At 67.3% G+C, this 57671-nt stretch carries 56 protein-coding genes and 1 pseudogene (1 of these 57 running past the window's edge); 33 read left to right on the top strand and 24 right to left on the bottom strand.

The features are described from left to right. Positions 1-92 carry the start of a hypothetical protein gene (locus ED92_RS10660; RefSeq protein WP_235213240.1) on the bottom strand. 229 nt of this gene lie to the left of the window's left edge, so 92 of the gene's 321 nt are visible here — the first part of the coding sequence; it begins with the start codon at positions 90-92; its stop codon lies beyond the left edge, outside the window. Positions 93-166: 74 nt separating this feature from the next. Continuing rightward, complete coding sequence (locus ED92_RS41320; RefSeq protein ID WP_052120444.1) at positions 167-517, bottom strand: SseB family protein; 351 nt, start codon at positions 515-517, stop codon at positions 167-169. 316 nt (positions 518-833) lie between these two features. On the opposite strand from ED92_RS41320, the gene ED92_RS41315 reads away from it, so the two are divergent. Continuing rightward, positions 834-1544: a GIY-YIG nuclease family protein gene (locus tag ED92_RS41315; protein WP_052120442.1), complete on the top strand. Its 711-nt coding sequence runs from the start codon at positions 834-836 to the stop codon at positions 1542-1544. Between the two features lie 201 nt (positions 1545-1745). On the opposite strand, the gene ED92_RS10645 is transcribed toward ED92_RS41315, so the two are convergent. The 4 genes from ED92_RS10645 to ED92_RS10630 all read right to left on the bottom strand — a co-directional run bounded on the left by ED92_RS10645 (position 1746) and on the right by ED92_RS10630 (position 8208). After that, a complete protein-coding gene (locus ED92_RS10645; RefSeq protein WP_037336506.1) occupies positions 1746-3611 on the bottom strand; it encodes an AlpA family transcriptional regulator in 1866 nt (621 codons plus the stop codon). A gap of 264 nt (positions 3612-3875) precedes the next feature. Further along, on the bottom strand, positions 3876-5384 hold the full coding sequence (locus ED92_RS41310; RefSeq protein WP_152610904.1) for a pentapeptide repeat-containing protein: 1509 nt from the start codon (positions 5382-5384) through the stop codon (positions 3876-3878). Between the two features lie 687 nt (positions 5385-6071). After that, positions 6072-6953, bottom strand: coding sequence for a phosphotransferase (locus tag ED92_RS10635; RefSeq protein ID WP_037336503.1), 882 nt, complete (start codon positions 6951-6953; stop codon positions 6072-6074). Then, a complete protein-coding gene (locus ED92_RS10630; protein ID WP_052120416.1) occupies positions 6946-8208 on the bottom strand; it encodes a hypothetical protein in 1263 nt (420 codons plus the stop codon). Before ED92_RS10630 ends, ED92_RS10635 begins: the two co-directional genes overlap by 8 nt. 277 nt (positions 8209-8485) lie before the next feature. On the opposite strand from ED92_RS10630, the gene ED92_RS10625 reads away from it, so the two are divergent. The 4 genes from ED92_RS10625 (at position 8486) to ED92_RS10610 (ending at position 10702) form a co-directional block, all read left to right on the top strand. Further along, on the top strand, positions 8486-8950 hold the full coding sequence (locus ED92_RS10625) for a hypothetical protein (protein ID WP_037336501.1): 465 nt from the start codon (positions 8486-8488) through the stop codon (positions 8948-8950). Between the two features lie 210 nt (positions 8951-9160). Further along, positions 9161-9361 carry a hypothetical protein gene (locus tag ED92_RS42720; protein WP_037336499.1) on the top strand — a complete coding sequence of 67 codons (201 nt, stop codon included), beginning with the start codon at positions 9161-9163 and terminating at the stop codon, positions 9359-9361. A gap of 124 nt (positions 9362-9485) precedes the next feature. Further along, positions 9486-9989, top strand: coding sequence for a hypothetical protein (locus tag ED92_RS10615; RefSeq protein ID WP_037336497.1), 504 nt, complete (start codon positions 9486-9488; stop codon positions 9987-9989). Positions 9990-10387: 398 nt separating this feature from the next. Then, positions 10388-10702: a hypothetical protein gene (locus tag ED92_RS10610; RefSeq protein WP_037336495.1), complete on the top strand. Its 315-nt coding sequence runs from the start codon at positions 10388-10390 to the stop codon at positions 10700-10702. A 119-nt stretch (positions 10703-10821) separates the two neighbouring features. Here ED92_RS10610 and ED92_RS10605 read toward each other — a convergent pair whose 3' ends face one another. Together ED92_RS10605 and ED92_RS10600 are read right to left on the bottom strand one after the other, a co-directional pair. Continuing rightward, the gene (locus ED92_RS10605) at positions 10822-11499 is read right to left on the bottom strand and encodes a Scr1 family TA system antitoxin-like transcriptional regulator (protein ID WP_152610903.1); all 678 of its coding nucleotides are present in this window, start codon (positions 11497-11499) and stop codon (positions 10822-10824) included. Further along, the gene (locus ED92_RS10600; protein ID WP_235213317.1) at positions 11496-14621 is read right to left on the bottom strand and encodes a DEAD/DEAH box helicase; all 3126 of its coding nucleotides are present in this window, start codon (positions 14619-14621) and stop codon (positions 11496-11498) included. Before ED92_RS10600 ends, ED92_RS10605 begins: the two co-directional genes overlap by 4 nt. On the opposite strand from ED92_RS10600, the gene ED92_RS43290 reads away from it, so the two are divergent. Next, entirely contained in the window at positions 14565-14801 is a 237-nt protein-coding gene (locus ED92_RS43290) for a hypothetical protein (protein ID WP_037336488.1), read from the top strand. The two genes, ED92_RS10600 and ED92_RS43290, sit on opposite strands and share 57 nt — an antisense overlap. Before the next feature lie 85 nt (positions 14802-14886). Here the strand turns inward: ED92_RS43290 and ED92_RS10590 are convergent, their stop codons facing one another. Genes ED92_RS10590 through ED92_RS10565 form a run of 6 tightly spaced genes read right to left on the bottom strand, consistent with a single transcriptional unit; the run spans position 14887 to position 20981 of the window. After that, positions 14887-17082, bottom strand: coding sequence for a DEAD/DEAH box helicase (locus ED92_RS10590; RefSeq protein WP_152610902.1), 2196 nt, complete (start codon positions 17080-17082; stop codon positions 14887-14889). After that, the gene (locus ED92_RS10585; protein ID WP_037336484.1) at positions 17079-18011 is read right to left on the bottom strand and encodes a hypothetical protein; all 933 of its coding nucleotides are present in this window, start codon (positions 18009-18011) and stop codon (positions 17079-17081) included. Before ED92_RS10585 ends, ED92_RS10590 begins: the two co-directional genes overlap by 4 nt. Further along, on the bottom strand, positions 18008-18634 hold the full coding sequence (locus ED92_RS10580) for a DUF3558 family protein (protein WP_052120414.1): 627 nt from the start codon (positions 18632-18634) through the stop codon (positions 18008-18010). The genes ED92_RS10585 and ED92_RS10580 overlap by 4 nt, the downstream gene beginning before the upstream one ends. Beyond that, complete coding sequence (locus tag ED92_RS10575; RefSeq protein WP_037336482.1) at positions 18631-19542, bottom strand: hypothetical protein; 912 nt, start codon at positions 19540-19542, stop codon at positions 18631-18633. Before ED92_RS10575 ends, ED92_RS10580 begins: the two co-directional genes overlap by 4 nt. Continuing rightward, a complete protein-coding gene (locus ED92_RS10570) occupies positions 19539-19919 on the bottom strand; it encodes a hypothetical protein (protein WP_037336480.1) in 381 nt (126 codons plus the stop codon). The genes ED92_RS10575 and ED92_RS10570 overlap by 4 nt, the downstream gene beginning before the upstream one ends. Before the next feature lie 39 nt (positions 19920-19958). Beyond that, complete coding sequence (locus ED92_RS10565; protein ID WP_152610901.1) at positions 19959-20981, bottom strand: hypothetical protein; 1023 nt, start codon at positions 20979-20981, stop codon at positions 19959-19961. 1174 nt (positions 20982-22155) lie between these two features. Between ED92_RS10565 and ED92_RS10555 the strand changes: the two genes are divergently transcribed. Next, positions 22156-23541, top strand: coding sequence for a hypothetical protein (locus ED92_RS10555; RefSeq protein WP_152610900.1), 1386 nt, complete (start codon positions 22156-22158; stop codon positions 23539-23541). On the opposite strand, the gene ED92_RS10550 is transcribed toward ED92_RS10555, so the two are convergent. Beyond that, positions 23538-24203: an HAD family hydrolase gene (locus ED92_RS10550; protein ID WP_037336473.1), complete on the bottom strand. Its 666-nt coding sequence runs from the start codon at positions 24201-24203 to the stop codon at positions 23538-23540. The two genes, ED92_RS10555 and ED92_RS10550, sit on opposite strands and share 4 nt — an antisense overlap. A 354-nt stretch (positions 24204-24557) precedes the next feature. On the opposite strand from ED92_RS10550, the gene ED92_RS10545 reads away from it, so the two are divergent. The 15 genes from ED92_RS10545 to ED92_RS10480 all read left to right on the top strand — a co-directional run bounded on the left by ED92_RS10545 (position 24558) and on the right by ED92_RS10480 (position 38509). Continuing rightward, positions 24558-25502 (top strand): SAM-dependent methyltransferase, encoded by a 945-nt coding sequence (locus ED92_RS10545; protein ID WP_152610899.1) that lies wholly within the window; start codon positions 24558-24560, stop codon positions 25500-25502. Between the two features lie 105 nt (positions 25503-25607). Continuing rightward, the gene (locus ED92_RS10540; protein WP_037336469.1) at positions 25608-26198 is read left to right on the top strand and encodes a hypothetical protein; all 591 of its coding nucleotides are present in this window, start codon (positions 25608-25610) and stop codon (positions 26196-26198) included. 96 nt (positions 26199-26294) lie between these two features. Then, positions 26295-27302: an ABC transporter substrate-binding protein gene (locus ED92_RS10535; protein WP_081975755.1), complete on the top strand. Its 1008-nt coding sequence runs from the start codon at positions 26295-26297 to the stop codon at positions 27300-27302. A gap of 83 nt (positions 27303-27385) precedes the next feature. Further along, positions 27386-28291 carry an SAM-dependent methyltransferase gene (locus tag ED92_RS10530; RefSeq protein ID WP_152610898.1) on the top strand — a complete coding sequence of 302 codons (906 nt, stop codon included), beginning with the start codon at positions 27386-27388 and terminating at the stop codon, positions 28289-28291. Further along, a complete protein-coding gene (locus ED92_RS10525) occupies positions 28275-29168 on the top strand; it encodes an SAM-dependent methyltransferase (RefSeq protein WP_037336462.1) in 894 nt (297 codons plus the stop codon). The genes ED92_RS10530 and ED92_RS10525 overlap by 17 nt, the downstream gene beginning before the upstream one ends. Beyond that, positions 29165-29551, top strand: a complete 387-nt coding sequence (locus ED92_RS10520; RefSeq protein ID WP_152610897.1) for a hypothetical protein — start codon at positions 29165-29167, stop codon at positions 29549-29551. Before ED92_RS10525 ends, ED92_RS10520 begins: the two co-directional genes overlap by 4 nt. 210 nt (positions 29552-29761) lie before the next feature. Then, a complete protein-coding gene (locus tag ED92_RS10515; RefSeq protein ID WP_152610896.1) occupies positions 29762-30847 on the top strand; it encodes a trypsin-like serine protease in 1086 nt (361 codons plus the stop codon). Between the two features lie 266 nt (positions 30848-31113). Continuing rightward, positions 31114-32127 carry an SAM-dependent methyltransferase gene (locus ED92_RS10510; protein WP_037336456.1) on the top strand — a complete coding sequence of 338 codons (1014 nt, stop codon included), beginning with the start codon at positions 31114-31116 and terminating at the stop codon, positions 32125-32127. Continuing rightward, a complete protein-coding gene (locus ED92_RS10505; RefSeq protein ID WP_037336454.1) occupies positions 32124-33713 on the top strand; it encodes an SAM-dependent methyltransferase in 1590 nt (529 codons plus the stop codon). Before ED92_RS10510 ends, ED92_RS10505 begins: the two co-directional genes overlap by 4 nt. 159 nt (positions 33714-33872) lie before the next feature. Continuing rightward, entirely contained in the window at positions 33873-34598 is a 726-nt protein-coding gene (locus ED92_RS10500; RefSeq protein ID WP_152610895.1) for a hypothetical protein, read from the top strand. A 225-nt stretch (positions 34599-34823) separates the two neighbouring features. Then, positions 34824-34973 carry a hypothetical protein gene (locus tag ED92_RS42715; RefSeq protein ID WP_161791090.1) on the top strand — a complete coding sequence of 50 codons (150 nt, stop codon included), beginning with the start codon at positions 34824-34826 and terminating at the stop codon, positions 34971-34973. Between the two features lie 56 nt (positions 34974-35029). Continuing rightward, positions 35030-36208, top strand: coding sequence for a hypothetical protein (locus ED92_RS10495; protein WP_037336450.1), 1179 nt, complete (start codon positions 35030-35032; stop codon positions 36206-36208). 14 nt (positions 36209-36222) lie between these two features. Further along, entirely contained in the window at positions 36223-36534 is a 312-nt protein-coding gene (locus tag ED92_RS10490) for a hypothetical protein (RefSeq protein ID WP_037336448.1), read from the top strand. A 2-nt stretch (positions 36535-36536) separates the two neighbouring features. Then, positions 36537-37979 carry a (d)CMP kinase gene (gene cmk, locus ED92_RS41305; protein WP_052120412.1) on the top strand — a complete coding sequence of 481 codons (1443 nt, stop codon included), beginning with the start codon at positions 36537-36539 and terminating at the stop codon, positions 37977-37979. Further along, positions 37976-38509 (top strand): HIT family protein, encoded by a 534-nt coding sequence (locus ED92_RS10480; protein WP_081975754.1) that lies wholly within the window; start codon positions 37976-37978, stop codon positions 38507-38509. The genes cmk and ED92_RS10480 overlap by 4 nt, the downstream gene beginning before the upstream one ends. 409 nt (positions 38510-38918) lie before the next feature. Here ED92_RS10480 and ED92_RS42445 read toward each other — a convergent pair whose 3' ends face one another. From ED92_RS42445 to ED92_RS10470, 3 genes are all read right to left on the bottom strand, one after another. Continuing rightward, positions 38919-39389 carry a hypothetical protein gene (locus ED92_RS42445; RefSeq protein WP_152610894.1) on the bottom strand — a complete coding sequence of 157 codons (471 nt, stop codon included), beginning with the start codon at positions 39387-39389 and terminating at the stop codon, positions 38919-38921. Positions 39390-39876: 487 nt separating this feature from the next. Further along, positions 39877-40104 carry a hypothetical protein gene (locus ED92_RS42440; protein ID WP_152610893.1) on the bottom strand — a complete coding sequence of 76 codons (228 nt, stop codon included), beginning with the start codon at positions 40102-40104 and terminating at the stop codon, positions 39877-39879. A gap of 595 nt (positions 40105-40699) precedes the next feature. Further along, positions 40700-41530, bottom strand: coding sequence for a hypothetical protein (locus ED92_RS10470; RefSeq protein WP_037336443.1), 831 nt, complete (start codon positions 41528-41530; stop codon positions 40700-40702). 241 nt (positions 41531-41771) lie between these two features. On the opposite strand from ED92_RS10470, the gene ED92_RS10465 reads away from it, so the two are divergent. Beyond that, positions 41772-42038: an ATP-binding protein gene (locus ED92_RS10465; RefSeq protein WP_200882686.1), complete on the top strand. Its 267-nt coding sequence runs from the start codon at positions 41772-41774 to the stop codon at positions 42036-42038. A 215-nt stretch (positions 42039-42253) separates the two neighbouring features. On the opposite strand, the gene ED92_RS42435 is transcribed toward ED92_RS10465, so the two are convergent. Then, positions 42254-43090 (bottom strand): hypothetical protein, encoded by an 837-nt coding sequence (locus tag ED92_RS42435; protein WP_152610892.1) that lies wholly within the window; start codon positions 43088-43090, stop codon positions 42254-42256. A 142-nt stretch (positions 43091-43232) separates the two neighbouring features. Beyond that, a pseudogene (locus ED92_RS10455) lies at positions 43233-43673 on the bottom strand (DNA polymerase IV); the annotation flags it as partial. A gap of 114 nt (positions 43674-43787) precedes the next feature. Here ED92_RS10455 and ED92_RS42430 point away from each other — a divergent pair. Then, entirely contained in the window at positions 43788-44366 is a 579-nt protein-coding gene (locus ED92_RS42430) for a hypothetical protein (protein ID WP_037336439.1), read from the top strand. A gap of 519 nt (positions 44367-44885) precedes the next feature. Here ED92_RS42430 and ED92_RS10445 read toward each other — a convergent pair. Next, on the bottom strand, positions 44886-45125 hold the full coding sequence (locus tag ED92_RS10445; protein WP_037336437.1) for a hypothetical protein: 240 nt from the start codon (positions 45123-45125) through the stop codon (positions 44886-44888). Positions 45126-45204: 79 nt separating this feature from the next. Between ED92_RS10445 and ED92_RS10440 the strand changes: the two genes are divergently transcribed. The 5 genes from ED92_RS10440 to ED92_RS10425 all read left to right on the top strand — a co-directional run bounded on the left by ED92_RS10440 (position 45205) and on the right by ED92_RS10425 (position 49742). Continuing rightward, positions 45205-45513 (top strand): hypothetical protein, encoded by a 309-nt coding sequence (locus ED92_RS10440; RefSeq protein ID WP_152610891.1) that lies wholly within the window; start codon positions 45205-45207, stop codon positions 45511-45513. A 672-nt stretch (positions 45514-46185) separates the two neighbouring features. After that, on the top strand, positions 46186-46416 hold the full coding sequence (locus tag ED92_RS42425) for a hypothetical protein (protein ID WP_152610890.1): 231 nt from the start codon (positions 46186-46188) through the stop codon (positions 46414-46416). A gap of 31 nt (positions 46417-46447) precedes the next feature. Next, positions 46448-47581: a hypothetical protein gene (locus tag ED92_RS10435; RefSeq protein WP_037339709.1), complete on the top strand. Its 1134-nt coding sequence runs from the start codon at positions 46448-46450 to the stop codon at positions 47579-47581. A gap of 404 nt (positions 47582-47985) precedes the next feature. Beyond that, entirely contained in the window at positions 47986-48261 is a 276-nt protein-coding gene (locus tag ED92_RS10430; protein ID WP_152610889.1) for a hypothetical protein, read from the top strand. A gap of 143 nt (positions 48262-48404) precedes the next feature. Beyond that, the gene (locus ED92_RS10425) at positions 48405-49742 is read left to right on the top strand and encodes a helix-turn-helix domain-containing protein (RefSeq protein WP_152610888.1); all 1338 of its coding nucleotides are present in this window, start codon (positions 48405-48407) and stop codon (positions 49740-49742) included. A gap of 407 nt (positions 49743-50149) precedes the next feature. Here the strand turns inward: ED92_RS10425 and ED92_RS10420 are convergent, their stop codons facing one another. Further along, complete coding sequence (locus ED92_RS10420; protein WP_052120408.1) at positions 50150-51031, bottom strand: RNA polymerase sigma factor; 882 nt, start codon at positions 51029-51031, stop codon at positions 50150-50152. Between the two features lie 158 nt (positions 51032-51189). On the opposite strand from ED92_RS10420, the gene ED92_RS10415 reads away from it, so the two are divergent. Together ED92_RS10415 and ED92_RS10410 are read left to right on the top strand one after the other, a co-directional pair. After that, the gene (locus ED92_RS10415; RefSeq protein WP_052120407.1) at positions 51190-51960 is read left to right on the top strand and encodes a GntR family transcriptional regulator; all 771 of its coding nucleotides are present in this window, start codon (positions 51190-51192) and stop codon (positions 51958-51960) included. Between the two features lie 119 nt (positions 51961-52079). After that, positions 52080-52319, top strand: a complete 240-nt coding sequence (locus ED92_RS10410) for a hypothetical protein (RefSeq protein ID WP_037336428.1) — start codon at positions 52080-52082, stop codon at positions 52317-52319. 208 nt (positions 52320-52527) lie between these two features. On the opposite strand, the gene ED92_RS10405 is transcribed toward ED92_RS10410, so the two are convergent. Next, on the bottom strand, positions 52528-53121 hold the full coding sequence (locus ED92_RS10405; protein WP_037336426.1) for a hypothetical protein: 594 nt from the start codon (positions 53119-53121) through the stop codon (positions 52528-52530). 334 nt (positions 53122-53455) lie between these two features. Here ED92_RS10405 and ED92_RS10400 point away from each other — a divergent pair, with 334 nt between their 5' ends. Together ED92_RS10400 and ED92_RS41295 are read left to right on the top strand one after the other, a co-directional pair. Further along, positions 53456-53827 (top strand): hypothetical protein, encoded by a 372-nt coding sequence (locus tag ED92_RS10400; protein ID WP_037336425.1) that lies wholly within the window; start codon positions 53456-53458, stop codon positions 53825-53827. Positions 53828-54615: 788 nt separating this feature from the next. After that, positions 54616-56400, top strand: coding sequence for a caspase family protein (locus ED92_RS41295; RefSeq protein ID WP_161791088.1), 1785 nt, complete (start codon positions 54616-54618; stop codon positions 56398-56400). A gap of 448 nt (positions 56401-56848) precedes the next feature. On the opposite strand, the gene ED92_RS10390 is transcribed toward ED92_RS41295, so the two are convergent. Further along, on the bottom strand, positions 56849-57217 hold the full coding sequence (locus ED92_RS10390; protein ID WP_037336423.1) for a hypothetical protein: 369 nt from the start codon (positions 57215-57217) through the stop codon (positions 56849-56851). Positions 57218-57671 lie beyond the last annotated feature (454 nt).

Below are 57671 nucleotides of genomic sequence, written 5' to 3'. Positions count from 1 at the left end.
TCACCACACAGGCCGCGCAGCTCGAACCCCTCCTGGTCGCTCACGACCTCGCCCATGCCTTTCGACGCGCTTTCCAGCACCTCGAGCTCCACATGAAAACCCGGACCATCCACCCCTCGAGACCCCTCCCCTGTCGTCACACAGCCCGTACGAACCGGACGCTCGCTTAGTCCCGCGATTTCGCAGCCCACACACGCGCTACGAAATCCGCGGGAGCCACCCGTGACAACACCGGAAAACGGTGGTCGTCATCGGGGTCGACCATCACCGCGACCCCGTCCGGCACTAATTCCATAAAATCCGCACCTGTCGCGGACAAGTAGTCACATTCTCCGGCGTGCATGGCGAGCCGATCGAGTGACGAGAACACAACTGTCCACCGCCCTCTGTCGCCCAATTCGGTCACCAGCAACGCAGTTCCTTGTGGCCTCCGGGCGAACACCAGGGCGGACGCGAACACGTCCATAAAGTCGGATGGCCTCCGCTGACCGGCCTTGACCTGCAGCGCGACGGTCACGAGACGTGGCCCACCTCTCCCCTGGTCACCAGGCACGCACGAGACCGTACTAGGAGTGACCCTCAATGATCAATCCACCCCCGCCGCAACGAAACCTGCCCGGCCAGACTGCACTCCGGCCTGTGCCGCCATCGATATCGCACCGACACACCCGTGCCCGTACCACGTTTTCGGGACGTCCTGCATATGCCAGCGCGCGATCTCGCTGCCGGCAACCTGAACCCGCATACGGGCCCTGCGGGACGCGAGCGCTCCGGCCACCGTCGACACTCTGCCCGTCACGGTCATTGTCAGACCTGTGCGCTAGAAACTGAGCATGACGATGGTGATTGACGAGAAAAACCCGCGCGACAGCCAGCTTCCCGTAACGGTTCTGCCCTGGTTGCTACTGTCCGAGGTGTCGTCTCATGCCGTGAGGTTGTACTGCCTCTACAAGCTTTTTGTCCACTACCGTACTGACGCCGTGGACGGCTTGCCGCGATCTCCCAAGGAGTTTGCGGCAGTCCTCCGCCTTGACGATATTGAGGAGTACCACGCGGTTCATCAGGAACTGATCGCCGTCGGAGCCGTTACAGAGGAGCATCGGATCGACGACGCCGGCCTCACGCATACGACCTTTCTGCTGAACGACCTGAGTCCAAGCCAAATAGTCAAGGAAGACGAACGCAGCAGGCAATTGACCGAGCGGTACGCGGCCAAGTATGCCGCCGCGAACACACCCGGGCAGGCCTGCCCGCTGCTCAAAGGTTTCGTCTATGTGATCGGGCAAGTTGGATCAAACGTTGTCAAGATCGGATACTCTATCGACGTGAGTTCCAGGCTGAAGAGTCTTCAAACCAGCAACCCCAACCCCCTGGAAGTACGCTGGTACACGCCTGGCGACAGGCGCTTGGAGGACGCCTTGCATCTGCGGTTTGTGAAGTACAGGACCAACGGCGAATGGTTCGATTTTGGCCACCTGGATCCTGTAGTGGAAGTACGGGCGGCGGTCAGCGAGTTCCAGCGCCGCCGCGTCGGCGATGTGTGAGCACCGTCGCGAATGAAGCATCACAGGGCTACACGGAGGACGCGGCGACGGCGCTCACGTCATTTCTTCCCGCAGGAACGCCACCCGACGTTCTCGTTTACATGGCACCTGAAGCCCTGACGCTGCTGTCTCCAGGCGCCCTTCAGCCCCCGCGCCACACGTTTCACCCGCACGGTGACTGTGCACTGCAGCCTCCTATTTTCAGCGGTGTTGGGAGTGCTCCAGCCTGTATCGTTGACGAATCTGGTCGACGGGCAGCCGTAGCTCGCTCATTTCGCGGTGTCTGCGAGGAGGTTCGTCGAGGCCGTAGCTGACTTGGTTGCCGAGCCATGTCCGCCAGGCACGTGATGGACGTACGTCGTCCCCGATGCCATCGGCGCGCATGATCGCGGACTCGATGGCGTGGGCCAGTGCGCTCGGTCCCCCGCCGGAATATCCAAAGGACCACTGGTCCACTCGGTGGCCGGGATCCAGAGGTAGCGGAGTGATGCCGATACCCGGCCCGGTGATGTAGGCGGCCCGGTCGCCGTCTACTGGTCCGTCGGCGACGATGTCAGTCCCGGCGGGGATGCCGGAGCGCGGTGGCCGCAGTGGCCACTCGGTGAGGTACCACTCGGAGCGCGGTGTTCTCGGGTCACCGGGGTTGTGGATGACAAGAGCGCCACGAGTGTCGTAGCCGTAGCGCAGCCCCTCCCTCTGCGTAGATCCGAGCTGGCCGTCGAGGACGCGGTACGCACGGGTGTTCGCCGGTGGAGTGTCCTGCCAGGACACGGAATCGAGATAGGCACGGTCGTGTGTGCCGTGGACGTGCAGTGTGCGCGGAACGCTGTCGGGGTGGTCGTTTGCGCGGAACGTTGGATCGAAGACGCCGAGGTAGAAGGCGAGGAGGTCGGCGGCGACCGTGAGCGCCTCCGTCAATGCTGGATCGTGCCGATCGGAGAAGGCGTCGACATCCTCGATCCAGGTGCGTAGGCGCGCGAGGAGATCGCGCCGGTCACGGTGGTCGGCCGGGTCTTGCGGGATGACGAATTCGGTCGGGTACTGGCGAAGGATCTCCAGCTCGGCATCGTCCGGGCGCGGCGGGACCAGCCGTGCTGCCCAGGCGTCCGGCCAGTGCGCAAGGCGGGCGTCCGGAAGCTGGGGTGGGTGGGTTCCGTCGTTGAAGCTGTGTCCTTTCGCCTGGTCGAGGCGTACCTGCGCGTCGTCAGCGAGAAGCCAGATAGCTGCGTCGAGGTCGTCCAGGCGCGAGGCATCGTTGAGGTCTTGCCGTGTCCAGTGCAGGTAGTTGATCGCTCGCATCAGACGCCCGAAGTCCACGGTGTCGTGGGGAACGTCGAGTGTCCGCCGCCTGCGTTGCCATTCCTCGATGACCGCGGGCCGGTAAGCGGGGCCGGGGTATGCCTCGACGTCGGCGTTGAGGAGACGTTCGATTTCTCCCAGGGTGGCTTTGCGGCGCCACTGGCGGGGTGCCGGGTCCTGCGAGGCGCCTGGCGGGGTTCTGCGCCAGCGACGCCGTTCGTGACTGTCATCCCGATCGACGCTCTCGGCACCGGTGATGACGTGGTGCACCTGCTGGTAATGGATTCGGTGCTGCTCGTATGGCCTGTAGAGGAACCAGGTGATGGAGGTGTCCGGAAGATCCAGGTCAGATGCGGCGGCACGCAGGCACTCGTGAAGGGCGTCGGCGACGTCTACTCCGTCTGCCAGGGTGCCGAGCACCGCGACCGTCCGCCGGCCTTCGGCGGCGTCACCCTGCCAGACACGCAGGTGCATCGGCTTCCGTCCTCTCCTCGGGCCCAGGTCGACCTCGAGGACGCGGTCCCTGATTCGTGGCAGCGGCTCGGTAGCGCTGGGCAGCAGACCCGCGACGGGGCTGGTGGGCTGGCCCTGCCGCCGCAGTTTGATCGCGGCGATGTCTGTCCAGTACCAGGCCCCGACTCGGGCGCCGAGATCGACCGGCTCGGGTAGCTGGCGATCGGCGGCCAGCTGGCGCACCCGAGAGGCAGACACCCCGAGCACGTCGGCTACTTGGTTAATGGACAACAAGTCAGTGTCAGGCTCGGTCACGGCTCCGCCTTCCGCCTCGGATTAACGGATACGTTAGCGGCATGCGTCGGCGATAGCAACGCCTTGTGGCACCGAGGCTGGCGCGTCAGCCACACCCCTGGCCTACCTACAGGCATCGCCGCCAACGCGTCGAATGCAGGTGCCGCGTCGCGGGTACGCGCGCGTGAATCAGTGCGGTGATCGGCATGCACGCGTTACCGCGTGCCGCATCGGACCTCCGAGGCAGTAGCCATCCGGCGAGGATGCTGGACCGGTCAACTTTGATCAGTCTTCCCGCCAGTCAGAAGGGTCGGGTCGGGCGAACTCCGGACCCGCAGGTGGCGCCTTCCCGGTGAACTGCACTGCTGCGGATTCTGGGTGCGAGGACGACGTGGCGAGGTCGGCCCAGTCCAGTTCAGGGAATCCGGTGTCTCCGACCCGCGTTTTAGTTGAGAACTGCGCATCGGCGAAGTTGGGGATGCTTTTGGTTTTCGCCCCACTGAACTCTGCGTGTTGGGCGAATTTCGCCTTGCTGAATGTCGCGTCCCCCGTGAACTGTGTTCGTTCGAATTCCGCATCTGTGTCGAATCTCGCGTCGAAGAATGAGGCGTCACCAACGAATTTTGCGCCCGCGAACCTAGCATCTCCAGTGAAGTCTGCCTCGTTGAACCGAGAGCTCCGGGCGAACGTGGCATCGTCGAAAAAGGTTCGATCGCCAAACTCGACTTTTTCGAAATTTGCGCTTCCGCCGAAATTCGTACGATTAAACCAGGAGACACCCGCGACCTTTGCTCCCTCGAACCTGATGTCGCCAGCGATGTCGGTCTCGAAGAACCAGGCGTCCCTGCCGAACTGAGCTCCGAAGAACCCGGCTCCACCGGAGAATTGCGCCCAGCTGAAGACAGCGTCGCTGGTGAACCGGGTTCCGCTGAACCAGGCGGCCCCGACGAATTTCGCTCTGGCGAACTCGGCCTCGCTGACCTTGCAGTCACGTAGCTCGAAGTCAATGAGCGTCGCGCCGGTGAGGTCAATGTTGATCCCTTCCCAGAACGTGCTTGCTGGGGTAGGTCGGAGGCCGGGGCGCAGGTGCCGCGCGAGGAGCCGTTGGGCAGCGGTCCGTACTTCGCGTTCCTGCAGGGCTCCGTCATCACCCTCCACCGCTAGGGACGGCCCGCCATGAGCCCGCGACGAGCTTCTGACCCGCGCCGAAGCCGCGGCCGACAACGGCCGCTTCACCCCCAGCCGACGGGGCCGAAGCAAACCGAGCGGAGTATAGGGGCTCCGCAGATATGCGCACACGACGTCAACCACTGTCTGTCGTAAGCTCGGGTTGTCTTGCGCCACCCTCTCGAGGGCGTAGACGCCTCCCGTTCGCACCGCAGCCTTATCGGAGCCGAGCTGCTCGACAGCCTTCAAATACAGCTCGTTGAGCCGCCGCTCCCTCGAATCGAGCTCATTGTGTTCCATGGCTCGTACCGCCAACTCGTGAGCCTCGTACTTCTGCAGCAGATCCAGCTCAGCGGAACGCTGCCGCCGAACCGCCAGCCACAACCCCACCACTCCCCCAAGACCGATGCCAAACGCACCCGCGGTTCGCAGTGCATCCAACTGATCGCGCGTCACCCCACGCCCCAGGAGCAACCACGCTGCCCCGGCCGCGATCAGCACCATCACTGGAACGCCGGCAGCGATCACCCACTTCGGAATTGGACGCAGCACAGGCCGCGCCGATGTCGCGCGGCCGACGGGCGGCTCTGCGCCGTGTGGTGCCGGATCTTTCAGCTCTGCTGCCACTAATGACCAATCGCTCGCGAGCCAGCATCTGCTACGTTGCCTTTGGGCCGCACCCAACGGCCGTTATCGGGCAACGTGTCGCCGCCGCTTCTGACCGGCGCGCTGCTGGCCCTTGCTGAACCAGTGTCAGATCGACACCAACGGCGATTGCGAAGCATGTCCTCACCCCCAGTGGCGCCGACGATCCCCACGTCAGCTCCCTGCTCGACCTCAGTGTCCTGCTCGCAGACCTGAGCAACGTCACTGATGCCACCGGCTGACACGCACTGCGCCCCGCGGACCGAGCCCGATACTCACACAGCGGATCGAAATGCTCGTCGGAGGGTTGCGTGATGTCCACACTCGCCACGGTCACACATTTGCCGTTAAGGAACCGTCTCCGCGTAGATCGCGGAGTGCGGGCCGATGGTGGTCGACGTCGCGCCGCCGGGCGTCGGCACGGCCGCCTTGCCCAGTTCGAGCGCCACGGCTGTGACTCCAGCCGGCGGGGCGTCCGAGACCGGGCGGCCGGATAAAGCGGCCAGCGTCGCGGCGGTGAACGGCTCGACCTCCGGCTACTCCGGCTGCGTCCGTCGGCCCTCGGACTTGCCGACCTCGCGCACGCCGAGTTCGGCTGGGAGCGTGCGCAGCGCTGCGGCGGTCTTGGCGTCGATGCTGATGTGGATGGCGTTCATCGTTCCCGCTGGGTCAGGCGGCGCGCCAGGATGAGTTGTCTCGTCGGCGCAGGGACGTGATCCGAACGTCAAGTTCGTTCACGGCGTCGGTGTCGCCGTGCTGGGCGCGGCGGATGAAGGAGCCGAGGGTGTGCAAGTCTCGCAGGCCGGTCAGCGTGGCCATGCCGGGCCAGTCGCGGGGGTCGTGGCCGTAGGCGGTGGTGAAGGCGTCGAGTTCGGCGGTGCTGCGCCCGAACCTGATGCCGCCTTGCAGGGTGGGTGCGAGGTCGAGTTCGCGGGGGCCGAAGGCCGGTTCGTCCCAGTCGCCGAGCAGTGCGGTGTCCCCGTCCCAAAGTGTGTTGCCGGGGTAAGCGTCTCCGTGCAGCATGCCGACGCCGAGAGGGAAGTCGAGGTCGGCGTACTCGGCGAGCAGGCGGCCACGTTCGGCCACCAACCAGGCTTTGTCGTCGCTGGACAAGGCGGCCGAGGAGGTCACGAGGTCCGCGAAGTGCCTCAGAGGCGCGGCCGCGGGCAGGTCGATAGGCGGTGCGGGCAGGGCGTGCAGCACCCGGAGAAGCGCTCCGAGGTGCGCGGCGCCGGGCAGGTCCCGCTGCTGGGTTTGGTCGTAGTGCTTCCAGAAGGTGACGACGAAGTCGCCGGCGTCGATCGGCTGGCTGACGTCGGCTGGTTCGGTGCACGGGAAGTCGTGGGTGCGGAGCCAGCGGGTGAGGTGGATGGCGCGCTCCGCGCTGGTCCGGGCGGTGTGCGGGGCGATCTTGGCGATCATGTCCTGGCCGGGGCCGGGGATGCGGTAGACGGTGGTGGCGTGCCGCCGGAGCAGGACCGCGCCACGGGGGTCGAGGCCCGCGTCGCGACAGGCTTGGACGAGGGCGGCGGTGTCCGGGTGATCAGGCACGAGCCGATGGTAGTGCTCGGGGCGCCTGCCGGGCCGCGGTCAGATAGCCGGTGAGGCGGTCGGTGAGCTCTGCGGCGTCACCGTGACGACGTCCGGCGAGGGCGTGTGCGTCCGCGCGCAGGCCTCCGATGGCGGTGTCGATCTGCCGGATCCGCAGCTGCGGGTCGAGGGTGAGGACGGGCTCGGCGGCGGCGAGCGCGCCGGTGACGTCGCCCTGGCCGAGCCGGGCGCGGGTCACGTCCAGCCGGGCGAGCGCTTCGTCGCCGTAGGAGCGCTCCTCCAAGGGGCCGGTTTCGTAGCCGTTGATCGCCGTCGAAGAGTGGTGTTCGGCCCGCTCGTAGTCGCCGAGCAGCGTCAGGGCCCCTCCTTGGTAGTAGGTCAGCTTCGATGCCGGGAAGCTGAGCAGCCCGCCGAAGTCGACGACGTCGTCCCGGGCGGCGGGTGCCGGGTCCAGGTCGGCGAGGCGGGCGAGTGCGTCGCGTGCGGCCGGGACGTCCCCGGCTCGGGCGGCTGACCTGGCGGCGATCGCCAGCAGTCGTTGGTGCGATTGCGCACTGACGGGGTGCTGGAGGCCTTCGCGGGCTCGTGCGGCGGCTTCCCCGGGGCGGGAGGACCACTCGAGCATGAGTGCCGCGGAACCCAGCGTCCAGGCCCGCAGCGCGTCACTCCCGGCGACGTTCGCGAAGGTGCTCGCCGACCGCAGCTGCTGCAGTGCCGCTTTCTGGTCGCCCGCGTTCTGGCTGGCGTGCGCGAGCAGCAGGCACAGCACTCCGGACAGGACGGTCGCTTCGTGTGCGCTGCGTGGGCGGTGCGCGGTCTGGGTGATGGCCGCCAGGGTTTTCTGCGCGTCGCGGAGGTCGTCGACCACGGTGGACAGTGGCGTGTGGACATAGGCGACGGCGATCCTGCACAGCTCGTCGCGCAGGTAGCTCAGCTGTTCGTCGCTGGAGGCCAGCTGGGCGGCCTCGTCGGCCATCGTCATCGACAGCGTCGCGCCGTCCCGGATCTGCCTGCCCAGATCGAGCCGCTCAGGTGCGCCGGCCGGGTCGTCGGGTCCGGTGGCCACGGTGGCCCAGAACCGGTTCTTCGCCTCGCCGGTGGCCTGGTTCAGGGCCACGGTCAGTAACTCTTGCGCTTCCCTGCCCGGTGTGACCGACGATCCGGGTGCGCTCCAGTGGTTGACGGTGCTGGGGCTCAGTCCGAGATGCTCGGCAAAAGACACCAGGTTCAGGTTCAGCGCCGCTTTGAGAGCCATCGCCGATTGCGCCGTCCACCGGAAATTCATTGTCCACGCCCTCCCTATCCCGCTCCACTGTGCCGCCCGGAACAGTGAACTGCAATAGGGCTGCAACGCGCATTGCAGTGTGCTGCAAGTGGCTGCAACGCCACGGGGTTCCGCGGCAGGCGCGAGCGAGGCACGCTCACAACACGGCCGAAACCCCAGGAAAGCCCTGGTTATCTGGCCCGCACCAACGGATCCCGGTCAATGTCCGGCCGTGGATCCGGGAAGAGACGACAACGCGAGGAACAGCGTGACCTCCGACAGCCCAAACACCTGCCTCATGGTGGCCATCATTCACCAGGACGACGTCCTGCAATGCACCCTGACACCACCATTCCAGGAAACGGAATGGCAATTGCCCTCGGTCCCCCACGTACCGGAAAGTTCGATCGAACACGCCGCCACGTGGCTTCTGTCGGATTGGGGTTTCCCCCGAACTCCCGTACGCCGGCTCGGCGCCACGAGCCAGACAGCGCAGGGCATGGTGCAGGCCGGGACGCTGGTGATGGCCAGGGTCACCACACGCACGGATCTGCGGATGAGGGCCCCGGAGGTCCGCGGCGTGCGGTGGCGTCATCTGCGCGACAGCTCCCCCGGCTCGCGAAGCGCCGTCGACCGCGTCCTGGAAACCCTCCACCTCGCAGCCGAGGAGACACCGGCCGCACCAGCCACCGCGCAACCCTCACGCTGCGCACCGCCGGAGAGCACGGGGTGAGACCCGGCTCGCCCGCAGCAGCACGACCCTCTCGAACTTGAATGTCACCACGACCAGGTGCTCCGCGCCGTGCGCGCCGTGACCAGCTCGCTGCCCAGGCGGCCCCCGACGCCGGCAGCGCAGGCGGCCGCCACCCGTCCGGCGCCTTCCCGCCCCGGCGCGGAGCACCCACCCCATGCCACGCTCACCGCCCTTCGAGGAGCTGATCCCGTGACCCACCAGACCACTGCCCCACCCACCAGCACCGTGCTCGTCGTCGAACATGGTGTGTCCTTCGCCGTCGGAGGCCACTGCTGCGACACCTGGGCCTGGGAGCACGCCGCTTACCAATGCGACCACGGGTTCATCATGTGGCCGTCACAGATCGTCGAGGCCCGCCGTGCCGCGTCCGGCCAGGACGACCCCCGATGAACACGACACGGCGCCCCCCGGCCGCGCGGGTCGCGCACCCGGCCGCGGACCATCCGGCTCACGGCGCCGTGCCCGTCCTGGCCGTCCCGCCCCATCTCCTGCCCGGCCGCTAGGCCACCGCACCGTGCACCCGGATCCCGTCCGCTGCGGCGACTGCGCCCGCGACCACCACACCTGGGGACCGGCCGACACCGAGCCGGCGCGCGACGTCACCGCCTGGACCGTGCACCTGACCCGACGACGCTGCGTCTGCCGCTGTACTTGCGGGAAAAGCGAAACCACCGTCGTCGCCCGCTCCCGCCGCGCTGACCCGCCCACCGCCTACCTGCCGTTGGCCGGATCCCTGGACCTCGCACGGGAGCGCGCGGTGATGCTGGCACCCACGGTGCCCCGGCACAGACTGCCCGCCGTCGCCGTGTTCGCCGCCGACCTGCTCCCCTACCGCCCGCCACCTTTGCGGCTGGCGCGGCCCGTGGTCCCGTTCGCCGCCGCACGACCGGTACACCAGCCCATGCCTGGCCCTGACCTCGCCGTCGTCGAACGCGTGCTCGCGAAGCTTCACCAGCTGCCCACGAAAGGCCCCAAACACGTGCCCCCGACCAATCCAGAACCCGGCCCGCCGTCGTGAGCCCGCTCGGAACGGTTCCGGCACTGCCGTGGATCGGCACCCTCGTCACGGCCGTCATCGACGGGCACGCCATCACCGGCAAAGTCATGCCCTACCAGCACTCCCGGCTCTCCCAGACGACCTTTCCCGTCGCCTTCGGGGCACGGTGGCGCACCATGACCGCAGCCACGGTCACCGAGCTTCCCCACCAGCCACCAGGCCGCAGAGAACCTGACCGGATCGGAGAATGCGCCTCCGCCGCCGCGACGAGATTCGGCCCGCTGGTCGTGATAGCAGCCGACCCGGACACCTGCGAGCCGGTCGTTCCCGCGCAACGCTCCACCACCGTAGACACGCCACCGGTGATGCCGTTGCGGTCGCGGTCGGCGTCAACATCGTCTTCCACATAAGGAGAAGCCGTGACCTACGTCCTCGCGCAGACGTTCACCGACGAGGTGATGACGCGTCTCGACAGCTACGACCGTGCCGCGCACCACGCCGATACCGCGTCCCCGCAACAACTCGCGCAGGCAGTGCTGCTGCTGACCGGCGCGCTGCGGGTATTGCTGGATCAACACCAGATCGACACCAACGGCGACTGCGAAACATGCCCGCGCCCGCGGTGGCGGCGCCGGACCCGATGTCAGCTCCCGCTCAAGATCAATGTCCTGCTCACCGACCTGAGCACCATCGCCGAAGCCACCGGCCGACACGCACTGCGCCCCACCAGCTGAGCCGGACACAACCAGGCAGCCAAAGCGCCTCGACGGCCGTTCAGGACGCCTCGGTTTCCTCCCTGCCGCCAAGGACGGCGGCGGTTTCCAGCTGCCAGGGGCGCCGGACGCGATCGGCCTCACGGCCCGACAGCGGTCGGCGGCGGATCCGCGCGGTCGCCGTCTCCTGGCGAGGCTGCCGCGTGGTCCGGCGGGAAAGCCTCGGCGATCCGTGCGCGGCTGGCGTCCTCGCTCAGGCTGTCGCCGCGCAACGCGGTGAACGCCGCGACGTACGCCTCCACCTGTTCGAGATCACGGACGACCCGTAGCCCGCTTGGTCCTGGCGTGTCGGAAAAAACCGCAGTCCGTCCGTCCATGGCGGTGGTCACCACGAACCGGTCAGCCGGCAGCGCGGACGCGCTCAACGGATAGATCAGGACGCTGACATGGCGCTTCGCCGCATCGTCACCGAGGGTCCTCATCTGCTCGGCCGCGGTCGTTGGATCGGGTTTGCCTGCCTCGAACCTCATCAGTGCCTCCTCGCCCACGACGAAGACCATGCGGGGTCGCGAAGCCCTCTCCAGGACAGCGCGCCGGCGGGAAGACAGCTTCGTCCCCACCGCCGCGAGCGCCGGTTGATAGGCGGCACGCCACTTCCACATCAGGTGGGCGATCATCGGTGTCATCAGCATTTCCGGCAGATTCGGTCCGCTGTAGCAGCGGATCGTCACTGCCGCCTCCTCGGCGACGCAACGCTCCCGTGCTGGAGCACACGCCCTGTCGTGTTCGTCCACAGTGGCCTGATCTTCTCCGTTCATGCACCCGCTCCTGCCTCGGCAGGGCGGCGACCTGGCGCGAACACGACTCCGAGAGCCGCCAGCCGGTTCTTGCGGTCCGGGGTGAGGTCGCCGGTGCCCGCTGCACGCTGACAAGTCCGCAGCCAGCATTCAAGACCGAACCCCGTACTGGTGGTGTGCCCGCGCGGAATATCGGCGAGCGACCCATGTCGGGCGTGATACACCATGGCTTCGGTAAACCGGATCTCCCAGGCCCTGTCGCCGGAGCTCAGAACGCGCCAGTCCATGCCGAGTTCGGTCAGTTTCGCGACCCGCTCCGCGCTGAGTGTCCCGTTGGCGTGATAGGAGCGCTGGTGTCCGAGCCACTTGGACAACGCTCGGCGCTCGGGATGTCTCGGGTCACTCGCGATGGCGAGGTGCCCGTGTTCGGCGTGGAACGCCTTGACCCCCTCATATGCCTGCTGCCACAGCAATTCTTTGCGTGTCAGGGGATTCCAATCTATGTCCAGGCTTTCGAGGGCGGCGACACGCTCAGGTGAGAGTTTCCCGCGCGCGAAGAGTCGCCGCTGAGCGTTCAGCCACTGGTAGAGCGCGGCTTCCTCGTCGCTGGTGTTCTTTCCGTTTCCAGGGCGCAGGTGCCCATGCGCGGCATGGAAACGCTGGGCTTGTGCGAAACTCTCGGCCCACAGCCTTTCACGGTTGGCGTAGGTGCCCCAGTTCATCCCGAGCGCGTCGAGGGTGGCGATCTGGTCGTCGGTGAGAACCCCGGCTTTGCGATCCCGGCGGCGCTGGCCGAGCCACACGCGGACATTGCAGTTGTGAGCGCGGAAATCGTGCGGGACGTCGATGTTCCCGTGTTCCGCGTGGTAGGCGCGCAGCGTCTCGATAAGACGGCCCCATTTCCCCGGTGTCCAGTCGATGCCGAGGGCTTCGAGATCGGCGATGCGCGAGGCGGCGAGGGTGCCGTCAGCGTAGTCCCTGCGGGCGACCCAGAGGATGTCGGTGATGTTGACTCCGTCCACGACGTAGCGATCGCCGGAGACATTGAGGTCGCCGTGCTGGTCGTGATAGGTGGTCAGTGCCGCGAGCGACTTCTTCCAGGCGGTGTCGTTCGGCGTCCACTCGATACCGAGCGCGTCAAGCTCCGCGACGCGAGCTGCGCTCAGTTTGCCGTGGCGCCGATTGGAGCGGCAACGGTCCAGAAATGCCCGCAGATCGTAAGGGCGGCCATGAGAATCATGGGCTTGGTGGGTGACGGGGACGCGCAGATGTCCGTAACTGTCGTGGAATACCTTCGCGACCGCGAGGCCTGTGTTCCACTTGTCGTCGATGGGATCCCACACCATGCCGTGTTCGCTGAGGAACTGGTACAGCTCGTCGGACATCTGCCCCCTGCGGTGTTTCTGCCGGCACCTCGCGAGCCACTGGTACAGAGGGAATCCAGTGTCGTCGACGAAGTCGAACGTCGGGCGGAGGTCGCCGGACGCCGCGTGGAAGCGGCGCACCGCGTCCCTCCCGAGTCGTTCGGGTTCGGCCGCGGGATCCCACACGATGCCGAGTTTCTCCAGGGCGGCGATCTGCTCGGGCAGCAGTCGCCCCAGACGGTGTGCCTTGCGAGCCTGGTCGAGCCATCTGCCCAGAGAAAACCCGTCATGGACGAAGGTCTGCGCCACGCCGATGGTGCCGTGGGCGGCGTGGTAGGCGGCCACCCGGGCGTAGCCGTCCCACCAGGGAGTCGTGGCCGATTTGACCAGCTGCACGGTCAGGTGTCGCAGGAACGTCCCGTCGTCGTCATAGCCTGCGGGCAGGTCGACGGAGATCCGGGGCAGCTGGTCGGTGTCGCGGAACCCGTGCGCGCGGCTGTGGTCGAGGGCTGAGGCGAGAATGTCGTCGTGGGCGCGAAGCGCCCGGATTACCTCCCAGAGTTGTTCGAAGTCACCAGGGTCGACGTCGTCGGTGTTGTCGTCGGGCAACAGGATCGGCACGAGAATCGTGGCGGTCCCGCTGCCGTGCGGGTTGGGACGCAGTGCCCGGCCGACGGCTTGGACGATGTCGACGGTGGAGCGTTTCGGTGAGGTGAAGGCCACGCAGTCGAGCGCGGGGACGTCGACTCCCTCGGACAGGCAGGCCACGTTACTGACGACGGTCCACCCGTCGTCGGGTGGCTGGTCGAGCGTTCGCAGCACCGCTTCGCGTTCTGCCGCGGACATTCCGCCGTGCACATGCGCGGTGTGCAGTGGTCGATCGGGCTGGTGTGTATCAGGCAGCAGGTCCAAGGTCGAGGTGTAGGTGTCCGCGAACGTCGCCGCGTCGGCGACACGGGAGCAGAAGGCCACGATGCGCCGCAGCCCGTAGCTTCTGGCGGCGCGGGCGATGGCGGTGTGCACCATCGCCGTGTGCAACCTGGGTTGTTTGCCGCCGCGGGCGAGCGCGCGTCGCAGCAGCGCGGCCACCTCGGAGCGGGCCACGCCGATGACCGCGAGCTGGAAGTTGTCGAGGTAGCCGTCGGCGATGGCCTGCGAGGTCGAGTAGCGATACAGGACCGGCCCGTAGACGCTCTCCTGGTCCATGCTGTGGGTGTGATCGACCGTGCCGCGGGCAGCACGAGCGGCGCGCTGGGCCGGGCTGAGTATCCGGGCGGTGGCGGTGAGATAGAGCCGCCGCAGCGCGGGCAGGATTTCGTCGTCGTGGACCAGCGCGGAATGTTTGTCGGCCGCTCCGACGGTGTGGTGCGCTTCGTCGACGACGAGCAGGTCGGCAACGATCTGTGCTTTCTGCAGCCCTTCCCCGACGATGTGCGCGGACAGGTGCGTTCCCACGATCAGCCGGATTCCCTGGTCGGCGGGTGCGCTACGGAGCCAGTGCGCGACGACGTCGGGATCGGTGGTGACCGGCTCGGTGATGTCGTCGACGGTCACCGCCGAGTCGGGCAGGACGGTGTCGTCGCCGCACACGGCCAGCGCGGTGTGGTGCTGGTCGTGTGCGGCCCAGGACCTGAGGATCTGGGTGACCAGCCCGACCGTGGGCGCGACGACGACCACGACTCCGCTGGTGACAGGGAGGCGTTGCGCGGTCCACATGGCCATGTGGGTTTTTCCGGTACCGCATGCGGTCCGCAGCTGCCCACGTCCCCCTCCGGCCAGGCCGGCTACGCACGCGTCGACGGCGGCGACCTGGTATGGGCGGTCTCGGAGTACCGCTGGGCCTGGTTCGGCGCCGACGGCGCGCAGATCGAACAGGGCCAGGTCCGGCGCCCGGCCGCCGGCGCTGGACGCGGCGCCGCGCCGACGGAGCGGGCTCGCGGGGCGGGGCGATCGTGCTGACACAGTGAAAGGTCCCTTGGTCAGTTCAGGACGAGGGCGACCGCGGTGGCGCCCAGGACGGAGCACATGGACGTCCCGCGGGTGATCAGCTGAGCGCGGCGGAGAACTGCGGCATCAGCGCAGACCCGGCCCGCGTTGTCCACTGCATGCCGAGCGCGTCGAGCGCGGCGATCTGGTCGTCGGTGAGCTTCCTCAGCCGATGCTGAATCCGGATATGGATCAGCCACTCCCCCACACGACCTAACGGAGTCGCGGGATCCGGCGCGATGGTGATGTCGCCGTGCTCGTCGTGATACGCCCGCAGGATCGACAGGTACTCGTCGAACGTCGCGGGCTCGGCGCCCCACCGCATGCCGAGCGTGTCAAGCTGCGCGATCCGCTCTGCGGCGAGACTCCCTGCGGCGGCCCGGGACCGTTGCTTGTCCAGCCACGACCGCAGTTCCACGCCGTCGATCTTCGTCGACCGCACGGGTTCGAGATGCCCGTGCTTGGCGTGGAACTTCCGCGCAGCCCCGATCCCGGCATGCCACGCCACCGCGTCGGGTTCGAAGTCGAAGCCGAGTTCGCGCAGCGCCTCCGCCCGGTCGGCGGGAAGGACACCGCGACGATGCGAGTCGCGGCACCGATCGGCCCACGCACCCAGCGCGTAGCCGGTCTCGGAACCATCGTCGGCGACATCATCGCCACCGGCGTGCGCGTGCCCGTGCTCGCCGTGGAAACGCGTGAGATGGCCGTACCCGTCCCACCAGCTGGTGGTGGAGGTCGAAATGATGCGGGCGTTGAGGTACCGCAGGAATCTCCCGTCGTCGTAGCCCTCCGGCAGATTCACCACGATCTGTTCCAGCGGCTGGGGATCCCCGTCCCGTCTGCCCAGGTCCGCGCGACCGCGATCCAGCGCCTCACCCAGCACGGTGTCGTGAGCACGCAACGCCCGCACGACCTGCCACACCTGGCTGTAGTCCGCGAAATCGACGTCCTCGACATCGACGGGATCGTCCGGCAGCAGAATCGGCACCAGGATCGTCGCGACGCCGGATCCCTCCGGATTACGGCGCAGCGCTCGCCCGACAGCCTGGATGATGTCGATGACCGACTGCTTCGGTGAGGTGAACGCGACCGCGTCGACCGAGGGAACATCGACTCCCTCCGACAGGCACCGCACGTTGCTCACCACGGTCCACCCCTCGTGGGGCGGGTTCACCAGGGTGGCGAGGATCCTCTCGCGCTCGCTGACGGGCATCGTGCCGTCGACATGCGCCGCGTGCAGCGGCCGGGCCGGCCGCAGGTCGGCGGGCAACGCCTGGAGGGTGCGCGCCATCGTCCGCGCGAACTCTCTCGACTCGTTGACCCGGCGGCAGAACGTCAGGACACGCCGGAGTCCGAACTGGACAGCGGCGCGGGCCAGCACGGTCTGAACCATCGCGGTGTGCAGCCCCGTAGGACTTTCCAGGCTCGCGACCGCCTCGCGCGGCAAACACGCCAGATGCTCGAGGATCTCCCGGCGTGTCACTCCCATGACCACGAGCCGGTAGTTGTCGAGATAGCCCTCGGCGATAGCCTCGGCGACGGTGTACCGGAACAGTTCAGGTCCGTAGACGCCCCGGTTGTCCATCCCGACTCTCTCCGGACCGGAACGCTTCCGGCCCTTCCGGACAACCTTGGGGGTGGCGGTGGTATACACCCGCCGCACGGCCCCGATCTGCTGGTCATCGTGCAGAAGCGCGGTGTGCTTGTCGACCCTGCCGGCTGATCGATGGGCCTCGTCCACGATGAGCAGTTCCGCGACGGTCCCGGCGCGCCTCAGACCTTCACCGACAAGGTGCGCGGAGCGGTGCGTGCTCACGATCAACCGGATCGCCGTGACCGCCGGGCGCCGCAACCAGGCCGCGACGGTCTCCGGGCTGGTCGTGACCGAGCCGGGCAGGTCAGCGGCGGTCGCGGCGCAGTCCCCGACGGAGTCGTCCCCGCACACGGCGAGCGCGACATGGTCGTGATTGGTCTGGTTCCATTCCCGCAGGACCTGCAAGACCAGCGCGATCGACGGACAGGCGATCACGACCACCCCACCAGGTGCGCACACCAGTTCGGCGACCCGCTGGCACATCACCGTCTTCCCCGTGCCGCAGGCAGAGATCAGCTGCCCGCGGCCCCCGTCCCGCAATTCCGTGATGCACGCGCGGACCGCATCGACCTGGTAGCGGCGAGTCCCGATCTTCATGCGACCGCCACCCGTGATGACGTCGTCCATCGCGGTGTCCGGCACCGCATCGCGAGGATTCACCGTGCTTCTGCTCCCTTCCTGGTGTCATCGGAATCCGGCTGCGGTGACGCGCCGGTGGGGCGGGGCCACCCGCGATACGGCGGCCAGTGCCGGGTATCGGCGGCAAGGGCCAGCACCGTCCAGGCCGACCGCTCGGTCCCGACCATCGCCAGCCAGCGGGTGCCGAACGCCGCAGCTGCCTCGGGCCAGGACGCCGGATCCACAGCGCGGACCCGGCTCATGACGAGGACGTCATCGGGTGGGAGAAACCGAAAGTCACCGGAAAGGTCCGCGATCGCCGCACCGGTGATCGCGGAGCCAAGGCGCGGTACCGGCGCCAGGATCGCGGCGAGACTGTCCCACGGCACGGTGTGCCAGCCCGCTTTAATCGCCCGGACAACCCACGCCGCGGTGCGCAGCCGATCACGGACCTCGCCCAGCCCATAGCTGTCGAATACGTCCGGCGCCAACTGCACAACCACAGCGGGAGTGGGGAACCGCCAGTCCCGGCCGAACGCCGTGTCATGGCCATGCCCGAGTCCCCGTGAGGCTTTCCGGTACAGCTCTCGGGCCTGCTCAGGTGCGATGGTGCACCGGAGAATCGCGCCGACCAGGGCCTCCCAGAGGTCACCGGTGCGGATCCGCGCCACCGGCCCCGCAGCCAGCAGGGCTGCGCGCAGCCCGGAACCAGTGTCGGGCAGCGCAGCCGGGTCGACGATGTCGAACTCCGGTTCAGTGGCCGGCTGCCCCTCGACGAGCTCCAGCACGATCTCGCGACCGCCGTCAGGGTGCGGTGTGGCCACAGCCAGCCACACCGCACCCGGCGCACGCAGGAGCCGCCGCCAGCGCCCCTCGCCGTCGAGCCACCACCCGGGATGGTCAATCATCACCGACGGCCGCCGCCCAGCTCGGTCGAGCCACACGGCTTCTGGCGGCATCAAGCCGGTCACCGTCCGACCTGCTTCCTCACCGTCGCGACGACCAGCTCGGCGGCCTGCCCGGTCGCCGCGCACACCTCACGGCTGTCGCCGACGCGGCCGATCAGCGAGACCCCGACCGCGGCGTCGTCGGCCAGGCCGACCGTGACCATGCAGTACCACTGCGGATCCCGGGTCGTGACCACCGACGGGAAGCCACCCACCATCCCTTCCCGCCACACCCAGCCCTCCTCCGGGCCTGGCGAGGGATACACCGCGCTCAGACCCTGCCGGTGGGTCGTCGCGTACATCACCCGCACGGTCCAGGCGGTCACCGGGTTCTCCCACAGGCAGGTCGGGCCTGCCGGTTCGGTCCGGTCGGGCTTGCCGAAGGCCTCGATCCCCAGCACCTGCGTGACCTGGGCCGGGGTGAGCGCGGTCGCGCACGGGTGACCGGACAGCACCGTGCCCGGCAGCGGATCCCTCACAGCCGGTGCTCCCGCGTAGGGCGGGACCAGGGTCGTCAGCCCGATCGTCCGCGTCGTCGTCGGCGACGGCGCCGGAGGGCTCACCGGGGCTGGGCCGCACCCGGCCACGACTGTTGCGATCACCAGCAGCGTGCTCGGCCCCGCCGCCACCCTGGCCAGCGTGGTCATGCTGCCGCCTCGACGATGACGTCACTGCTGACCATCAGGTGATCATTCGGTTTCGCACCCTTGGCGAGGAGCGGATGGCCGTGGACGGCGTACGTGTCGGGGTCGAACCTGGCCGGTGACCGCTTCGACAGCACGATGCGATCGATCCGCAGCGCGGTCTCCAGGTCCGTCGTGGTCGGGGTGAAGACACCGGCGACCTGGCCCGCGTCCCACCACCCATGCTCCAGAAACCGGTCCATCCCAGTGTTCGTCACCCACGTCCCGTCCGGACGCCGGATGCCTTTCTGGCTACGCATCCACGGACGGCCCACCCGGTCGCAGAGCTCCCCCCAGTTCTCATAGACCGTCTCGCCTTGAGCGGAGCTGGTCGTGTTGAAGTCACCGGCGTAGAGCGCGTTCTCCGACGCGACCTGACCGTCCTGATCCGCCTGCTCGGTCAGGCCATTCGGGCCGCGGGATCCGTTCCAATGCACGCATTTCAACCGGAACGGATGGCCGTTGATGGTGGCGGTGAGGGTGTTGGCCAGCTGGGTCCGCCTGCCGGCGAGCCGATAAGGAGTGCCCGGTTGGACGGTACGGGGGTCGACGAACAGTCCGGGGACGTTCACCGACCCCGGCACCTTGGAAATCCAGGCACGGTAGGGGACTTCGCCGAACTTCCGGCCGTCAGGACCCCTGGTCGTCCACAACGAACCGAGCAGCTTAAGGACCTCCTCGAGCGGATCCGGATCGAGGGACGTGTCGGCGTAATGGGTGCACTCCGACAAAAACAGCGCGTGCGGCGCTTCCTTCAGCGAGCACAAGGTCGCCGCCAGCTTGTCGTGATCGTGAAACCGGGTCGCACGGTTGTATCCGGCGCGTTTCACGTTCGCTGTCGCGGTCCGTAGCCGTAACTCGGTGCCCGTCATGTCGTCTCTCCCCTCGTCGACCGCGGTCTCATCGCGGCCGTCTCCCGTTCTTTCCGTGCCTCACGCGCGTTCCCGGTCAACCACGACCGCACGCGGGCCTCCGGCACACCGACCAGGACCGCGATATCGACCACCGGCAACCCGTGCGCCTGCCACTCCAAGACCGTCCACAAGCGACACGGCGACCGCTCATAACGCGGTATCCATCGCACAAACGCGCGGCCGCCCTCCCCCGGCCCGAACCAATCGGCGTCCGGGACGTCGTCGCCGTGCGCCTCGATGACGACGTCGCCGATCGTCGGCCACCACTCCGACCGGGCGCTCAAGCTGCTGCGCCGCAACGGCATCCGCGCCGCGACCACATCGAGGCCCGGCATCACGCCACTCCCCCGACACCATGTCCGTCCACGCGACCCCTACCCGCCGGCCGATACGGTGATCGCCGTCGGCGCATACCGCGCGATAACCGGCAGATGATCCGACGCCTTCTTCGCCAGCGAGCTCGCGATCACTTCGCACGACACCAACCCGGGCACGACATCAGGGGTGACGATCACGCTGTCGAGCCGACGCGACCCGCACGCCCCCTCGCCGGACCAATGCCCGACGGTCGCCGCCCACGGCTTCTTGAGCGCCGCGGCCGCGTCCACCAGGCCGCCATCACACAGCACTCGTCCCGCCGTCCGGTCCGCCTCCCAGCCCCGCGTCCCGTCGGCGTTGATCCACGTCCGGCACTGGTCCACAAACTCGCGACGCCAGTCGACCGTGCGGCACGGTTCGCCGTGGCGCACGTGGAATGGGTCGTGGTCGTACTCCGGCCACAGCGTCTCTCCCGAGACTTGTGGAGGCCAGCCCGGCAGATCCGCCGCGACTCCGTTCCGGTCCAGCCCGACCAGCGTCGCCCGCGAAGATGGCGACCGGTACACGCGCTTCACCACCACCTCGCACTCGTCGGCGCGCTGACGCAGCCCATGCGGCCTCGCATGGAACGACCCGTGCGCCACCGGCTCCCGTACCCCGACATCCAGGTCGAGCTGCACATACGCATGCCACAACGCCTGACCCGCCACCACAGCGAACCCGCCGGCCGGGCTCAGCTCGTCCGACCACAACAACCCCAGGTGATAACGCTCATTGCCCACCCCGACGGCCGGCCGGTTCCGCTGATACTCACACCGCAAACCGGTCGCCTCAGCCAGCTCCCGCAGCCGCCACCCCGCGCGCCCCGCCTTACTCCGCCGACCAGGCCCCGGCCACCAGCGACGACACCACCGCGTGCCGACGCCTCCGACCGCCAGGTCGCCGGCGATCAGCTCCTGCACAGCGACCACCAGCGCATCGCCCGCCGCGGCCGCCTCCGCGCGCTGCTGCCGGATCACCTTGTGGGCAAGCTCAGCCCGCTCAAGGTCGTCGCCATAGGCGAACATGTTGTAACTCATGAACCGGACCTGACCGGACCGCACAACACCTCCGCGCACACCGAATCCCCTCTGCAAGCGTCAACGCCTGCCATCACACGGCGGACAAGCGCCGTGACGTCCTTGCCGGCACCGGGCTCGATCAGATTTCCGCTGTGCGACAGCACATCGCCCCTAACACTGATCACCTCAGTAACCGGCGCCTGCGCCACCAAGCCCGCCAGGTCTCCGGCCGCAGTCCGGTGGGAACGGGCCCGCTTGTACGCCTCTGGATCCCGTAGCCAGTCCAGCAGCGGACGATCACCTCGCACCGAAGCCCACCAGATCCGGCAATCCGGAGGCGTTGAGCCTGCAGTGGGGATGACCGGCAGCCAGGTTGTCTCGGCTTGCGCTGCGTTTTCCAGACACATTGGACAGTCGACCGAACGTGATGTGACGACGTACTTCTGTTCAGCGCGACTTGCCATGTAGATGCACTCCGCGCGCGCGGCCTCGGTTAGACATAACGGAACCAGCAGACCGCGCTCCAGGCGAACCCCGGCGTCGATTGTGTGGACCAGCTTTGTCGTCGCCGGTTGGTGCTGCTCAACCTGCGGATGGACACCGAGAAGTTCTCGACTAGCTGGCAGGAAGCCAGGGCAGGTTGACCACTGACCAGCGTGATCTGTGTCTTCAACTCCCAGCAGGCTCAACGTCACGAGCTAGAAGCGCTCCACCTGGCCTGCCAGCAGAAGCGGCTCGCACCTCTACGCGGGCTGGCCCCGACAGTAGGCACACGAGCAACGCTGGGAAAGGAGCGGTGGCAGAAATTCGCACTTTTCTTTGCAGGCTGTGACACGCCCGGTAGTTGACCACTTCCAGTGTCGGCTTCATAAGGTGGCACAGGGGGTGTGCAGGGGGCGCTCAGGGGGTGTGAGTGGGCCATGCGCGTTCTCGAGCTCCACATCAGCCAACTTGGCTCAGTGCCACCGTCTGTAACGAACATCGGAGCCGCGGAGGCGCTCATCGCACACCTGAGACTCCTTTTAGGTGTCGCGCAGAGCCTGCGGCACATCAAGTGGCAGTTCTCCGATACTCTGTGACCGGGTGCGGACGGCGGCCAGTGAAACTTCGCCAACGGCTTGCTACGACCGCAGCAACATGCGATAGACATTCGAGGCGCGTGACCGGGCAAGTATGGACCAGGGGGCTCTTCGTGACAGGCAAAAGAGAACTCAAGCAGAATCCGCGGCTGCAATGGTATCGAGTGGATCGTGGATGGAGCCGCAGCGAACTTGCCCGCCAGTTGAATCGCAGCATCGCGTCCGAAGGAGATCGAGAGCTCGTTGGTTATCGCGAAGTCACCGAGCAGATGGTCAAATCCTGGGAAACCCGCAACGGCACTAGCAAGTTTTTTGCCAAGCACCTCTGCATGGTCCTCAACAAGAGCGCCTCGGAGCTGGGCCTCCTCACCGACGAGGAGCTGGCACTACGGCCGGCCGATCCCCGGCCGTACGACATCGCCCTGGCATCTGGCATGGTGAATCTACGAGGGAGGCTTACAGCAAAGGAGGTCGTACCGGTGTTGGCAGGCGGTGCCGATGAGACCTGGCGGTCAGCTCTCCAAGCAGCAGGCGTTCCACTTGACGTCGACCAGGACGAGGTGCTGTCGGTCGACCGACGCCGACGAGCAACGGGCACAGACCCCAAGGCGGTGGCCGCCTACGCCCAAGTTGTCGCGCATCAACGCACGCTGTACTGGACTTCCCAGTCGAGAATGCTCCTTCACGCAGCGCAAGCACACATGGCTCTCGGTAGCGAGATGCTGAGCGAAGCCCAGGGTGACGAGCCTGTTTTGGCGGCCGCAGTTGCAGAGTGCGCGCTGCTCGTAGCGAGACTGGCGTTCTTCGATCTCGATGGCTTCGAAAGGCAGGCCCTGAACGCCTTCAGGACAGCCGAGGCCGGTGTCGCCCACGCCAAAGATCACTCGTTAGCGGTCGCCGTGGCCGCTCACCAGGCGTTTGTGCCAGGCTTCGACGAGAGGTTGGCCGATGCGCGCCCATTCCTCGTAGCCGCCGAACGCCAGTGGCGGAACTCGGGCCACCACCCCTTAGTACGAGCGTGGCTGCATTGTGTCTCCGCAGAGATCTATGCTCGCAACGAACAGGTGACAGAGAGTCGTCGTCACCTCAAGCAGGCCGAGGACTATCTCGCCAAGTCCGATGGCACGGCACCGCTGTGGATGGACTTCTTCGACAGCTCACGGTTCGCGGGATTCGCAGGCAACACAGCACTCCTGGCCGGCCGCTTCGACGAAGCTATCGCCTGGCTGCAGCAGTCTCTGGAGAGCCTTGGCGCGGACAGCGGCAAGCAGCGCTCGGTACTACTGCTGGATCTTGCCGCCGCCCACGCTTCCAAATCGCCCGAACATGCCGTTGAGCTCGCTATTAAGGCCTGTGACCAGTTGGAGCAGGCGCCCTATCGGATGGCCGTGGCGCGGCTCCCTCGTGTACACGCCGCGCTGTCGACCGCACCGACGGGACGTAGGTTGGTTGATCGCACGCACGAACTCCTACGGACCCAACTCGCGATCGAACCCTAACCCTCGTCAGCGTTGTAGGCCTGCACGAGGTCGGGAAGATCAGCCAGCGAATCGAGTGTGAAGACACATGCCTTCTCAATCGGCGACTCCGGGTCTCGGAGGACATGGCCCCAGATCCCGCGTCGGATAACAGCTGTCTTCATTCCGACCTTTTGCGCCGGAGCGACATCATTGTCGAGCCTGTCACCGACGTAAAGGATCTGATCTGCTGGAACCCCTGCCTCGCCGACGATGCGTGTGAAGAATTCCGTTGACGGCTTCTCAACGCCCCACGTGTCTGAAGTGCCGAGGATGTCATGTGGTAGATCAAGACCACGCAACAGTCCTTCAGCGCGAGCCGTTTGGTTCCCCGAGATCCCTACCGTAAGGCCCAGTTCACGCAACCGAGCGAGGCACGGCCGGACGTCTGGATAAAGGTCATCCTCTCCGAACCATTCAGGCTGACCCGCAGCTGCGCGTTTTTCTCGTTCTTCAGCGAGGTCAAAACCGGGCCTGAATACCTGAAAGGTTTCCCGATAGTCTCGCCCTTGGGCAACGATCGCCCCAAACACGCCCGAGAACGTGTGCCGGGAGACACCAAGCCAGTCCGCCCAGGTTCCATACTCCCGGGCTTCGTCGATTAGTACTTCCCCCACGTCGAAGAACACCGTGTTGATCCGCATTGCCGGTGTTGTTCCCTCCACTTCGTACCCATGCCTGGGCACTTTGACAGTCTGCCAACTCAGGATACGGTTCAACTCCGCCGGACTTGGCAGCGGTCGCAGCCTCCCTGGTCCAACGGGGTTTGAACCGCACACACCCCCTGCACACCCTCTGCACGCCCCCCGTGCCACCTTATAAAGCCGATCCTCGCGGTGGTCAACTACTGGCGTGTTACAGCCAGTAGAGAACGCCCACACGTTTAGGCGTCGACGCCTGGTAGCGACGCCTCACCAGGACTGCCGGTCGGTACAGCGCGCGCCCCTTTACGACGTCGAACATGTCCCATCCGGATCGGAACCGATAGTGATCCAGTCGTGAAAGGCAAGACCCCAATTGCAGAGATCCAAGGGGAACCAAGTTGTACACCGCAGTTGATGCCGTTTGAGCGCTTGGCGCTTCTGCAGGGTCCCAGCCGTGTTCGGTTGATCGACGCGCTGGTCGGCGGCAAGGACCACTACGAGGAGGACCGGCAGGTCGCACGCGCGGTCAGTGCGGCGTTGCCGGGCGGAGCGGCCACGGCGAAGCGTCTGTTCAAGGAGGACCGCCGGTTTCAGGTGCGGGTCTGCGAGATGTTGCTCCGGCGCACGCAGGTCAGAACGTTCGTCGTCTGCGGAGCCGACCAATGGGCTGTGGACGGGGATCCGCTGCACAAGCGTATTCAGCGGGCGAACTCCGATGCGGTCGTTATTTACGTCGAATCGGAACCTGTGATCTTCAGTCACGCGCGCTCGGAGTACGACACGTCCCTCAACTCGGCTAATTCCGTGGTCCGGGTTGTCCACGCCGACATTTACGATCCTGACTTGCTCCACCGGCTGCACGACATGAGTCTCCCGCTCTATCGCGATCAGCCGGTGGCGGTGCTGCAGTGCGGAACTCTGCCGTTCGTGCCTCACGGCACGAAGTGGACTGTGCAGGAAATCACCGCAGGTTTGAGCCGCACGCTTCCGGATGGTTCGTTCCTGGCGCTGACGCACCTGTGCGCGCCGGAGGACCCTGATGACGCTGAGACGGCGCTGCGGGCGGGCAACGAGCTGACGGCGCAAGGTCTCGGGACTCGCCCGTTCCTTCCGCAGAAGGACATCGAGGCATTGTTCGCCGATCTCTCGCTGGTTGTTCCTCACGCGCTGACGGACGACCGTGTACCGGTTCCGTGCCCGGAGTGGTATCCGCCCGGTCCGTTCCGTGAGCGGGTCGCCACCGATCGGTTCAACCTCGCCGGCGTCGCGTACAAGGGACGGCCCTGGCCGCACGCGTAGTCACCCGCTTTTCTGAGAGAGCCGCCCCGACCGGCTCTCGCGCTGTAGGGGAGGAACACTGTGCACTCAACAGATTCCACGGCGCTTCTAGCGTACGAGGGTCCGATGTCTCTGCCTGCTTTGGTGCTGTCCGCAGTCGGTGAAGACCGACGCGATCACGTGCTCACGCGTCAGTCTCATCGGGACAGACATGCGCTCGCGGTCGCGCTTGTCGCCGACCTCGTCCTCGAGCGTGCGGTGAAGATCTTAGGTGGGCGGTTGGCTGTCGCCGATGGTGCGGCGGTCACCCGGCTGGCTGGGCCGTGTGGCCTGGCGGTCCGCACGACGCTGACGAGAGATCTGGCGATCGGCGACATGCTCGCCGCACTCGAGGGCCCGGCGTACACGGTCGCGTGGACGGCACTGCAGCGCGCGAACTCGGCCCGCAAAGGTCTGTTCCGAGGCTGGACTATGGACCCCGAGGCCAGCTTCCTGTGGCATCGCATGCTCGCATCGGCGCACCAGGACCGCGACTCGGCAGATCCCCGTGCCGCGGTGCTCTGGATGATTCTTTCCGAAGCCGGACTCCACCGCGATCAGCTGCGCTCACCGAGTCTGCAGCCGCGCAGCGGCTGCCCTGACGCCCTCCGCGGCCTGCTGCTGACCAGCCACGAGCATCACCGCCGAACCCCGCTCAGGCAACGCCAACACCACTGACCTTGGCGCCACGGCCCAGGTTCTTCCCCACCGGCTCGCGTCCGGCGTCCGTCCTTGCCCCTCCCCATTCCCCGCTGCTTCCTTGTCGGAGACACCATGATGAGATCGTCTCGCTTGACCACTAAACGCTGTTCCAGCGTTCTCAGTTTCGTCCTCGCCGCCACGCTGCTGCTCGCAACGTCCGCATGTGGGCTTCTCGGCGGGGACACCGACGAGTCGTCTGGTCCGCGGCCGAAGGTGGCCGCGACCTTGATGACGATCCTGGACTCCGCTCCCCTGCGGTGGGCGATCGACCAGGGATACTTCCGGGCCGCCGGCATCGAGGTGACGCCGGTCCCCGCCGAGAGCGGGCAGGCCGGCATCGCGAAGTTGCAGGGCGGGGACGCCGATATCGCCTACGCCGGTGATGTCGCGATCATCTCGGCCGTCGCCACGGGCGGCCTGGATCTGCGGGTCATCGCCCAGGCCGCGATGGCGGGCCCCGAAACCATGTGGATCATGGTCCGCAACGACGGCTCGGTCCCCACGGTGGCGGACCTGGCCGGGAAACGGATCGCACACAACGGCGTCAACGGTGTGAGCCACATGCTCACGCGCGCCGTGATGGCCACCCACAAGGTCGACGACTCGACCGTGCAGTGGACGCGGGCGAACTTCCCCGACATTCCGGGGTTGCTCGCCCGCAAGGAGATCGACGCTGCGCTGCTGCCCGAGCCGTACATCATGGCGGCGAACAAGCAGCAGTTGAAGCCGCTGATCGATCCGATCAAGGGCGGAGGCTTCGAGCAGTCGATCCCGACCGGCAGCTACGTGGTCACGGCCGCCTGGGCGCAACAGCACCCCGCGGAGATCGCGGCGTTTCAGCGTGCGCTGCGCCGCGCCGCGGCCGAGGTGACGTCGAAACCCGAGATCGTGCAGCAGCTCGCCGTGCGTGAAATGAAGGTCGACGCAGGCGACGCGCAGTTGATGAAACTCCCGATCTTCCCGCTGAAGCCGTCCGCGGTGCAGCTGCAGCGCTGGGCGGACCTGATGCACAGCTTCGGCGTGATCAAGCAGCCGGTCCGGATGTCAGACCTGGTCATCGCGCCCCCACCAGACCAGTAGGCCCTTTCCCGTCCGTCCGCCGCCCCGGCACGTACCGCACGAGTGCGGCACCACCACTTCCAAGACGACGAAAGCACGCAACGATGCCTGAGCGCCCACGCCGATCCGCCACCGCAGCGGTACACATCCCCGATTGTCCACAGTGGATCGTGACACGGGCCGGGGTCCGGGCCGCGCTGGGCGGCCGCAGGGACGACCTGGGGGCCCTGTCGGCGGCGTGGCGTATCCGCGTCTGCATGCCAGCCTTCCCGGAGACGATCATGGCCGAGCACGAGTTCCGGGATCGTGTCCTCATCCGGGCGGCCAGGAGGTTCCGGCAGTACGTCGTCGTCGACCCCGACCTCCCACCCTGGCAGCCTGTCCACGAGGTGCTGCCGGCCGACCGCGGGGCTCGCGTGCTGTACCTGCTCGACGACGCCGAATCCGCGGTGCGGTCCTGGATGGTCGCGGCCTACCGCGAGACCCCGGGCGTCAGCTGGATGTCGTCTGCTCCCGGTCTCGGTGCCTGCCTGCGCACGGCCGCCGCGAACGGGGAGATCACCCTCGACGCCCCGATCTGGGTTGTGCTGTCGTCCGCGCTCCAGCACACCTGGGATCCGCGGGCACTGCTCGCTGACCTGTGGGACGTGCTGCCCGCGGACAGCCGGGTGTCGGTCACCCACGTCGCTCCACAGCACCCGGCCACGACCCAGGATTCAGGGCGCTCGCCGGTGGAGGCCGCGTTCACGAGCTGCCTGTCATCACCGTTGGTCCTGCGCCCCGCCTCCGAGGTTCTGGACGTGTTCACCGACCCGCACGCATGGGACCTCATCCGGTGCAGCGGCGTGGAGATCCAAGCCCCTCCGGGCATCGCCGCATCACGGTCCACCACGGACACAGCGGCGGAGCTGATCACGGTGATTGCACGCCGCCCGCCCCGCACCAGACCACGTCCGTCTGCCAGCACCGTCGATCACGCGAGGAATCCCGGCCATGACCCCGACGCCTGACCCGTACTTCCTGACCCCGCACGGGACCGTCCCCGATCTGCAGGCCGAAACCGACAATCCGACCATCGGCCGGATCAATGGCTTCTTCCTCGACGAGGCCTTCGGTGTCCGATCCGAGGGTGTCTTCGTCGCGGACCGCGACCGGGCAAAGCGGATCGACGCCGACGTGCCCGGCTACCGCTGGTGTGTGCTGGCGCAGCAGCGCTTCCTCTACGACGTCATCGCGTTCGCCGCCGACGAGCGAGGGATCAGCCAGTTCGTGGTCCTGCGCGCCCCGCTGCCTCTCGGCCCGGACAGGAAAACTCCCTACACCCTGGCCAAGGCCTACATCGGCGCGCCCAGCATGGTGCTGGTGGCTCGCGAGAACATGCTGTTCGGCCACCAGCACACGGCCCTGGCCGTGCTCGAGGGGGAACGTGCCGCGGCGGTCAAGGCCGCGGTCCACGAGATCCACCGGCCGCTGCACCAGGTGCATGCACGTGGCGGCTGGTCGCTGGACCTCACGACACCGGTGTGTCTCACGATGATCGGCGATCCGGCGCACTGGCCTGGTGACGTCACCGACCTGATGCGCGCCTACCACGATGAGCTCCCTCCCGGCAGCGTGATCGGGGTGAGCACCCTCGGCACCGCTCCCCCGGGGAGCGCGGCCGCCGCCGCGCTCGATGACCTGGCCAGGCACCTGGCGTTGACACCCGAGCCCCAGCTGACCCCGCGATCCCAGGTAGAGGTCGAAAGCTGGTTCGACGGCACCGGCTGGCTCCTCGAAGCCCCGGGCGTCGCGCCGGTGTCGCACTGGTGCGGCCGACAACCCGCCGACATCGCGGGCCCGGAACTTCCGGCGTGGGGCGCGATCGCGACGAGGACCGCGTCATGACGACATCCACCGTGACCGTTCAGGAAGCCGCTCACCCAGACCTCGCGCACGCCGCGTGGATCGCGGATCTCGTCGACCACGCCGCGATCGACGTGCCGCGCAGTCTGACCGAGGTCACCGACGCCGGCCCACTGGATCGCGAGGACGCCGGAGAGTGGCTGTCCGGCCTGCTCGGCCGCTGGATCGAGCACCGACACTCCGCCTCGGAGCATCTGTTCGTTGACGTGACCACCCACCGCGCGGTCCGGCTCGTGCAGTTCCGGTGTGATACCGGCGTGCCGATGTTCTACATGGCGCAATCCCCCGGCACCGGCTGCGAGACGGACTTCTACCGGCAGCTCGTCGACGCCGCCCGATCCGCCCCAGCCCCCGGCGACAGCTGAGTCCGCCACCCGGCACGACCGGCCGCCCCGCGCGGAGCGTCGCGTCGTCCGGACAGGACTGTCCACTGTGGCCGCGCCACGTGCTGCGAGCACCGCGCCCGGTGGCCCACCGTCGCCGCACACCGCCACCGCGGACATCCGGTGGCCCACAGTCGCGCTCCCCGCACGCCCGCGGAGAGCGTCAGGAAGCACTATCAGAGAAGGGAAACAGTGACAGCATCAAGTTCGAGAACCCGCCGCCGTGGCGGGTTGCGCGTCGCCGTGGCCGCCCTGGCGGCGTTGTTCGCCACCGGCCTCGGCGCCGCGCCGGCGGCTGCCGCCGACGGCGGGACCCACGGTGCGGCCACGGCCGTACCCGCCAGCACCACCAGCCCGGCCGCCAACGGCACCGGAGACGACGATGTGTCGCCGATGATCGTCGGCGGCGAACGGGCCCCGCAGGCCTACGCCGGTGCCGGGTCGATCCAGCTGCTGAAGAACGGCGTGGCGGACTGGCACACCTGCAGCGGTGCGCTGATCCACCGGTCGTTCGTTCTCACGGCAGCGCATTGCCTGTCCATCATGGATCCGGCGCCGCAGCGCGCGGACCGGGCTGGCGAACTGGCGTGGCGTGCGTTCCAGCAGGCGCCGCCCCCGCGGTGGGCCGGGGTGGGTACGCAGGCGGAACCGCAGGATCCGTCCCAGTACACGCTGCGGATCGGGTCGACCAACCGGCACTACGGCGGAGCCGTCCGCCGGGTCACGTCGATCTCGCTCCCGAAGCACTGGGAGTGGGGCATGCCGGACGGTGACGGCTTCATCTGGGACCTGGCACTGATCCAGCTGGACCACGCGGTCCCGGGATGGCAGGTCAAGCCCGCGAAACTCGCCTATCCCCAGGCGGGCAGGCAAACCCGGATCATCGGGTGGGGTGTGACCGACCCGGATCCGGCTCACTGGGGTGCGCCGGCGCCGACGTGGCTGCGGCAGCTCGACGTGCCGATCGCCCGGAAGGACGACTGCGCCGAGGCGGGGATCGGGCGCGGCGAGATCTGCCTAGGCACCGCCCCGGGCGGAGGCACCGCGTGTGCCGGGGACTCCGGCGGCGGAGCGTTGCAGCGGTACGGGAAGGACTGGGTCCTCACCGGGCTCGGGTCACGCTCGCACACGCAGGCCTGCGTCTCCTCCACGATCTACACGCAGGTCACGGAACCGCGATTCCTGTGGTGGATCATCCGCACCATGCACGAGCGTGATGCGCGGACACAGGTCACGCAAGCGGATCTGACGCAGGCGGATCTGACGCTCGCGGGCTGACAGAGGGGCGGGTCGGTGACTGTCCGGTTCGGACGGTCACCGACCCGCCTTCCACGCCCATCCACCACGAACCGCCCACGGCGATGCGGGACGCACCGTCATTCCCTCTCATTCTTGAAACCACGATTCACCATTCCACGTATCAAAGGATCAGTGTTGTACTCGCTTTTCCGGAAGCCGGCAGCTGACAGTACCGCCGCCCACCTCAGCCTGGTGCCGACGTCGGTGTCCGCACCGGTGATCGCGGGGCTTGTGGGCGAGGCCGCGTGACCGCCGAGACCGTCCCGTTCATCGAGGGCAGTGGGCCCTACTGGCCGGACGCTTGCGCCGCCTCCGGCCGGGACTGCCCGGCGCCCTTCTCCGGCGACGACCTGGTCCGCATGCAACGCCGATGGGCGGATACCCCGGTCGTGTGCCGGTGCCATCCGCACCCTGCCCGTGTCGGCGCCGTGCTCCGCGACCCGGACACGTACCTGGCGACCGAATGCGACCGGCGGCTCGCGGGCGAACTCGCCCGGATCGCTCCCCACTCCCGGCAAGCGCTGGACGACAGCGACACGTTCACCACCCGCGTCATCCGGCACGCGCTGGCCGACGGCATCACCCAGTTCCTGGACCTGGGATCCGGGCACATCGCCACCAGCGCTGCACACGCCGCCGTCGTCGAGCATCCCGAGGCGACGATCGTGCACGTCGATCACGATCCGCACGTCGACAGCCACAACCTGTGCGATCTCACCGACGACCCGGTCCTGATGACCCGGCCGCGGACCCTCATCCACGCCAACGCGTTCGCCATCGGCCCCATGCTCGCGTCCCTGCACCGCAGCGGCGCGCTGGACCGGTCCCGGCGGCTCTGCGTGCTGCTGGTCGACCTCCTGTACTACCTCGACCCCGAGCACGACCCGCGCTCGGTGATCCGCCGCCTGGTGAAACGCCTCCCGCCCGGCAGCTGGGTCGCGGTCAACCACCTCACCAACCAGGCACCATCCACACTGGACAACCCCAGTGCCCGGGCCGCCTTCCGCCGCGACACCGACCGCTGGTGCAAGGCCATGACACGGTGCGTCCCGCCACACCCACACGCCAGCAGACACAACGAATTCGCCCGCCGGATCGCCGACCTGGACCTCCTCCCACCAGGCATCACCACCACCGGCACCTGGCCCGCCCCAGACACCACCCGCCTCCCCCAGGCCCCCTACACCCTCGCCGCCGTCGGCCGTGTTCCTGATCGCAGCGAGCGCAAACCGCGTGAGACCACGGGAGACCGGTCATGATCCCGGCCGTCCCGCAGTGGCGGGACGGGCAGGTGCCGCACTGGGGCGAACCCTGCCCGCGCGCCGTCAAGTGCTGCAAAGGGCTCCACACTCCCTTTCATCGCGCCAACAACCAGAAGCTGTGGGGTTCTCTGCCCGCCCCGTGCGGACAACGACCGCACCCCGCGCGGGTCGACGACGCGCTCCGCGGCGGCACGCTCGCCTCCCCGCGAGACCGGCTGCTGGCCGCTGAGCTGCTGCGGATCTCTCCGGCCGCGGCCGTGGCGGTCAAGGAACGCGACAGTTTCGCGGCGCGTGTCGTCGAGAACGCGCTCGCCGAGGGCATCACGCAGTTCCTGGACATGGGATGCGGATTCGCCGACGGCAGCGCCACCTACCGGGCACTGACCGACGCGAGTGCCGCGGGCAGCACGCCGAGGCTGGTGCTCGTCGACCATGACACCGACGTCCACAACCACAACCACGCTTGGCTCGACCGATCGCCTCACCGCGACCACCTGTCAGCGCACGCGGTGCGCGGGAACTGCTTCGCGGTCGACACGATGCTCAAGGACCTCAGCTCGGCCCAGATCCTCGACCAAGACCGGCCGGTCTGTGTCCTGCTGGTCGACCTCCTGCACTACCTCGAACATCGCCGCTCCCCGCGGTCGGTCATCCACGGGCTCACGACACGCCTGCCGGCTGGCAGCTGGATCGTGATCACCCACCTCACCGACCAGCCCCTCCTGCCCGCACTCCCCACCTCCGCGCGGGCCGCGCTACGGAAAGACACGGCCCGCTGGTGCCGCGCGTATGAACGCTGCGTTCCCCCGCACCCCCGCGCGTGCAGCCCGGCCACGTTCGCCGACTGGCTGACCGACTTGGAACTCGTCCCGCACGACGAGATCACCAGCCAGGCCTGCTGGCCCGGCCCGGACACCACCCGGCACCCGTGCCCGCCCTTCACCCTCGCCGCGGTCGGCCGGGTCCCCTCCACGACCACCCCTCCATCCGGCCCACCACGCAGTGCGCGTGAGTCCGTTCGCGACATGCTGGCCGGCGTCCTCGCCGACAGCGGCGAGACCCGCGAGAGCTTCGCGGAATCGATCGGTTACCCCAGCTCACAACTTGACCAGGTCCTGAACGGCCGTGCACGCGTCACCCCGGAACTCGCCCACGCCGTCGCACGACGCTACGACTGCGACGCGCTCGCCCTGCTGACCCTGCAGGACCACGCCGAGCTGTCCGCCGCCACCACCCGGCGGGAACCGACCGCGATCCCCGCCGGATCCGCACCGGCGGCACACCGGCGTCCGCTCCGCGTCGACATCGACGAAGCGGCCTCGGCGGTCGAGGTGCTCCGCGCCGTCCACACCGCCACCGGACTCAACCTCGGCGCGTTCGCCGCCACGCTCGGCTACAACCGCACCACGATCGCCAAGGCCCTCTCCGGCCACCGAGTCCTCACCGCACCCGTGGCCGACAGCATCGCCTGGCACTACGGCCTCGACGCCGCCGATCTCCTCGCCCGCCAAGCCCGTGCCCAGCTCGCGGTACTCGAGGAACGCGACCGGCGCACCCGCGCCGCCGACACCCCACCCGCATGACCCCCGGCACCCGCGTTTCCGCCACCGAGAAGGAGAAAACCATGCAGCACACCAGATCCGGGCCCGCACGCCAGCCCTGCCGTCACCACGCACACGGATAGGCCGGCGCACCGGAAACTCCGGCCGCAGTGATGGCACGAACCCCGAAGGAGAAACGGCATGAACGAATCCGATCAGCTCGGCACCGCGCCGCCCGGAGTCCCGCGACACCGCGGGACCCGGCTTCGGCCGCCCGCAGCAGGTCGCGTCCGTACCCAGCCCGCCCGCCAGGTACGTTGCTCCAGCCGCGCCGTCCGCCGGCGGCGGACAGTCGTGCCACGCACCGATCTCCTCGTGCACCGAAGCTTCTCCGACCACCAGCACGGTCCGAGCCTTCTCGTGGACACCGTGTGGTGGGGCGGCGCGATCGCCCTCGGCGCCGGCCTCGCGATCTGGAGCGGCGAGCTCTACCAGCGAATGCCGCTGTGGTTCGGTTCGGTCGCGGCCGCGGCAGTCGCCGGGGCTGTCCTGGGCCGCATGGTGGGGTCGACGTTCCGCCGCCAGCCCTGGATCCGTGCAGCCGCGGCCGTGATCCCGTTCTCGGTGGCGGTCATGCTGATCGATCTCGGCGCACCCGCGGACACCGGTTTCGTCCCGGACACCTGGGCCGGGATCCGCGACTACCGCGGCGGATGTCTGTCCGGAACCGAGTACACCGGCCCTGGCGCCGCCCTCGCCCTCACCTCCGACACCGTGACCATCACCGGGTCCCAGGGCGGGCTACTGCGGTTTACCAGAACAGGCCAGCACTGGCCGTCCCTGGCCCGTGCGGAGATCTGGGGGCTCGGCGTCGTCCCGCGCGACCGTACGACGCGCGAAGCCCTGGCAGACGTCGGCTGTGACTAGCCACCACGCCGATTCGACCGGGGCCCGGCGTGCCCGGTCCGAGCCGATCACCACACCCGACGTGCTCGCCGGGCCTGGTTCGGCCAGATCCCCTCCCGATATGGCCGTGGCGGCCAAAAACTACAACCCCGACCTGTATCACCCGCCGACACAGACCCACGTTTCCAACCAAGATGGAGGAACTCACAGCGTGACCAGTACAGCCAGGGTTTCCACCGCGGCGGTGTGACGTCGGACCAGCCGGGCAACCACCCGATCACCCTGGTCGACGACGACGGCGGCGCGATCCTGAGGTTCGACGCCTTCCGCAACGCCGTGCTCACCATGACCATCGCCTGCCATCTCAGGCCGAAGCACACGAGCCACTCGCCCTGAAGTTCACGCCGCCGACGCGGCCGCATCCCCTACCTGACAAGGGAAGCACCGAAACCATGCCGACACTGGACCTGGACCTGACCTACGTTAACTTCGACCACGGCGGCGCGGAGCATGATCAGTCCGCCGTCTACGTCATGGACACCCTGGTGGAACTGCTGGGCGCCGACGACCGCACACCCGACGCGGGAATCATCGGTGAGGCGAGCTTCTGGCGTTTCTTCGGTGGTAAGGGAATCGGCCAGGCCGAGGTCGCGCTGAACACCACCTTCCGTGACCGCAGCTACGTGATCCTCCCCGGCAGCCTCCCGAACGACTGGGGTGAGATCCCGCCCGCGCTGCTGTACGACGCAGCGAAAGTCCACAAGCACGAATGGCACAGCGGCCGGGAACCCGGCTTCCTCGAACGCAACCGCAACCGCGCCCTGCTGTCCCCACGCGACAGTCCTGACCAGATGTTCAACCTCTTCGGCTTCCACGGGCATCCCAACGGCGACCAGCGCCGGCACGACGTGACACCGTTCCGCCCCTACGGCGCCCGAGCGGCGACACCGACCGTCGTCCTCGGCGACTGGTTCGGCCACCCCTCCGGACCACGATTCGAACCCGCCACCTACCCCGAGCATTTCGACGAGCTCTGCCACTATGCGCCGCGCATGCTGTTCCCCGACGGCATTCCGGTGCCCGGCGACCATCCCTTCGACACGCGCGCGCTGGACTACCTTTGCGGCAGCTGGCGACCGGGGCGCCGCGACTGGCGGCACGCGTGGCGACGGAGAAAGCCCGGCCGCCGTGTCGGCGGGGTCGGGTTCAGCCACGCCGGCGAACTCGCGAACGACTACACGCCCACCAACTTCCCGCCCCGAACGGGCGGCCGCCCACTCAGATCGACGCCGCCGTGCTCAATCCGCGCGCCGTGGCGATGTTCGTACCGGACAGTGTGCTCATCCACGAGCCCGTGGAACCCGTCAACAGCCACAAAAGGTTCTCATTCAGGCTTCAGTTCCCTGATTTGTCCTCTGTGGATAGTGATCAGGCAGGCGTCGCCGCATGAACGACGAGGAGCCCCGGGTACGCGGCGACGCGATCACGGAGACTGTGTGCGCAGGACGACCGCGTGTTCACACCGGGTCTGTCTGTGCTGTCGCCGTCGGCCCGGAATCGCGTTCAGCAAGGCATCATGCCCGGCCTCACAGCTGGTCGGCCCGCATCCCGTCCGCGTTCGTCCTCGGTGAGGGGGGGATGACGGATGACCCTGCTTGATCTGGTGTTCACGATCGTCGTCGTGCTGGTGGCCGTCTGCGTCGTCCTGGCCCTGCTCGCCGGCGGGATTCTGGCCTGGTACATCGTCGACGCCGAGCGCCGTTCACAGACCAAGTTCGAGCGCATCTATCCGCCGGTGCCGGTTCCGAAGCCGGAGCCGGAGGAACAGGGCGACACCGACCGGCCTGGTCGATCGTTCAACACCGACCCCGACCAGGCCGGTCGGCCGTTCGGACCGCTCTACCGGAACACGCCCACCCCGACACCGGGCACCGAGAACCGGCCAGGAAGGGACTGATCATGCTCTCCACGCTCCGCGGGATCGCGCTCGGCGTGCGCGTCGTGCTCGTCGTCGTGACCGCGCTGTTCGCCACCTGCTGCGGCTCCTCCCTGTCGTCCGAGCACCCGCTCGGGGTGGGCGTCCTTGTCCCGCCGGAACTCGACACCGTGGCCCTATCTCACGGGATCGAGCGCGGCTACTTCGCCGCCGAAGGCCTCGCCGTGAGCGCGGTCCCGGCGCCCGACCCGTACGTCGGTCTGTCCACGCTCGCCGGTGGCGGCGCGGACATCGCCTTCGGCTCCGCCACGAGCATGGTCGAGATGGCCTATCAGGGCCTCGACATCAGAGTCCTTGCCGAGGCTGGATGGCTCGGCGACCGGGGCGCGGCGATCGTCGTCCGAAACGACTGGCCCACCGGCCGTGACGAGCAACAGTCCTGCTCGCCAGCGCGTCACAACCCTGTTCGCACGGTGGGAACGCCGCATCGACGACGCCGGGCCACAGCGAGAGTGCCCTGCCCGCCACGCCACCTGCACGCGACGACCGGTAGAGCCAACCGGCGCACCGCCGTCATGATGCCTGGTGCGCCCAGGGACTGCGCCCAACGCCCGGCTCCCAGGCACCGCACTCCGACGGCACGACCGAAGCGCGCCCACGTACGCATCACTACCCGCCCGGCATCGGCGACCGCCGGGTTCGGCACACCCCAAAGGAGAACCATGCACGACACCGCACCAGCAACGGTCATCGCCGTCGACGGTCCGGCCGCCGCCGGCAAGACCACCACCAGTCACGCCCTGGCCCGAGCGTTCGGCCTCGACTATCTCGAGAGCGGCAGCGCCTTCCGCGTCATCGCCTTCGAGGCGTTGCACCGGGGCGTGCCCGTCGACGATCCGGGCGCGATCGAGAATCTATGCGACGGACTGTTCACGGCCGGTGACACCGGCTCAGTCCTGGCCTCGCCCCGGTACACCACCCAGGCGCTCCGCTCCCCGGGCGTCACAACGCTCGTCCCCGTGGTGGCACGGATACCGGGCGTACGACGGCACGTCGCCGCGCTCATCCACCACTGGGCCGCCCGGCATCCCCGCTGCATCATCGAAGGACGCGACATCGGCACAGCACTGTTCCCCGCCGCCCGCGTCAAGCTCTACCTGACCGCCATACCCGCCGTCCGCGCTCACCAGCGCGTCCGGCAAGAACCCGGCCAAACCTACGAGACGGTCCTGCAGGACATCCAGCGCCGGGACCACGCCGACATGACCCGCACGGTCGCGCCGCTCACCCCAGCCAGGGACGCGGTCGTGATCGACACCAGCGACCTCACCGCCAAGCAGGTCATCGACCGCGTGACGATGTTCTGCCGCAGCCAGGGGGTCGAGCAGGCCACAACGGCCACCCATCCTCCGATCCAGACCCCGACCATCCACACTGGACACAAGACAGGTGAATCGGCGACATGACACGACGTTCAGACCCGACGATCCGAGCAAGTCTCAGCAGCACATCGCGTGCGGATGTCTCGGGTGAGGAACCCGAGGCGACGCAGCCGGAGTCGGTGAAGGACAGTCCGGCCGCCGGCTGCCTGTTCTGCCGGTTCCATGATTCCTCGATCAACGAACTCCTTCTAGAAGGGCAGGAGGTCTACGTGCGCTGGGACAACTACCCCGCTGCCCGAGGACATGTCGAACTCGTCCCGAAGAGACACGTCGAGTCCTACTTCGCCCTCACCGAAAGCGAACACGCGGAAATGTATGGCCTGATCAGGCAAGCACGGCAGATGATCGACCACCACTACCACCCAGACGGCTACACCATCGGCGTGAACGAGGGGAAGGCTGCAGGCAGGACGATCGACCACCTGCACATCCATCTCATCCCCCGGTATGAAGGCGACGTAGCCGATCCTCGTGGCGGCATCCGACATGTCCTGCCAGGAACGAATCCCGAAGCATGGCTCGGTGCCTTGCGCGAGAATGGCGACGCGACGTGACGCCCTCTGCGAGCTCGTCACGTCATCTGCTCGCTGGTGCGGAGGCAGCGGCGACACAACCCGGCCATACGCCCGAGTCCGCTGCCGAACTGGCGACGGTTGAGTCAGCGGGACACGCCTCACGGCTCGTCCGCGTCGCCGCCGATGCGGAACCACAACCCGCCAGTGCCCTCATTGCCGTGGCCCCACACCAATCCCGCGTGACACCGACGAGGGGTTTCTAACCAACTCCGCGCCCCGCCCCGCTATCCGTGGGGTCTCACCGGGTGGCCGACCGTAGCGAATCCGCCCAGCTGCCTGGCCTGGCCTGCGGACAGGCTGTTCCCCCGCTCAACCCCGGAACTCGGCAGAACCACACCGTCGCTGAGGTCGGTGACGGTGCTGTCGAGGAGGAATGGCGTGGTCAGTGTTACCTCCAATTCGGATGCTTCTCCTGCAGCACATCTCGGCACGCATCTAATAGTTTGAAGGTGATCTCGTCGCCGTCGACGACGTCGGGATGCCATCGTTTAGCGGCCCGCCTGTAGGTGCGCCGCGGGTCCGACCACGCCCTCTCATCGCGGCCTGACAACTCCCACAACAGTTGACTCGCCTTGACCACCGTCAGCGTCCTGTGCACGCTGATCTGTTCGTACTGCAGGTGAAACCACGCCAGCCGCGCTCGCCGGCGTTCGGCCGCATACGCGGCACGGCGAGCGGCGGCGATCCGTTCCGGGTGGCGTTCGCGGTACGCGGCCTGCTTGCACCCATCCGAACACCACTTCGGACGAGGCCCACGTTTGGGAGGCTGGTTCCAGCCGAGACCGCACAGCCCGCAGGTCAACCTGACCACACCCTCGTCGCCCGGCTTCGCCCGTACCGACCGTGCCTGTCGTCCCATAGATACCGCTCCCGCATCGCCTCGATCGCTCTCGGGAATTCGTAACGACACACACCCCACACCACACCGACGACACCCCGTGTCTCACTGAGTCGCGTGACGAATTACCCCCGGACCGGTGACCCGCGTCCGCGCTGGTCACAACCGCATTGGCAGGGCCACAGAACGCTGCCTCGGACGACGAGTAAGTACCGGGTTCCGCGGCGCGACCGCCGCTCGGTCGATCACCACCGACTCGTCACACGACGAGACGTATCACCCCAAGCGCATCATGCAGCCGCGCTATCGGTCGAAGGCGCTGATGCGGTTAGCCTCTGTCCGTCAGATGTCGGTCCTCGGTAAGGCGGGTCGACGCATGCTGCCTGAGTGGACGCGAACGCAGGCTGGGTGCAGCGCGACCCGCAGCCGCACAGGCCGAAGCCCGTCGTGCATGGGGCTTCACTGCGCAGGCTGCCCCTCCGCGCTCACGCCGTGATCGGGACGCGGTCTACGCGACGCCGTCGTGCCAGGCGGTGAAGGCGAGGTTCGGACGCGGTGCCGTGCCGCAACCGCAGGCACTCGGGGCATGCGCCGTGGAGTACTGCGTGCCCCGGCGCCTGCAGGCCCGGCACAGCCCGATGGCGAGCAGCGTCGCCCGCGCGTCGGGGCTGATGGTGGGGATGCTGTGTCGTCTCCGGATCCGGGCGGCCTCGATGGCAAAGCATTGCCCTGCCATCCGGGATGCGTGGGTCCACGTCGGTTCGTCGGTGTGCTTGGCCCGTTCGTCGTGCTGCCGGCAGGCGGGAGCGTATGCCTGCGCCCCCCCCCGGCAGGGATCAGTGGACAGGAAGTCCCTCTCTGCCCGGTCCAACCCGCTCCCCAGCTCTTCGCAGGAGAATCCCCGCTTGGCCCCGCCGACGCGTCCGACGTTGTCCGGGCTGCCCTCCCCCGAGCCACCGCGCTGGTTGCGAGCATGTGCAGAGCAATCGTCGCCGCGGCGAGCCCGGTCACAGTGGCGGTGCTTGCGGCCGTCGTTGTTGGTCACGGCCGTACCTCCCCTGCCGGTGCCCACACCATCCGACCGGCACGATCGACCGTTCGACCCGAGTCTGGAACTGCTCGTGAGCCCCAGCCCGCCTCGCGACGGGCATCGCCCCAAGCCCTCGGCAACGTCCGCAACCTACGCCGGAGGGCGACGTCTCGGAAGCAGCCTGCAGCGACGTGCGGCAGCCTCAGCGACGGCACCGCACCGCCGTCTCAGGCTGGTTCCCGTCGAGCACTAGATCAGCACAGGCCGGCGGCAATCGGGCCCTTACCTCTACGTCGAGGAACTATCGCCGCCATCGCGACATTGACCGACTCTTGATGCCCGACCTGCGTCGCCGACGCTTTGGGCGTCGAAGCCGGTGGGGACGGCCGGGGTTGGTCGGCGGACGCTTCCTCCTCCGGAACCAGACGACCGAGCCGCTCACGGACCCGATCGCGATCGCGCCCACGACGATGGTCTGGGTGTTGGTGACGGCCTCCTTCAACCACTGGCCAGCCTTGGAAAACCGGTACTTCCACGTGGCGTTCACACGGATCTGAAGCACGCTGTCCGAATCTTGAAAGAAGATCGCGGAGTCGTCCATGGACGTTGCGACCAGGGTTAACCGGTAGTCACCAGGTACGTCCCCTGTGACCGACCACTTCCACACCGCCTCAGGACGGTCCGCGTCCAGGGGAAGTTCGGCGGCGGTCATTCTTGCGACTGTGCCGTTGAATCCCTCTTTGGACAGCTCGACCTGAATCTTTGGGGTGACGCGGATCAACCGGCCCGCAGGGTCGGTGGTCGTTGAGGCACAGCCTGTTTGGTCGAGCCTGATCACCACTTCGGCCGTCGTCGGCTGGTTCACATCGACCGTGACCGGCTGCGAAGTCAGGTAGCAAGCCTTGGTCACCGGAGGCCCCGGACTTACTCCAGTTTCTGGGGGACCGACGACCGCGTAGACGACGCCGAAGAGAATGACCAGAAGGAAGACCGCGGCCAGTCCCAGTGCCTGATTGTTCGGCATCCGGTCTGGGCGGCGAACGAAACTCACCGCGAGCACCACCAGCCCGACAACCGAAAGTGCGAACAGCCCCAGGAAAACCAGGCTGGCCACGCTGAGCCCGCTGAACACAGTTGCCTCCCCAAACGACCTACCAGAGTAGGTCTCCGCGAACGTGCTGTGCGTTACCCGGCCGGCACGCCCAGATAACGCACCGACCGTCGGGAAGACGCACGTCGGACGGCATGACGTTCCAAGTCTGCGACCACCGGATCAGGTGACAGCATCGTCCGCAAGGAGAACGGTCGGCGCATGCGCGCGAGCTCGGGCCCTGACCGACCGCGAAGGCGCAACGCTGGGACCCTGCCAGGTCGTGCGAGTGCTGCTCGCGGACGAGGCCGCCGGCCGGGACGCGGCGAACCCGCGGACCCTCCGCAAACGCGCCGCGTTCCCCGCAGGCAAGACCTTCGGCGACTGGGACGAGCAGGCCTCGTCTATCGCGCGGCCGACGCAGGACTCGCTGAAAACACTGGAAGGATTGCGAAACACGGAGAATCCCTGCATCTGCGGCCCGTCCGACACCGCCAAATCACCCGCCTGCGAAGCCCCCCCCGGCAAGGTGCGATCGAAGTCGGGCTGACTGTCGCTGGCTTCACCACCGAGGACCCCGGCGCCCCGCTTCTGGCTGACGCCGTCGAGGACGGCTACCAGCGCACGCCGGGCCGCAGTGGCGCCGGCCGCACCGATTCCCTCGATCGGATGACATGTCCCTTTCATCCTGCCTTACGCCGAACGGGTACGACACTCGACCGAAGTCACCGAGAACGATCGGACAGACTCCGGAACGCTCGCCCTCTAGCGCCCGCCGGTGTCGACTCGCTTGGCCCAGCTCGGACCGCTCGCCCGGCCACGAGGAGGCTCCAGACTCCGCGGAAACGTACGCGGACCAATGGCCTTCACCGGGACCGGATACAGGCCTATGCGGAAGCGGCCGTTTTCGAACAAGACGACCATGGCGGCGTCTTCGCCACCGACCCACACCTCGAGGGCACGGCGTCCCGCGCGATGTCCGGCGTCGTAGGTCGACAGGCTCGAACTGAACCCGATCATGCTGCCGTCTTCGAAGCCGACCGAGATCGCCGGAAGGCGGAGGTCGTTCGCGCGGAAGACCTCGATGTCGACGACTTTCGCGGCGTACCAGCCGGTCTTCCGCACGGACTTGGCTCTTCTGTCCCAGCCGACCCAGGCGGAGAGACCGCCCGCACACCCGAGAGCCAGTGGAATGCCGGGGAGAATCGCGGGTGCCGGTGAACCGATCGCCACCGAGAACCACGCCACGAGACCGAGCGCTACGGCACAGGCACAGAAAACCGGGATGGCCAGGAGGCTCATGGTGTGAAAACGCTGGGGCAGTACCGCGAATCCGGGCTCCCGCGCGACGGCTGTTTCCGTGGGAAGCCAGGTATCGACCGCGGCTTCGCCGATCTTGCGGCTGTGCCGGAGAGCGATGGCGCACGCGATCGCGGCGGTGAGCAGCCCGACCGCCAGGATGACGTCGACCACGACTTCGGTGCTTTCCGCCCAGTCGGCGACGTCTTTCTCGGTCAGCCCCAAGCCCATTCCGACGCTGACGGCGAGGAAGAGCATGATCCCGCTCGCGGCCACCAAGAAGCAGGCCCGACGCCGGTCCATGAGTGTTTGCACTGAAGGCTGAGCGGCCACGGGAGCTCCCTCGGGGTCGGCGAACACCATGCCGACCAGACTTCCCGGCGCTCCTTCCTGGAGAATACCCCGATTCGCGGCCCGAGCGGAACGCGTCGCGGCCTCACGACAGTCAGTCCGCGGGATCGCCGCGTCGCAGGGCCGGGTCCTCTTGAGTGAAGGTTCGCGCCACACCCGGCCCGCTGGACCGCGTCTCGAACCGGACGGTCACCCGCCCGTGCCCGGCGCCCTGCACCCAGCCGCTCCCGTGCTCTTCATGCACGACATCGTCCCCGGGACGCCAGCCCGAGAACACGACCGGCGCGCGTTCCTTCGCGACCGACGTCTCCCGAGACTTCGGAAACGGGAACGGACAAGGTGAACAGCGGATCCTGATGCGGCACCGAAAGCCCGGAGAATGCGACGCCCGCCAGCCGGACCCCGCCGAACTCCGCCGGGTCGATCAGCAGCCTTTCCGCCATCGAGGCGGCTGGTCGAATTCGCCGGTGGGCGAGGCCATCGTCTCCGAACGCGTCACGGTGCTGAAATCGGTGTCTCGCAGTTTCACCACCTGCGATACCGAACGACGACGCGCCCTTGATCGGCTGATTCCAGGACGCGATGGCCCCGGTGTCTACTCTTTGCAGCTGCACGGAGTGCTAGCTTCGGAAAGAGGGACGATAAACGCGTGAACGATGGCGACAAAACCGCGTGGCGAGCTTGCCGCGCGCCCCGATCGGCGCTGCCCTCACTGACAATCAACGCGATCCATGCGACCGCCGGGATCGTCCGCGCGGCTGACCCATTCCTGCCTGTCTGGGCGCTGTTCGCGGAACTGGATCACCACGGGGCAGACGCGTGGCGGCACGCGGGCCTGATCTGCGCGCAGAAAGTCGTGGCCGGCTCGACGTATCGCAGCAACGCCGAAGGCGCGGATTTGTACTTGCAGCATGCCCAGATCGATGACACGACGCCTCCGCCGCTGGCCGCCGCGTATTCCGTGGTGGCTGCGACCCTGCGCGGAGGCCTCCCGGCCGCACGCCACGTCCTGAGCGAAACCGACCCCGCCGCCACCTGCACGGTCACCCGAGCCCTTTTCGTCCTCGCAGTATTGGCGTCCGGAAGTCCGGCGGCGAAGAAACCACTGCTCTACAACGCGATCTGCGGGGAGTACGTACGTGCGGAGCGCCTTGACCGGAGCGCGATTGCCGCTCTCATGATCCGCCCGCCACACCAGTGGCAGTCCCGGGCATCGTTGTGGTCCTAGCCACTTAGCGAGGACACCCCCGACGTCGCCGCGCCGCGCTCGCGGCCAGCAGCCTTCCTTTGCCCGCACTGCAGCAGATCTTCTGCTCGCGTGAGGCCGAACCAGTGCCCGGTGGCCGAGGAGGTCGTGTGCGACTGCTGGACATCGCCGCCAAACGGCCACACCTGGCACGAGATCGCCCACGCCCTCGGAACCGGCCCCGACGACGCGCGCCTCCGCTTCGCCCCGGAATCGCCCTCGCAAGCAGGGGCCGCCACCCGCGGGTAGGGGGTGCTCCATTGGAGGGACCCCCCACGACGGCGCGGCGATTCACCGGGAAGACTGAGGGCGCCAGGCGGGGGCGAACATAGGTGCGGCGATCGCGGTCATGGCGTCGCGCCCCACCTCCATCGAGGTAGAGGGGCGAAGGGCGGATGGGCTCAGGTTGTCCGGCCACGACCTTCCCCCGCCTGGCGTCCGCCTCGAACACCGGCAGCTCGCGACTCGGTGAATAGCACCGGTGACCACGGTCGCCAACGGCTATGCCAAATCAGCCAGGAGAATCGCCAGGCTTCCCAACGGGATCACGCTGCCGTCGCGCCGGGTGACGGTCTTGGCCAGCTGCCGGATCTCCGCGGCCCTGCCCGCACCGACCTCGTGCCCTGGCAGGGCGGCGGCGTTCAGCCGGGCGAGCCGGACCGCGCCGCGAAGTCGCGCGATCTGCGCACAGTCGCCGGTGCGGGCTGCGATCTTGACCGCGTCGTAGACGCCGGAGGGCAACGGGGGCCGAGCATGCCTGCACCGACATGAGGTTCCACATCTTTGTTGCGTTTCGCGACGGTTCAGCGATACGTCAGGTATGACCAGGCCAGCCGCACCGGAGCCCGTACCCGACGTGGCGCAGTCGCTGCTGCATGCCTGGGCAGCGGAGATCGTCAGCGCGGCGTACTCCGACGCGGTGTCTCTGGAGAATCTCGTCGAGGTATGGCAGCACCGCCGGCGCGCGCTGGACGCGGCGATCGCGGGTGAGATCACCACCGTCAGCGCGCCCGATACACCGGCGTGGCTGCCGGACGAGACCTGGCCACAGCCCTATCATCGGTACATCCAGTGTCATCAGCACGATCTCGGCGAATTCTCCACCTCGCCTCCGCCCAACGCCGCTTGAGTTCCGCGTGCGCGGATCCGTCTGCCAGCGGAGCAGCCCGCGCGCGTTCTGCTCCCACCGCCCTCGCGGGAAGAGCTGACCACGTCTCAGCCCGTACCGCACGCAGCTGTCCATATGGACATAGCCTCGAGTGCGACACACCCGAGGACGTCCGGCTTGAAGGAGCGCCGCCCATCGGTCCGGCTAAACCGGGCCATCGACGGCGCCTGCTCACAAGACCATCAACCTCGGTGACTTCTCCTGGCAGAGAATCTCTTATCAACGAGGGCGAAGGGAACCCCGTTGGCATGCACGCCAACGGGATTGCCTTATGCAACTAGGCAATGTCGCGCGCTCGGGGTCTTCTTCGTGTCGTGAGCCAATCCCGACGGAATTCGTCACGTCCTTTCACCGCTTCAGCAGCCGACTTTCCGGCGAAGGCGAGTGTCCGCGCGGTGGCCAGCCAGCCGGGGGGCGTGCCGACCGGCCACCGCAACACCCATCACGAGGCCACACGCCGGACGCTATGACGTCCCGCACCGGCGATCACCGGATCGGGTGAGAGCGCCAGGCCGTCGAGCCGGGCTGAGCACACGGCGGCGTCGGAGCCCGGCCGGGATGGCGCGGGGGGGGCGGGGCCCCGGTCGCGTTGCGCGTTGCCCGGACGTCGTACCGGCGTGATAGATGGTGGGCATGGATGTCGATCTGGGTGGGTCAAGGCTCGCGGTCTGGGGCGTCGCGCGTGCCGACGTGCGCGGCCGTGGCGAGCCGGGCGCGGGCGAACTCTCTGCCGATGCAGCATGCGAAGACCTGCTGCTGCAGGACCGGACCGGACGATCGACGATCGGCGTCCACCTGAGCCGCGGCGCACGCGCCGACACCCGACGGCATCATGTCCTCGGCACCGGAGCGCCAGCGTCGTGATGCCGCCGCGTCCGATCAGGCCGGTGATCACGTGTCCCTGACCAGTGAGCTCGCCAGCCGCCGAAGCCCGCTCGCCGCGTGGTGCGAGCGAACGTTCGCCGGGACGGCGTCGGTGGTCGAGCAGATCGCGACCGCCGTGCGGGAGGTCCGCCCCATCCGGCCCTCCGGACAGGTTCCGGCACGGTGGTGGGCCGAAGTCGGCGGAGCGTTCGGGCAGCGTGTCGCGGACCTCGTCCAGCCCGCACCGCCGTATTACGCACTGCTCGGACTGATCCAGGCCAAGTGGGCGTCCCCGGCGTGGGCGCACGATCAAGCCGCGCGCTACCCCAGCCACCGCGGCCTCACCGGCGAGCACCGCGCCCGCGCGCTGCATCTCCGGCCGGCCGCCGCGTCCTGGCTGGACCTCGGCGGGCCCGTTGAACCTCGCCTGCCCGGCAACCTGGCTGCCGAGGCGGTATGGGCGGACTTCCTCGAGCGCGGCCGCACCTATCTGGCCCGCCACGCCCCGGCTGGGAGCCTCGGCTCCCCCGGCGCCGAAGCCGGACTGGCCCGCCTGTGCTGGCTGCTGACCGTCTGCGAAGACGTCTACCGCAGCGGGTTCATCGACGACCGCCTGGCCAGGCTCTTCGACGCCGGGCGCCCAACCGTCGAGCAGCTACGAGGTCTGGTCGAGCAGCGCCAGGTCGACGAACTCGTCGCCCTCGCGCGGCTGCTGCATGACCGCGGAACCCTGTGGGAGCTCCGGAAACTCGCCGGCAACCCCGCCCCCGGCACACCGCTCGGAATCGCCGGGCCGACCATCGTGCCGCACTGGGCCGACGCCGACCTCCTCCTCGGCGCGATCGACCCCGACCACGGCATCGACGCCCGCGGCGGGACACTGCTGGACGTCAAGACCGTCGTCAGCGTCCGCGACACCAGCAAAGTCGGCCGCTGGCTCTGGCAAGTACTGCTCTACGCCTGGCTGGACACCGCCGACCTGTACCGGATCCGGCGAGTCGGTTTGCTGCTCGGCCGCCACGGCCAGCTGGTCACCTGGCCCGTCGACGAACTCGCCGACCGCCTCCTCGGCCGCCGCGTCACCGGCGACCACGCCCGCGACGCCTTCCACGACCTCGCCGGCCAGATCATCACCGGCCACGGACTCCCCTGGCCCGTCGCCTGACCGCCCTCCAGCTAGAACCTGACGTACGTCGATCGTCGGCCAGAGCTATCCGCGATGGGCGCCGTCACCTCGGGCCGCATCCTGCGAGCCGCGGCGCAGCGTAATCGTAAGGTCGCGACGTCCAGCTGTCCCGATCTGTGGCCCCTAGGTCGCCGTCGCTGCCGGTTATCCCGCCGGGAGGACCACGGGATTCGGCCCTGCTGGTCAGGGCTATCTCAACTCACCTCGCCGATCCGACCGACCGTCGCCTGCCCGTGGTCCTGGCACAGCCAGTCCTTCTAACGTCCTTGACGAGCGCCACCGATCGCGAACCGGGGCGGCCTCTCTGGCACGAGAGGCCGCCCCTTACAGGTTCCGTCGAGGGTGTCTTGCCTCCACAGCAGGAACACGAGAACGGAACACACATGACGATAGGTGGTGCGCGAGACGAGTTGCCATCGCGCAACGACAGAACGTCGCCTGGGCGCGACGACGAACAAGGGGCGGAATCATCCGCGCCGAACGCCACGACCGTTGACCGCAGCGACGAACGGCGATCCCTGGTCCGGCTCGCCAGCCGGATCCTCGACTCCTGGGGAGCCACAGTCCGCCTGGTGATGATCCTGACCGTCATCATCGGTGGCCTGTGGCTGCTCAACGCCGTTGTCGACCTGGGCCCGATCCGCCTCGGCAAGCCCTGAGCAGCAACCGGAGACGCCCGGCGCCACACGACGCCGGGCCCCTCCCACCACGTTCGGCACGAACGGAGATCAGCGACACCCGTTCCGCAACGACAGCCCACCACCCATACCCCTTCCCTCCCCAGATATGACAGGGCCTGGGCGTGAGCCACCTGGCACTGATCCGAGTGGCAGCCCAGCCAGTCACCGAACCCGAGGACGATAAAGCGATGAGCCAGCCACCACACCTCTACCTAGGACCAGCCATCCAGCGATGGCGGCCGAGCACCCCCGCCGATATCCAGAACGCCATCGACAACGGCGCGCTGGAGGAACGGCACTGGCTCGACATCAAGCGCCAGCTCAACCACGACAAACACGACAAGATCGAACTCGCCCGGGACGCGGCCTCGTTCGCCAACGACGGCGGAGTGCTCCTGATCGGCGTGGACGAAGACAGGCCGACCGGGAAGCTCACCCTGGCGCCGACACGACTGTCAGGGCTGGCGGAAACCGTCGAGCAGATCCTGCACCAGCGCTGTGACCCGCCGCTGTTCGTGCAATGTCATCCGATCCCCGTGTCTCCGGAAGACATGGAGAACGGCTATCTGGTGATCGAGATACCGCCGAGTCCGCTGGCACCGCACATGGTCGACGGCCAGTATCACGGCCGAGGCGACAAGACCAAGCACCGGCTGAACGATGCAGCCGTGGAGCGCCTGTTCGCGATCCGGGCTGCCCGCCAGGTCACCGCCGAGCAGCTGATCGCCGCCGAGATCGCCCGCGACCCCATCGAGGACGACCGCGACCAGGACGTCCGCCTGTACGCGGTCGCCCACCCGATCGCCAGCCCTCCCGAGCTACTCACCCCGCACCTGGTGGGCGATGAATTGCAAAGCCTCGTCACCCGCGCCGCGATGACCCCCCATACAGGAAGTTGGCTGCAATCCCTTCACCAGTACAACCAGCCACGGGCGGCCGGGCGCGGTTGGCACACCTACGACCTGCACTCCCGCATCCTCTCGCCCAACGCCGTCGGCAAAAACCGCCCACAAGCCGACCTGGAAATCTCCGACAACGGCTCCATCGCACTCTTCGCCTCAGCACTGGTCGGTGCCACCGCTATCGGTTTCGCACGGGATGTCCGTCAGCGCTACGTCTACACCGCAGAAGCCGTCGGACTGGTCCGCGCCTTGGTCACCCTCGCCGGCGAGGTCGGAACCACGTTCGGATACCGGGGTCAGTGGGAGATCGCTGTCGGATTGACCAACCTCAACGGGCTCGTCCACAACAGCACACCGTCTCTGGGTGAGCCCGACCAGCTTCTGCGATACAGCGCAAGCCGATACGTGCAAGGAACGTCAGCCGGGACAGGTGAGCTGCAGGAAGCCCCAGGGCCTGTGGTGAGCAGGCTGATGTACAAGTTCGTGCGAGCGTTGGGAGCAGAGCAATTCTTCGCCGACGTCTTCGCGCGTGACGGGAAGGATCGGCAGCCCACCTGATCCGGCGGCCTCCGACCGTCAAGCTGATGCTTTCCAAATCGTTCACGCAATGACGCCTCGGCCAAGCGAGCTGGGGTGGATCCTGCTCGCGAGCGCCTCCGAAGCGGGTTAACGATAGCCCTCGCCCTTGCAACCCGATACCTGCCGCTCCGCTGCGCGGCACCCGGCCTGACGACGCCGTTCACCGCCATCCGGGTGTACCCGCCCCACACCCACACCCACAGCGAACAGGACCATCACCTGGCCACCCGAGTCAGCCGCGTTCCCGGCTACGCCCTCGTCCCCGCCCGGCGCGACCGATACAGCGCCCAGGCTGAACTGCCGCTCACCATGTCAACCACCCTCCCCACACTGGCAAGTCGCCGAGGGCACCGTGGTTCAGCCTGGCTCAGGCCGGAATCTCTGGCTCAGGCTGGAATTTCCTGGCGCAGCTCGGCGACAACGGCGCCGCAGGCCACGCACTCCTTCACGTGATGACCGACCCGCGTGCCCTCCCGCCTCCCCAGCCCGTCCCGGACCCATGCGCCCAGCTTTCCCGCCGTCGCGAGACAGCCTCGCGAACGCTCGTCAGGTTCGGGCACGTGCATCTGAAGGTATGCCTGCCGCAGGCGCTCACGCGCCCGGCAGGCCAGGGCGGACACCGCGTTCGGGGTCAGCCCCATCACTGGGGCGATCTGGAGGGGTGTCAGCTGCTCGACGTCGAGGTGCCACAGCACTTCCTGGTGCCGCTGCGTGAGGCGGACGAACGCGCGCGCGGCGAGCAAGCGCTCCAAATCGGCCAGAGCGGTGTCCCGGAACGGCTGGGTGATCGTGCCCGGGTTGCCCGAGTCGATCGCGGTGGTCTCGACGTCCTCGGTGAAGGTGATCCTGCGGTCCCGGCGTGTCTTGTCGTAGGCGATATGCCGCAAGGTCGTGAGCAGGTACGCGCGAACCTTGGCGTCCTCAGGACCGCAGTCCCCACCCCGCAGGATGTCGAACACCCGGAGGAATGCCTCGGAGACCAGGTCGTGGGCATCGTGCTCCGAGCAGGCCAGCTGCCCCGCCAGATGGTGCGCCGAGGCGCGATGCCGCGCATACAGGACGCCGAAGGCGGCCGCGCTCGTGGCGGTCTTTCCGTGGCGCACGGCCCGCAGCAGTTCGGGGTCGGTCCACTCCGCGGAGGGCGCCCCGGCCACGACGACGGCCGCGGTGGCTCGCGGCCGATTCCGGGAGTTGCTGCGCCGGTCACCGGTTCGGTGGAACCGGATGCCGGTGGACGGCCGCTTGCTGGGCAACACGGTGGTGGGCACGACTGACTCCCCGCTGGACGTGATCACGACGTGGGTGCGGGGTACCGGCCGGCTACCACCGCGAATATAAAGTCCTAGGACTTTGAGAATTGCATGTCGGGGCCCTGATGCGCAATAGTCCTAGGACTTTGGTTCTCCGGCGGCGTGGAAGGGCTGACGTGGTGGTGAAGAAGCCGACGTACGAGGTGATCGCGGCGGAGCTGCGGGACTCGATTGTCGACGGCACGTACCAGCCGGGCGACATGCTGCCTCCGCTCAGCCAGCTCACCCGCCAGTTCGACGCGTCGAAAGAGACAGTCCAGCGTGCGGTGCGGGAGTTGATCGCGGAGGGCCTGGTCGCGACGAGGCGCGGGGTGGGTGGCGGCACGGTGGTGACGACCGCGCCCGTGCGCGAGGTGATCGTGCGGGAGCGCAAGATCTTCCGGGACGAGCGGGGATACTTCTTCGACCTGGCGGCACAGTCCTGGGTCGCTGTTCGTGAGCCACAGGTCCGGACAGCGCCACCCCCAGCCGATCTCGCCGTGCTACTGGGGACCACACCGGGCCAGCCGGTCGTCATCCGCGATCGCGTGATGGGCGACCCCGACACCAGTCAGGTGCACCACGTCTCCCTCAGCTACCTGCCACCGTGGCTGGTCGACGAACTCCCTGTCATCGCGGAAGCCGAGACCGGGCCAGGCGGGATCCTCGACCGGATGGAGGAGCACCTGCAGGCGGAGCTGGACATGGAGGAGCGAGTCGGCGCCCGCCCGCCGTCCGCGCGCGAGCGCGAACTATGGGCCCTCCCGCCCAGTGCGCCGATGCTGCGACTGCGGCGGATCGCCCGCAGCCCGGACGGACGGATCTGCGAGGTCAACGAGACCGCGTTGCCAGGCCACCTGTACGAGATCGGCTACGCGCTCGAGCGCACGGACACACCGGACCGGTGACTCGTCCAGCCCAGAAGAACACGACGACGTGCGTGGGCCGACACCGGCCCTGCCAAACAGGTACGCGACGATGGGAGCGGAGACAATGGCTGCCGCACGGCCACAGAAGGGCTCCCCGCATGACCGAGGCTGAACTTGCCGAACTGTTCGCGGGGGCCTCCGCGCGGATCGAACACGGGCAGCCACTCGCGACCCAGGTCACGGCCGTGCAGTTACTGCTCGGAGCAGTCCGGGAGGATCCGCGGTACACCCTGCAGGCCAGGGACTTCCTGACCGCACAGGTGGCGCTGGGGGTGCACCCAGAGCACCTCGTCACCGAAATCACCAAAGCGCTCGCGCAGCTGCCTGAGCCCCGCTGATCGCGGCAGCATCCACATCTCGACTCTCTGTCCACGTCGGCAACCGATCTGGATGTCGGCTGCAAGCGTTGGCGCAGGGACCGCGCGTAGGCCGGTGTCACCGGTTCCATCGTGTTGGCTTCCCACGTCCGCTGTGTCTCCGCGGCGCGCACTTCCCTCAGCGTTGTCGGTTCCGCCTGCCGTTGGCGCGGGCTGGAACAGTGCTCGATCACGCGAATTCTGATGCCTCGAGCATGTGAGTGCACCGTTCTGGAGCTCCGAGTGTCATGCCGTCCGGCAGTTGCTGTCCTGCCCAGAACGCTCCCGCCGCCGCAGTGTCGGTGATCGCCGTGGTCGACCATCGGTAGCCCTGGCCGCGGACCAGCGCGGCGGTCACCAGCACGGTCCCGATACCCCGCCGCAAGTAGGCGTCGTCGACGCGGACTTGTTCCACGACCCCGACCTTGCACGCACCGCACATCTGCATGTCGAGATCGGCGATGGTGACATCCCGTAGCTGAAGCATGATCTGCTCGATTCCGGCGAGCACGAACGGAGGCCGCACGGCCAGCTGCAGTCCGGATGACGTCGCCGGCATCCCGTCTCGCGGCCGGAGATCGACTTCGAGCCACTCCGCCCGAGGAAGGCCCAACCGGACACACAACTCGCACCGGCCGGTCGGCAGATCCAGCGCCTGATTCCCGCCGCGGCCGCGCCCGGCGACGTCGAGGTCGTGCCCGTTGAGGCACCGCCCATGCCACAGCGCAGGCCGCACGACATAGTCGCCGACTGCGATCGGGTCAGGATCGGGCACAGCGGGCATGCCCGGAGTATGCGCTCCGCTCCCGCCACCTCCACACCAGGGTCAACCTAGGTTCGGTTCGGTACCAGACACTTCGTAACGACCGAACGTCACCCGCTGCGCAACCTGTGCCGCCGGCCGAAATGACGTGTTCCGCGCACGGTCGCCGGATCACGAGAACGCCTGGATGCGTGACGGCGCACGGCAGCCAGCCCCGTGCCCCAGCGCCCCCGGCGAGCCTCACCCCTACACCGACCCGACTTCGACCGCGGCCGCCGTCCCTAGTGTCACCGCGCCTTGACCGACCGCTCACCCTGCGATACGAGAGTGCCTTTTCCCCGTAGCATGCGTCACCGTGGCCAACTCGACGACCGTGCTCTCCCACAGTTTCGACGGGACCTTCTACCGCATCCGTACGACGTCGTTCGATGTCCGCTACATCATCGGTGACCGTGAAGATCCCGAGCAGGCAGAGAACATCGATGTCGAGGTGCGCTTGCCCGACGGCTCACGGTGGAGCGCGACGATGTTCACCGTCGCCGAAGTGGAACGACTCATGAAACAGTGGGCGCAGACCGGAGAGTGCGGGGGCGGCAGCTATTTCGGGTGCTCCGACGGCGTCATCGTCCGCGAACCGGGCGTCAGCTTCATGACCGAGGTACTCATCGGACTCCACGATGACGAAGACAACCTCACAGGTCTCCTCAAACCACTCGGCAACGAGTAGTTCTCGGCACGAGGACCGCGCGGCACCGTTCGACCAGCGGCATGAGAGTGCGTCGGCGGGCGCTCGCGGTGCGGCGGCTGTCACCCGCCTTGGCCGACGTCGATGGTCAACAATCCAGGTCAGGTAGCGGATTCACTCTCAGCGGCTACGGGCAGCCGGTAGTGCTCACTGTCGCGGTGTCGTGATGCGGTGAGGCGTCGGAAGGCGAGCCGTCGGGTGATCACCCATTCGTCAGCTGACCGTACGGCAGCCAAGTCTCCGGCGTGGGCCGGGTCGCCTGCCGCCGAATTTCTCCTTCTGAAGTTCTTCTACGTACGGAGAAGTCGTAGCGGCCGTGTGCCGCGCGGCGAACTGATCAACGCAGGCCAGCCCGTGCCAAGCCGCCATCAGATCCCCGTCCCGCACGAGCTCCTGCAACCAGCTTTCTTCCTCTGACGTGGGATTCCAGTGCGAGATCACGTACAAAGTGCCGACATCCAGTGGGGGCCGGCGAACTGCCTCTTGGGAGACTCTTTGAACTCGGCTTTCTGCCTAGCTGTCACCGGCTCGGTAGTACCTCTTGACCCTGATAGACCGCATCATGTGCAACTTTTGCCGCGCCTCGCTCAAGTATGTCGACCCCGCCATCACCCCGCGAAGGCGTGATCCAGCCCGAGCACGGGCGTTCTCGGTTGATGAACATCGCCACAACATCTTGCCGCGCACATGGACCTGGAATTCGAGAACTCGGAGTCAGTATTCGTGCCGTAGGCTGGCGGGGGTCAGTGGACGACTCAGGGGGTACCATCGTGGCGGGTAAAAGGATCGCGCTCATCGTCGCCACGGACCGCCATTACGATCCAACCTTTCAGACGTTGCGTGCACCGGCTCAGGACGCCACGTCGCTTGCCGAGGTACTCACAGAAACGCCGCAGTACGGTTATGAGGTAACGGTCCTGCACAACGAGCCGGCAGCACAGGTCACCAGATCGATCGAGCGCATGCTGCTCGGATTGCGTCGGGACGATGTCTTTCTGCTCTACTTCTCGGGACACGGCATCAAAGACGACGCGGGCAACCTGTACCTGGCCACGATCGATTCCGAACATCTTCTGCCAAGCTCCACCATGGTGGCCGCCCAGTTCGTTCGTTCACAACTGGATCAAAGTCGATGCGGACGCAAAATCGTCCTGCTGGACTGCTGTTTCGGTGGCGCGTTCCCCGAAGGCCAGCTGCCACGGGGTAAACATCGCGTCGAGGTGCTGGACCAGCTGACTGGACGAGGATGCGCAATACTGACCGCGTCCACCGCGCTGGAATTTGCCTACGAACCCGACGGTGCCGATGGGCCGCTCGTGTCCGGTGAACCGACTCGCTCCTACTTCACATCGGCGCTGGTCGACGGACTGCAGACGGGTGCGGCCGACCTGGACGGCGACGGCTGGATCGACTCCGATGAACTGCACCGCTACATAGCCGACGAACTGCACGTCACCAACCCTCGCCAGAACCCCAGTTACGACTGCAAGTTCAGCGGTCGCCTCGTGGTGGCATCCAATCCATGCGGGCCGCGTCTGGGCTACGGCCTTCCGGACGAGATCGCTTTGCCGTTACGGAGCCCGCTGTCTGGGATTCGGGTCGCGGTTGCCCACTACTTACTGGAGTTGGCTTCCGGTGACAACGTGGCGCTCTCGCTTCATGCGCAGCAAGCATTAGCACAGTTAGCACTGGACACGAATCCCGAGGTGCGAGCTGCGGCCGCGACCTTCCTCGATAATCGGGTATCCCGACCCTGGTTTGCAATGGAAGGTGAGAGAACCAGCGGCACGCACATGGAAGCCATCCAAGTCGCCACCCAGCAGACTGGCCGTTTCGAATTCCTTGCCAACTTCATGGTAAATCTCAACCGGCGCAATCAGATGCTCGTGCATCGGCAGCTCAAGATGCTTGAGTCTCTCGAATCCAGGGAGGAGAACCCGGATAAGTTAGCAGACTTATTCAAGTTAGACCATCTTCTAACTCGAGCTCAGCGCAACCTTCAAAACATCCTCATTCTAGCCGATGCCGATTCACAAGACCGAAATTGGTCAAATGAATCCGTTTCGTTTTCTGTCATCGACGTCATTCAGGCTGCCATGGCAGAAATCGAGCACTACGCTCGCGTATCCTGGAGTTCTTTGCCCCAGAAGGACGTCCTCACCTGCAACACCGAAGACCTTACCCACATGATCGCAGAACTGCTGGACAACGCCACAGCCTTCTCCGCCCCAGAGTCACGCGTGACCGTGTGCGCTGAGTATACCGAATCCGGAGGGTTAGCCATCCAGATCATGGATCGCGGAATCGGGTTGACCCCGGACGATCTAACACTACTCAACCAGCGGTTGGCCAATCCCCTCGAGTTCGACCAAAGCGACGCGCAGCGATTGGGCCTGTACGTGGTGGCGCGGCTCGCCCACCGCCATAAGATCCAAGTACAGCTACAAACGAACGGTGCCCTTAATCAAGGAATTACAGCACTAATAATTCTCCCTGACTCTATGATTTCGCGAAGACAGGAAAATGAGATGAAGCACCAGGAGGGGAGCGCGTAAGGCACGAAGCGAGCACTGCGAACCAGCAGTGCAACCCCATTGTTAATCGACTTAAGACCTGACCGGCGACGTGTGACTCGAGGGGCTCTCGCCGACAATCCCGAGCGGCGGCAACCCGGCAGCTGCTAGCGTCATTGCTCCGGGGACACATACAGAACCTCGGCATCGGTCCACCGATCTGCAGGACGAGATCGGAACCCGGGAACTCGTCCGCATCGACGACCGAGGCGGACCTGGGCTCGAACGCACCCGCAGTCGCATTGCGCGCAGCGAAAAGGGATATACCATCATCTGGGTGTCCAGGAGCAACGCCATTGCGGAGCGCTGCGTCGTCCCAGCTGCTGCCGACGGCCGCGACGACCCATTGGTGACCGCGTAAGCAGGATGACCAGCAGCCAGGTAGGCGCTGGACGGCTTGCCGGACGGCGAAGCCGGGACGTCTGTAGCGTTAGTCCGCCTCCAACTCCAGCGTTCTTGCGAAGGCTTCGATCGCGCGCGCCTGCTCTTCGGCGCTCCCTCCAGTCAGCTCCAGCTTATTGCCACCGACCTCCACCACCACGCGTCGGTCCTTATCGCGGGTCACCCAGGTCCGCAGCACCTGACAGACCCCGGTGACAAGAGCGGTCAGCACCGCGGAACCACCCAGGCTGACAACCATCGCCCCGATGTCGACCCCAGTACCCTTCGCGCCGTCGGGAACCACGACCTCGGGTAGGCCGACATCCGCGACGTCCAGCTCTAATATTGCCCTCCGAAGCTTCCGCGTCTCCGCCTCAAGCTCCTCATCCCCAGACATCCGGACCAGCAACGTCGTCATACGCCCCCCTCAACCGGCTATCCATGCATGATAGTCGCCGACACCGCCAAAACCGATCATCGATTCGACTACTTTCCTTCTTGATCGCGCTGGCTCCCAAAGGCCCAGCTACTTCTACCGGGACGGCTCGGCCTCACCGAGATCAAGGCGGCGCCGCCGTTGCGCATTGGAGCTGGCCGACGCGGTGATCGGCCTCGGCCATGCCGAAGGCCTGACCCAAGGGGTGGCCGACGCATAGGTCAAGATCAACCTTAACCCTGAGAAAATCAAGTTCTGCCCCTCCCAATGTGGCTGCCGGCCACTGTCACCGGTCGCTCATCGGCATGAGCGTGCGAATGGAGAGCTCGTTCTCTTCGAGATGTGGATTTTTAGCGGAGAGTGGTTGTCTTACCGATCATGCTGCTCGTCCTCCTCTACCTGTCCGGTAGTCAGTTCGAGGGCGAACCGGCGTGCG

Source organism: Amycolatopsis sp. MJM2582 (genome assembly GCF_000754115.1).
Classification (GTDB): Bacteria; Actinomycetota; Actinomycetes; order Mycobacteriales; family Pseudonocardiaceae; genus Amycolatopsis; species Amycolatopsis japonica.
This window is presented reverse-complemented; position numbering and strand designations above follow the sequence as displayed.

Excerpts from the sequence above, each read along its gene's own strand:
- ED92_RS10565 (WP_152610901.1), bottom strand. The coding sequence starts at position 20,981 with ATGAGTTACAACATGTTCGCCTATGGCGACGACCTTGAGCGGGCTGAG.
- ED92_RS10495 (WP_037336450.1), top strand. The coding sequence starts at position 35,030 with ATGCCGACACTGGACCTGGACCTGACCTACGTTAACTTCGACCACGGC.
- ED92_RS42440 (WP_152610893.1), bottom strand. The coding sequence starts at position 40,104 with ATGGCAGGGCAATGCTTTGCCATCGAGGCCGCCCGGATCCGGAGACGA.
- ED92_RS10440 (WP_152610891.1), top strand. The coding sequence starts at position 45,205 with ATGACCAGGCCAGCCGCACCGGAGCCCGTACCCGACGTGGCGCAGTCG.
- ED92_RS10630 (WP_052120416.1), bottom strand. The coding sequence starts at position 8,208 with ATGGCTCTCAAAGCGGCGCTGAACCTGAACCTGGTGTCTTTTGCCGAG.
- ED92_RS10410 (WP_037336428.1), top strand. The coding sequence starts at position 52,080 with ATGACCGAGGCTGAACTTGCCGAACTGTTCGCGGGGGCCTCCGCGCGG.
- ED92_RS10530 (WP_152610898.1), top strand. The coding sequence starts at position 27,386 with ATGCCTGAGCGCCCACGCCGATCCGCCACCGCAGCGGTACACATCCCC.
- ED92_RS10525 (WP_037336462.1), top strand. The coding sequence starts at position 28,275 with ATGACCCCGACGCCTGACCCGTACTTCCTGACCCCGCACGGGACCGTC.
- ED92_RS10575 (WP_037336482.1), bottom strand. The coding sequence starts at position 19,542 with ATGACGGGCACCGAGTTACGGCTACGGACCGCGACAGCGAACGTGAAA.
- ED92_RS10520 (WP_152610897.1), top strand. The coding sequence starts at position 29,165 with ATGACGACATCCACCGTGACCGTTCAGGAAGCCGCTCACCCAGACCTC.
- ED92_RS10570 (WP_037336480.1), bottom strand. The coding sequence starts at position 19,919 with ATGCCGGGCCTCGATGTGGTCGCGGCGCGGATGCCGTTGCGGCGCAGC.
- ED92_RS10430 (WP_152610889.1), top strand. The coding sequence starts at position 47,986 with ATGACGATAGGTGGTGCGCGAGACGAGTTGCCATCGCGCAACGACAGA.
- ED92_RS42435 (WP_152610892.1), bottom strand. The coding sequence starts at position 43,090 with ATGGACCGGCGTCGGGCCTGCTTCTTGGTGGCCGCGAGCGGGATCATG.
- ED92_RS42445 (WP_152610894.1), bottom strand. The coding sequence starts at position 39,389 with ATGGGACGACAGGCACGGTCGGTACGGGCGAAGCCGGGCGACGAGGGT.
- ED92_RS10505 (WP_037336454.1), top strand. The coding sequence starts at position 32,124 with ATGATCCCGGCCGTCCCGCAGTGGCGGGACGGGCAGGTGCCGCACTGG.
- ED92_RS10535 (WP_081975755.1), top strand. The coding sequence starts at position 26,295 with ATGATGAGATCGTCTCGCTTGACCACTAAACGCTGTTCCAGCGTTCTC.
- ED92_RS10390 (WP_037336423.1), bottom strand. The coding sequence starts at position 57,217 with ATGACGACGTTGCTGGTCCGGATGTCTGGGGATGAGGAGCTTGAGGCG.
- ED92_RS10490 (WP_037336448.1), top strand. The coding sequence starts at position 36,223 with ATGACCCTGCTTGATCTGGTGTTCACGATCGTCGTCGTGCTGGTGGCC.
- ED92_RS10540 (WP_037336469.1), top strand. The coding sequence starts at position 25,608 with ATGTCTCTGCCTGCTTTGGTGCTGTCCGCAGTCGGTGAAGACCGACGC.
- ED92_RS10550 (WP_037336473.1), bottom strand. The coding sequence starts at position 24,203 with ATGCGGATCAACACGGTGTTCTTCGACGTGGGGGAAGTACTAATCGAC.
- ED92_RS41315 (WP_052120442.1), top strand. The coding sequence starts at position 834 with ATGACGATGGTGATTGACGAGAAAAACCCGCGCGACAGCCAGCTTCCC.
- ED92_RS10405 (WP_037336426.1), bottom strand. The coding sequence starts at position 53,121 with ATGCCCGCTGTGCCCGATCCTGACCCGATCGCAGTCGGCGACTATGTC.
- cmk (WP_052120412.1), top strand. The coding sequence starts at position 36,537 with ATGCTCTCCACGCTCCGCGGGATCGCGCTCGGCGTGCGCGTCGTGCTC.
- ED92_RS10480 (WP_081975754.1), top strand. The coding sequence starts at position 37,976 with ATGACACGACGTTCAGACCCGACGATCCGAGCAAGTCTCAGCAGCACA.
- ED92_RS10605 (WP_152610903.1), bottom strand. The coding sequence starts at position 11,499 with ATGAACGGAGAAGATCAGGCCACTGTGGACGAACACGACAGGGCGTGT.
- ED92_RS10500 (WP_152610895.1), top strand. The coding sequence starts at position 33,873 with ATGAACGAATCCGATCAGCTCGGCACCGCGCCGCCCGGAGTCCCGCGA.
- ED92_RS42425 (WP_152610890.1), top strand. The coding sequence starts at position 46,186 with ATGGATGTCGATCTGGGTGGGTCAAGGCTCGCGGTCTGGGGCGTCGCG.
- ED92_RS10580 (WP_052120414.1), bottom strand. The coding sequence starts at position 18,634 with ATGACCACGCTGGCCAGGGTGGCGGCGGGGCCGAGCACGCTGCTGGTG.